This window comes from Calorimonas adulescens (assembly GCF_008274215.1).
Lineage (GTDB): Bacteria > Bacillota > Thermoanaerobacteria > Thermoanaerobacterales > UBA4877 > Calorimonas > Calorimonas adulescens.
Window position 1 is genome coordinate 1 of record NZ_VTPS01000023.1, and the last position, 40,391, is coordinate 40,391.

At 32.9% G+C, this 40,391-nt stretch carries 43 protein-coding genes; 9 read left to right on the plus strand and 34 right to left on the minus strand.

Going from position 1 to position 40,391, the window contains the following annotated elements; translation table 11 throughout:
- The first annotated feature begins 172 nt into the window (after positions 1-172).
- The 8 genes from FWJ32_RS11815 to FWJ32_RS11850 all read left to right on the plus strand — a co-directional run bounded on the left by FWJ32_RS11815 (position 173) and on the right by FWJ32_RS11850 (position 9,522).
- On the plus strand, positions 173-991 hold the full coding sequence (locus FWJ32_RS11815; RefSeq protein ID WP_149546169.1) for a TIGR00282 family metallophosphoesterase: 819 nt from the start codon (positions 173-175) through the stop codon (positions 989-991).
- Entirely contained in the window at positions 978-1,817 is an 840-nt protein-coding gene (locus tag FWJ32_RS11820) for a PHP domain-containing protein (RefSeq protein ID WP_162523621.1), read from the plus strand. Before FWJ32_RS11815 ends, FWJ32_RS11820 begins: the two co-directional genes overlap by 14 nt.
- 18 nt (positions 1,818-1,835) lie before the next feature.
- On the plus strand, positions 1,836-3,026 hold the full coding sequence (locus tag FWJ32_RS11825) for a pyridoxal phosphate-dependent aminotransferase (RefSeq protein ID WP_149546171.1): 1,191 nt from the start codon (positions 1,836-1,838) through the stop codon (positions 3,024-3,026).
- 5 nt (positions 3,027-3,031) lie between these two features.
- Positions 3,032-4,471, plus strand: a complete 1,440-nt coding sequence (gene purB, locus FWJ32_RS11830; protein ID WP_149546172.1) for an adenylosuccinate lyase — start codon at positions 3,032-3,034, stop codon at positions 4,469-4,471.
- A gap of 14 nt (positions 4,472-4,485) precedes the next feature.
- Positions 4,486-5,778 carry an asparagine--tRNA ligase gene (gene asnS, locus FWJ32_RS11835; RefSeq protein WP_149546173.1) on the plus strand — a complete coding sequence of 431 codons (1,293 nt, stop codon included), beginning with the start codon at positions 4,486-4,488 and terminating at the stop codon, positions 5,776-5,778.
- Positions 5,779-5,804: 26 nt separating this feature from the next.
- On the plus strand, positions 5,805-7,259 hold the full coding sequence (locus FWJ32_RS11840; protein WP_149546174.1) for a methyl-accepting chemotaxis protein: 1,455 nt from the start codon (positions 5,805-5,807) through the stop codon (positions 7,257-7,259).
- 71 nt (positions 7,260-7,330) lie between these two features.
- The gene (locus tag FWJ32_RS11845; RefSeq protein ID WP_149546175.1) at positions 7,331-8,221 is read left to right on the plus strand and encodes an AAA family ATPase; all 891 of its coding nucleotides are present in this window, start codon (positions 7,331-7,333) and stop codon (positions 8,219-8,221) included.
- A 14-nt stretch (positions 8,222-8,235) separates the two neighbouring features.
- A complete protein-coding gene (locus FWJ32_RS11850; protein WP_149546176.1) occupies positions 8,236-9,522 on the plus strand; it encodes a methionine gamma-lyase family protein in 1,287 nt (428 codons plus the stop codon).
- A gap of 15 nt (positions 9,523-9,537) precedes the next feature.
- On the opposite strand, the gene lexA is transcribed toward FWJ32_RS11850, so the two are convergent.
- From lexA to FWJ32_RS11865, 3 genes are all read right to left on the minus strand, one after another.
- Positions 9,538-10,191: a transcriptional repressor LexA gene (gene lexA / locus FWJ32_RS11855; RefSeq protein ID WP_149546177.1), complete on the minus strand. Its 654-nt coding sequence runs from the start codon at positions 10,189-10,191 to the stop codon at positions 9,538-9,540.
- A 64-nt stretch (positions 10,192-10,255) separates the two neighbouring features.
- Positions 10,256-11,206 (minus strand): tyrosine recombinase XerC, encoded by a 951-nt coding sequence (locus FWJ32_RS11860; RefSeq protein WP_149546178.1) that lies wholly within the window; start codon positions 11,204-11,206, stop codon positions 10,256-10,258.
- An 86-nt stretch (positions 11,207-11,292) separates the two neighbouring features.
- Positions 11,293-11,523 (minus strand): peptidoglycan-binding domain-containing protein, encoded by a 231-nt coding sequence (locus tag FWJ32_RS11865; RefSeq protein ID WP_149546179.1) that lies wholly within the window; start codon positions 11,521-11,523, stop codon positions 11,293-11,295.
- A gap of 76 nt (positions 11,524-11,599) precedes the next feature.
- Between FWJ32_RS11865 and ndk the strand changes: the two genes are divergently transcribed.
- A complete protein-coding gene (gene ndk / locus FWJ32_RS11870) occupies positions 11,600-12,007 on the plus strand; it encodes a nucleoside-diphosphate kinase (protein WP_149546180.1) in 408 nt (135 codons plus the stop codon).
- A gap of 360 nt (positions 12,008-12,367) precedes the next feature.
- On the opposite strand, the gene hfq is transcribed toward ndk, so the two are convergent.
- The 31 genes from hfq to rpsO form a co-directional block, all read right to left on the minus strand.
- Positions 12,368-12,625, minus strand: coding sequence for an RNA chaperone Hfq (gene hfq, locus FWJ32_RS11875; protein ID WP_149546181.1), 258 nt, complete (start codon positions 12,623-12,625; stop codon positions 12,368-12,370).
- 58 nt (positions 12,626-12,683) lie between these two features.
- Positions 12,684-13,625 carry a tRNA (adenosine(37)-N6)-dimethylallyltransferase MiaA gene (gene miaA / locus FWJ32_RS11880; RefSeq protein ID WP_149546182.1) on the minus strand — a complete coding sequence of 314 codons (942 nt, stop codon included), beginning with the start codon at positions 13,623-13,625 and terminating at the stop codon, positions 12,684-12,686.
- Positions 13,626-13,640: 15 nt separating this feature from the next.
- The gene (gene mutL / locus FWJ32_RS11885) at positions 13,641-15,437 is read right to left on the minus strand and encodes a DNA mismatch repair endonuclease MutL (protein ID WP_149546183.1); all 1,797 of its coding nucleotides are present in this window, start codon (positions 15,435-15,437) and stop codon (positions 13,641-13,643) included.
- Complete coding sequence (mutS, locus tag FWJ32_RS11890; protein ID WP_149546184.1) at positions 15,412-18,027, minus strand: DNA mismatch repair protein MutS; 2,616 nt, start codon at positions 18,025-18,027, stop codon at positions 15,412-15,414. The genes mutL and mutS overlap by 26 nt, the downstream gene beginning before the upstream one ends.
- Before the next feature lie 59 nt (positions 18,028-18,086).
- Positions 18,087-19,514: a tRNA (N6-isopentenyl adenosine(37)-C2)-methylthiotransferase MiaB gene (gene miaB / locus FWJ32_RS11895; RefSeq protein WP_149546185.1), complete on the minus strand. Its 1,428-nt coding sequence runs from the start codon at positions 19,512-19,514 to the stop codon at positions 18,087-18,089.
- 21 nt (positions 19,515-19,535) lie between these two features.
- Positions 19,536-20,303 carry a CheR family methyltransferase gene (locus tag FWJ32_RS11900; protein ID WP_238988882.1) on the minus strand — a complete coding sequence of 256 codons (768 nt, stop codon included), beginning with the start codon at positions 20,301-20,303 and terminating at the stop codon, positions 19,536-19,538.
- Positions 20,304-20,360: 57 nt separating this feature from the next.
- The gene (gene speD / locus FWJ32_RS11905) at positions 20,361-20,735 is read right to left on the minus strand and encodes an adenosylmethionine decarboxylase (RefSeq protein WP_149546186.1); all 375 of its coding nucleotides are present in this window, start codon (positions 20,733-20,735) and stop codon (positions 20,361-20,363) included.
- Positions 20,736-20,857: 122 nt separating this feature from the next.
- The gene (locus tag FWJ32_RS11910) at positions 20,858-21,727 is read right to left on the minus strand and encodes a 4-hydroxy-3-methylbut-2-enyl diphosphate reductase (RefSeq protein ID WP_149546187.1); all 870 of its coding nucleotides are present in this window, start codon (positions 21,725-21,727) and stop codon (positions 20,858-20,860) included.
- A 2-nt stretch (positions 21,728-21,729) separates the two neighbouring features.
- Positions 21,730-22,314, minus strand: coding sequence for a lysophospholipid acyltransferase family protein (locus tag FWJ32_RS11915; protein WP_149546188.1), 585 nt, complete (start codon positions 22,312-22,314; stop codon positions 21,730-21,732).
- 1 nt (position 22,315) lies between these two features.
- Positions 22,316-22,966, minus strand: coding sequence for a (d)CMP kinase (cmk, locus tag FWJ32_RS11920; protein WP_149546189.1), 651 nt, complete (start codon positions 22,964-22,966; stop codon positions 22,316-22,318).
- Between the two features lie 12 nt (positions 22,967-22,978).
- On the minus strand, positions 22,979-23,578 hold the full coding sequence (locus tag FWJ32_RS11925) for a histidine phosphatase family protein (RefSeq protein ID WP_149546190.1): 600 nt from the start codon (positions 23,576-23,578) through the stop codon (positions 22,979-22,981).
- A gap of 14 nt (positions 23,579-23,592) precedes the next feature.
- Positions 23,593-24,450, minus strand: a complete 858-nt coding sequence (locus FWJ32_RS11930) for a MurR/RpiR family transcriptional regulator (RefSeq protein WP_149546191.1) — start codon at positions 24,448-24,450, stop codon at positions 23,593-23,595.
- 30 nt (positions 24,451-24,480) lie between these two features.
- The gene (locus FWJ32_RS11935) at positions 24,481-25,011 is read right to left on the minus strand and encodes a 2-oxoacid:acceptor oxidoreductase family protein (protein ID WP_149546192.1); all 531 of its coding nucleotides are present in this window, start codon (positions 25,009-25,011) and stop codon (positions 24,481-24,483) included.
- Between the two features lie 3 nt (positions 25,012-25,014).
- Positions 25,015-25,839 carry a 2-oxoacid:ferredoxin oxidoreductase subunit beta gene (locus tag FWJ32_RS11940; RefSeq protein WP_149546193.1) on the minus strand — a complete coding sequence of 275 codons (825 nt, stop codon included), beginning with the start codon at positions 25,837-25,839 and terminating at the stop codon, positions 25,015-25,017.
- Positions 25,839-26,966: a 2-oxoacid:acceptor oxidoreductase subunit alpha gene (locus tag FWJ32_RS11945; RefSeq protein WP_149546194.1), complete on the minus strand. Its 1,128-nt coding sequence runs from the start codon at positions 26,964-26,966 to the stop codon at positions 25,839-25,841. The genes FWJ32_RS11940 and FWJ32_RS11945 overlap by 1 nt, the downstream gene beginning before the upstream one ends.
- Positions 26,938-27,156, minus strand: a complete 219-nt coding sequence (locus tag FWJ32_RS11950) for an indolepyruvate ferredoxin oxidoreductase subunit alpha (protein WP_149546195.1) — start codon at positions 27,154-27,156, stop codon at positions 26,938-26,940. The genes FWJ32_RS11945 and FWJ32_RS11950 overlap by 29 nt, the downstream gene beginning before the upstream one ends.
- A gap of 107 nt (positions 27,157-27,263) precedes the next feature.
- The gene (gene surE / locus FWJ32_RS11955) at positions 27,264-28,064 is read right to left on the minus strand and encodes a 5'/3'-nucleotidase SurE (protein ID WP_149546196.1); all 801 of its coding nucleotides are present in this window, start codon (positions 28,062-28,064) and stop codon (positions 27,264-27,266) included.
- A 606-nt stretch (positions 28,065-28,670) separates the two neighbouring features.
- A complete protein-coding gene (locus FWJ32_RS11960; RefSeq protein WP_149546197.1) occupies positions 28,671-30,071 on the minus strand; it encodes an oxaloacetate decarboxylase subunit alpha in 1,401 nt (466 codons plus the stop codon).
- A gap of 4 nt (positions 30,072-30,075) precedes the next feature.
- Positions 30,076-30,906: a polyamine aminopropyltransferase gene (gene speE, locus FWJ32_RS11965; protein WP_149546198.1), complete on the minus strand. Its 831-nt coding sequence runs from the start codon at positions 30,904-30,906 to the stop codon at positions 30,076-30,078.
- Entirely contained in the window at positions 30,907-31,632 is a 726-nt protein-coding gene (locus FWJ32_RS11970) for a pseudouridine synthase (protein WP_149546210.1), read from the minus strand. It lies immediately after the preceding gene.
- A gap of 4 nt (positions 31,633-31,636) precedes the next feature.
- Positions 31,637-32,779, minus strand: coding sequence for a D-alanyl-D-alanine carboxypeptidase family protein (locus FWJ32_RS11975; protein WP_149546199.1), 1,143 nt, complete (start codon positions 32,777-32,779; stop codon positions 31,637-31,639).
- A 46-nt stretch (positions 32,780-32,825) separates the two neighbouring features.
- Entirely contained in the window at positions 32,826-33,233 is a 408-nt protein-coding gene (gene ytfJ, locus FWJ32_RS11980; protein WP_149546200.1) for a GerW family sporulation protein, read from the minus strand.
- Positions 33,234-33,238: 5 nt separating this feature from the next.
- Positions 33,239-33,766, minus strand: a complete 528-nt coding sequence (locus tag FWJ32_RS11985) for a DUF2953 domain-containing protein (RefSeq protein ID WP_149546201.1) — start codon at positions 33,764-33,766, stop codon at positions 33,239-33,241.
- 67 nt (positions 33,767-33,833) lie between these two features.
- A complete protein-coding gene (gene scpB / locus FWJ32_RS11990; RefSeq protein ID WP_149546202.1) occupies positions 33,834-34,331 on the minus strand; it encodes an SMC-Scp complex subunit ScpB in 498 nt (165 codons plus the stop codon).
- Entirely contained in the window at positions 34,303-35,025 is a 723-nt protein-coding gene (locus FWJ32_RS11995) for a segregation and condensation protein A (RefSeq protein WP_149546203.1), read from the minus strand. The genes scpB and FWJ32_RS11995 overlap by 29 nt, the downstream gene beginning before the upstream one ends.
- A gap of 15 nt (positions 35,026-35,040) precedes the next feature.
- Complete coding sequence (locus FWJ32_RS12000; protein WP_149546204.1) at positions 35,041-35,625, minus strand: site-2 protease family protein; 585 nt, start codon at positions 35,623-35,625, stop codon at positions 35,041-35,043.
- A 32-nt stretch (positions 35,626-35,657) separates the two neighbouring features.
- A complete protein-coding gene (dapG, locus tag FWJ32_RS12005) occupies positions 35,658-36,845 on the minus strand; it encodes an aspartate kinase (protein ID WP_149546205.1) in 1,188 nt (395 codons plus the stop codon).
- 17 nt (positions 36,846-36,862) lie between these two features.
- Positions 36,863-37,114, minus strand: a complete 252-nt coding sequence (locus tag FWJ32_RS12010; RefSeq protein ID WP_149546206.1) for a YlmC/YmxH family sporulation protein — start codon at positions 37,112-37,114, stop codon at positions 36,863-36,865.
- 61 nt (positions 37,115-37,175) lie between these two features.
- The gene (dut, locus tag FWJ32_RS12015) at positions 37,176-37,619 is read right to left on the minus strand and encodes a dUTP diphosphatase (protein WP_149546207.1); all 444 of its coding nucleotides are present in this window, start codon (positions 37,617-37,619) and stop codon (positions 37,176-37,178) included.
- Between the two features lie 87 nt (positions 37,620-37,706).
- The gene (locus FWJ32_RS12020; RefSeq protein WP_149546208.1) at positions 37,707-39,803 is read right to left on the minus strand and encodes a polyribonucleotide nucleotidyltransferase; all 2,097 of its coding nucleotides are present in this window, start codon (positions 39,801-39,803) and stop codon (positions 37,707-37,709) included.
- 84 nt (positions 39,804-39,887) lie between these two features.
- Positions 39,888-40,157 (minus strand): 30S ribosomal protein S15, encoded by a 270-nt coding sequence (gene rpsO / locus FWJ32_RS12025; protein WP_149546209.1) that lies wholly within the window; start codon positions 40,155-40,157, stop codon positions 39,888-39,890.
- Positions 40,158-40,391: the final 234 nt, after the last annotated feature.

Below are 40,391 nucleotides of genomic sequence, written 5' to 3' on the forward strand. Positions count from 1 at the left end.
AAAGCCCATATTCCCTTTAAAATTTTGAAGCTGTTTTTTATTTTTTATCCAAAAAAGGGGAGTGCCGCTAACACTTAAATAGTGTTTTGCGACACTCCCTTTTATTTTTTATTTTGACAGAATGTAGTATAATATTATTGTTCAACATGATTTTTATGGAAGGAGAGTTATTTTGAGAATTCTGTTTATAGGTGATATAGTGGGAAGGCCAGGCCGATATTTATTGAGAGATTTCTTACCTGCAATCAAGGATGAGTACAATATAGATATAACGATAGCAAATGGTGAAAACGCGGCACACGGGAATGGGTTAACAAAAAAAATCGTTGATGAGCTATACTCGTATGGGATTGATATATTAACTTCTGGGAATCACATATGGGACAAAAAGGAGGTACTGGATTTCATTGACCAGGAGGAAAGACTCATACGCCCTGCTAATTATCCAGATGGAGTTCCCGGTAAGGGTTATACATCTTATAAATTAAACGACAATGTGGTTTTTGTAGTGAATATAATGGGCAGAGTCTTTATGAGTCCCCTTGATTGTCCGTTCAAGACTATAGATAAGATAATCGATGAATGTAAAGATATTTCAAATTATATTATTATAGACTTTCATGGGGAGGCGACTTCAGAAAAAATTGCTTTTGGATATTATGTAGATGGTAGAGTAACAGCGGTTTTAGGAACACATACCCATGTGCAGACTGCTGATTATAAAATTTTACCTGGGGGTACTGCGTATATAACTGATTCAGGAATGACTGGCCCATATGACTCTGTAATTGGGTCGGATAAATCTGCTATTATAAATAAATTTATAACTGGCATGCCTTCAAAATTTGATGTAGCAGATGGTAATGCTCAACTCAATGCAGTTATTATAGAAACTGACAATTGCGGAAAAGCTGTAAGCATAGCCACACTTAATTTAACTGCTTCTAACCTCGAAAAAAAATATGGAGTGGATAAAGATGAAGAACTGTGATATGCACGTTCATACGATATATTCAGATGGTACATTAAGACCGTCAGAGATTATAGATATTGCAATATCAAATAAAATATATGCCATAGCCATTACTGACCATGATACTACAGAGGGAGTAATAAATGCTTTAAATCTTATACCAGACAAAAAACTTAATATTATTCCAGGTATAGAGCTGAGCGCTATCCTAGAGGGATTTGATATTCATATTTTGGGCTATTGGATAGATTATAAAAATGTTGACTTAATTAAAAAGTTAAACGATATAAAAGCCGTACGGATTGAAAGAATAGAAAAGATGGTAAAAAACCTTTATGATATAGCAAGTATAAAGATAGATATTGAAGAGGTAATGAAAGAAGGTAACTACTATACATTGGGTAGACCCCATATAGCAAGAGTTTTAATAAGACATGGTTACGCAAATGATATTTCTGATGCATTTGATAAGTATCTTAATAAGGATTCTCCAATATATGTTGAAAAATATAGACTTAGCCCTGAAGAAGCTGTTAAAATGATAGTCGATGCTGGTGGTGCACCTGTATTGGCACATCCTGGTTTGATTGATAATAAAAGCCTGATCCCTGAAATAATTAAAGCGGGTATATACGGGATAGAGGTATATCATCCGAAGCACAAAACAGATGATATATATCTTGCACATGTATTTGCTGAAAAATATAATCTAATTGAGACGGGGGGCTCTGATTTTCATTCGCCAGAAGATGATACTATAGGCAAGTGTACAATTCCATACTACAATATGATAAAATTAAAAGAAAGGATTAAACATAGGGGTTTTACAAGTAGTATATTATAAAATTAGGAGGTAGTAAAAATGGATTTATCTATGAGGGGGAAAAATGTTAGCCCATCATCAACATTAGCAATGAATACAATTGCCAATCGATTAAAGGCAGAGGGTAAAAAAGTAATCAATTTCGGGGTGGGCGAACCTGATTTTGACACACCTCAATACATAAAGGAAGCGGCAGTTCATGCAATGGAGATAGGTCTGACAAAATACACACCTGTTTCTGGTCTTTTGGAGCTGAGACAAGCAATATGCAACATCTTAAAAAGAGATTATAATTTAGAATACAAGCCCGATGAGATACTTGTTTCCAATGGTGCAAAACATGCAATTTATAATGTGCTTCAGGCGATGATTGATCCTGGTGATGAGGTTATTATACCTTCTCCATATTGGGTGAGTTATCCAGAAATGGTAAAGCTGTGCGATGGCATTCCTGTGATTATTCCAACTGATCCTAAGAATGATTTTAAACTTACTCCCAAGCAGCTTGAAAAACATATTACTGATAGAACAAAAATATTTATTTTAAATAGTCCAAATAATCCTAGTGGGACCGTTTATAATTTAAATGAATTGAAAGCCATTGCAGAGGTGCTTGTCAAACATCACATATGTGTTATTTCTGATGAAATATATGACAGGTTAATATATGATGATGAAAAACATTATAGTATTGCTACTATCAGTGAAGAAATGAAAGAATTGACCTTCATAATTAATGGAGTATCTAAAAGTTATGCTATGACGGGATGGAGAATAGGTTATGTTGCAGGAAGTAAAGAGGCAATAAAGATAATGACCAATATTCAAAGTCATACTACATCCAATGCCAACTCTATCGCTCAATACGCTTCGATGATTGCATTGCAAGGTGGTAGGGATGAAATAAACAGTATGGTAGCAGAATTTGATAGAAGAAGAAAATACATGATTAAAAAATTAGAAGAGTATGGCATTGATTTTGTTAAGCCTAGAGGAGCCTTTTATGTTATGATGAATATCTCCATATATAAGGGTAAACAGATCGATGGGGAACTGATTGATTCCTCTGACAAATTTGCTGAACTTTTATTAAAATACAATGGCGTCGTTACAGTAGCCGGTTCTGGATTTGGAAATGACGATTATATAAGGCTTTCTTATGCTACATCTTTGGATGACATAAAAATAGGACTGGAAAACATAAATCAATTTATTAGGAGTTTGAGGTAATTGGTATGGGATGTCATAGTGTATATAGTAATCCACTTATAGAAAGATATGCAAGTAAGGAAATGAGTTATATTTTTTCTGATGATAACAAATACAGTATATGGCGTAAACTATGGGTTGCACTGGCAGAGGCAGAAAAAGAACTGGGCCTTAACATAACAGATGAACAAATTGAAGAGATGAAAGAACATATTAATGACATATCTTATGATGTTGTAGCCCAAAAAGAAGCGAAACTAAAACATGATGTAATGGCACATATTCAAGAATTTGGAGAAAAAGCCCCTAAGGCAAGACCTATAATACATCTAGGGGCTACCAGTGCCTTTGTAGATGACAATGCGGATTTGATACAGATGTATAACGCCTTACAGTTAATAAGAGTAAAATTATTAAAATGTATAGATAATCTTTCTACTTTTGCACTGACATATAAAGATATGCCAGCCCTTGGGTATACACATTTTCAGCCCGCTCAATTAACTACCGTAGGTAAACGAGCATGCATGTGGATCCAGGACCTATTACTTGATTTGAAAGAACTTGAGTATCGCATTGCTAATTTTATGCTGCGCGGTGTTAAGGGTACTACAGGTACTCAAGCCAGTTTTTTAGAATTGTTTAATGGAGATAAAGAAAAGACCATGAAACTGGATGAACTTGTGACAAGAAAACTGGGGTTTGAAAAGTCATTCCCTGTAACGGGACAAACATATACGAGAAAATATGACTGGTATATAATGGAAGCTTTATGCGGAATAGCTCAAAGCGCTCATAAATTTGGCAACGATATTCGTCTGTTGCAGCACGAAAATGAGCTGGAAGAGCCATTTGATGAAACACAGGTTGGTTCGTCAGCAATGCCTTACAAAAGGAATCCAATGCGCAGTGAGAGGATGTGTTCTTTAAGCCGATATATAATTACAAATGTTTCTAATTTTTCCATTACTGCCTCTACACAATGGCTGGAAAGAACCCTAGATGATTCTGCTAATAGACGTATTTCTATACCGGAGATGTTTTTAGCTACAGATGGTGTTTTGAATCTTTATATTAATATTTCAAGCAATTTAAAGGTATATCCAAGAATAATCAGCCAAAATGTTTCAAGAGAGCTGCCTTTTATGGCAGTAGAGAATATATTGATGAGAGCGGTTGAAAATGGTGGAGATAGACAGCAGATACATGAAAAGATACGTAAGCATTCTATGGAAGTAAGGTTAGCTTATAGAGAAAATGGAATCATAATTGATCTAATTAAAAAGATCATTGAAGATCCAGATATACCTATTTCAGGTGATGAAATGAAAGATATATTAAATCCTAAAAATTACATTGGACTTTCTGCGGAACAGGTTGAGATTTTTTTAGATAAATATGTCAATCCAATCCTAAACAGCAATAGGACACTAATTGAAAATATCCAAGCTATAATTAATGTTTAATGGGGGTTAGTGATATGATTAAATGTAGTATATCAGACGTCAAACAATATGAAGGACAAGAGGTTTTAATCAAAGGATGGCTTTATAACAAAAGATCCAGTGGAAAGATTCAATTTCTGCAATTAAGAGACGGAAGTGGCTTTATCCAGGCAATAGTTGAGAAATCCAGGGTTAGTCCGGAACTTTTTGAACTTTGCGAACATTTAACACAAGAGTCATCAATTAATGTGGTCGGCAGGGTAAGAAGCGATAAAAGAGCGCCCTCTGGTTATGAGATGGATGTAATAGACGTAGTAGTAAACCAGTTGACAGAGGATTATCCCATTGCACTTAAAGAGCATGGTGTTGAATTTCTTATGGATAATAGGCATTTATGGATACGTACAGAAAGGCAAAGTGCCATCTTGCGTATACGTCATGAGATTATAAAAAGCGCTATGGAGTTTCTTAATAATCATGGGTTTATAAAGGCTGATGCACCAATTATTACACCGGCAACATGTGAGGGCACAACTGATCTATTTGAGATTGATTACTTTGGTGAGAGTGCTTACCTGTCTCAGACAGGACAGTTATACGCTGAGGCATGTGCAATGGCCCTGGGCAAGGTGTATACACTTGGGCCTGCATTTAGAGCCGAAAAATCAAAGACAAGGAGACACCTTATAGAGTTCTGGATGCTTGAACCTGAGGTAGCATATTTAGAACATGAAGGCAATCTTGAACTTCAGGAAAAACTGGTTTCCTATATTGTTGAAAGTGTGCTTAAAAATAGAATACTGGAATTGAAAGCCATTGGCAGAGATATATCTGCACTTGAAGAGATCAAAATCCCATTTGAACGTATGAGTTATGATGATGCGATTAAGACACTTAAGAATAATAATTTTGATATTGAATGGGGAGATGACTTCGGTTCTCCTGAAGAGACTTTTCTTGCGAATTTATATAAAAAGCCTTTGTTTATTACTGAGTATCCAAAGCACTGTAAAGCATTTTACATGCAGCCTAATCCAAATAGACCTGAGGTTGTGCTTTGCGATGATTTACTAGCCCCTGAAGGCTATGGAGAGATTATAGGCGGAAGTCAGAGAATTCACGATTATGACCTCATGGTTCAGCGGCTTGAAGAAGAAAATCTCCCTATGGATATTTATAAGTGGTATCTTGATTTACGAAAATACGGTAGTGTACCTCACTCAGGTTTTGGCCTTGGTATTGAAAGAACTGTAGCATGGATTTGCGGTCTTGATCACATAAGGGAAACAATACCATTCCCACGTATGCTTTATAGAGTGACCCCATAATTTTATTGTAAGGGGATGAAGAATGCATGTTTAATAAGAAGAGCGGTATTGAGCTTATAATATCAGAATTTATACAAGAAAACCTTTATAATGTTTCTAAGTTAAAAAAGAATCTTGGCAACGGTAGATTAGGCAGGATGATTAATAATATGTTTAATACCGTTTTCAATGTTATTGGGAGAATGCAAAGGGCTTCTGAAGAGATTAGATATTTAACAAACACAATAAAAGCTAACTCATCGGAGACAAGGATTGCTTCAAATCAGATAGCCTCTGCAATGGACCAAATTGCTGCTTCTACGCAGAATGAGGCTCGGTTAAGTCAGGAACTCATGAATCAAATAAATATCGTCAATGATACCTCAAATGTTATATTGAAAAAATCACAGTATGGAGCTGATACCACAGGTCAATTAAAAGAGAAGGTTAAAACTACTCAGAATGTTTTAACTGAGTTGACTGAACAGATAAATCAACTGGGAATGGCTAACAGAGAAACTGCAAATACAATGAATGAGCTGGTTGATTTGACAAAACGCATAACAGAATTTGTGAATGTGATAACTGATATTGCTAAAAAGACTAATTTGTTATCATTGAATGCTGCGATTGAGGCTGCAAGAGCAGGTGAGGCTGGGAGAAGTTTTACTGTGGTAGCAAATGAGATAAGGGGCCTGGCCAACCAGACTGAATCTGCTGTAAAACAAATAGAAGAACTATCAATTGCCATTCAAATGGGGGCTCAAAACTCTACCAATCAGATAAATCATAGTATTGCAACCATGGAAACCAATATTATTAAAACTGATGAAACTAATAAGACATTTAGTGACCTCAAACAGGATATAGATAATATGATAGAAGTCATAAATGAAATTTCTGGTTTGACTAAAAAGCAGATAGAGCAGTTATCATCTAGTGTACAGACCGCAGAGCTTATAACATCAGCAATTCAAGAATCAGCGACCGAGATAGAAGAGATTACTTCCTCTATACAACAGGAGGATACTGCTATTGAAGAAATAGATAATTCAATTGGGAAACTTGATAAGTTGGCCAATGAATTATTTAATATAACATATAATTATACATCTGAAAAATATTTAACAGATTTGTCTCAAAAGAATATTTCTGCTGCAGTAAATATTTTGCAAAAATTGATTGAAGAGCCCGGAATTATGGAGATGAATAAAAATAATCACAAGAAAGTCGTCTATAGTTATTATGAAAAACATAAAGATATTATAAGCACTCTCCTTACTCTTGATTCTAAAGGTAACGTTTTGGCCATAACATCTGATACAAATGTAAGTAATTTTGTCTTCAGAGAATGGTTTCAAAAGGCAATTGAAGGTGAGATATTTTGCTCTCGTCCATATATTACTGTAGCAACCAATGATGTAAATGTTACTGTTTCTGCACCGATAAAGGATCGAGCTGGAAATATTATTGGTGTAGTGGCAGCTAACGTTTTAATATAAGTCCAGACATCTGGACTTATATGTGTGGCAATTCATTTCTTGATGCATATCTTATATATGGGCGATAAGCAATGCTTGAGCGAAATAAATTTTTCTCAAGTATTTTTGGGCTAAAAGGAAGCCAAAAAGGTTCTTTCTCGGATTATGACCTTAACAGTGCTCTTGATGAGCTTAATAGCCTAGTAGGTTTGACGAATGTTAAGGACTTGATAAAACAGCTTGAGGCATATATATGTTTAGAGGGTATGAGAAAAGAAAAGGGGTTAAAATATGAGCCATTAACACTACATATGATTTTTAAAGGTAATCCTGGTACTGGAAAGACTACAGTGGCCAGGCTGCTGGGTAAAATTTTTAAAGGTATCGGGATATTGAGTAAGGGACATGTGGTTGAGGTAGAAAGGGCTGATCTGGTTGGTGAATACATAGGACATACTGCCCAAAAAACGAGAGATGTTGTAAAAAAATCTATCGGAGGTATTATGTTTATTGATGAGGCGTATTCACTTGCCAGAGGCGGCGAAAAGGACTTTGGGAAAGAAGCTATAGATACTCTTGTCAAGGCAATGGAGGATCATAAGAATGAATTTATTTTGATTTTAGCTGGATATAGAGACGAGATGGAATATTTTTTGAATACAAATCCTGGTTTAAAGTCCAGGTTTGCGTTTCAATTTGACTTTTCTGATTATACTATAGACGAGTTAATGTTAATATCAGATAAAATGACCTCAGATAGGGATTATAAATTAACGTTTAAGGCAAAAAGAAAGATATATAGGTTACTTATTAGATGTTTGAATGATAATAAATTAAAAGAAGGAAACGCAAGATTGGTGAGAAATATCATTGAAAAATCCATAATGAATCAGGCGGTAAGGATATACAAAAAGTCATCTATTGAAAAAAGTGACCTTATTTTTATTGAAGATGTAGATATACCTGATAATATATTCTACTGATAGAGGAGGACAAAATGCAGTTTATACCAGAGGTTATAGTAAAAAAACTTGACATAAATAAGGATTTAGTTAAACTTGCAAGTATGATTCTTGAAGAACTGCAAGGTATCTATAGTGAGGTCGATAGAACAGTATTAGTTAACCAATTTAAAGTGATAGAGGCTATGCAAAGAGCAAAGCTTTCTTATAATCATTTTATATTCAGTACAGGTTATGGATACGGTGATATAGGCAGAGATGTTGTTGACACTATTTTCTCATATGTGTTTAACACTGAGGACGCCCTTGTAAGACCTCATTTTGTATCTGGTACCCATGCACTCAGCACTGCATTATTTGGAGTTTTAAGGCCGGGAGATGAGTTAATATACGCCACTGGTGTGCCTTATGATACTATGAAAACTGTTATAAATGGTAGGACAGGAGAGGGGAGTCTGAAAGAATATGATATAAAATATAAAGAAATAGCATTAAATGATGATGGGTTCATAGACACAAAAAGCTTAATTAAAAGTATAAGCAGTAAAACAAGAGTTGTTATGTTTCAAAGATCAAAAGGATATTCGTGGAGACCTTCACTTGACGTTAATTCGCTGGGGATGGCAATAAAAGCAGTTAAAGAGATTAAAAATGATGTTATCTGCATGGTGGATAATTGCTATGGTGAATTCGTTGAAGATATAGAACCATCAGATGTAGGTGCCGATATAGTGGCAGGATCGCTAATAAAAAATCCCGGTGGAGGAATTGCAGTTAGTGGTGGGTATATAGCAGGTAAAAAGGAGCTCATTGAAAAAATTTCATATAGATATTCAGCTCCTGGCCTTGGGAAGCATATGGGGACTAATTTTGGTAACTCACGTAATATATTACAAGGTCTGTTTATGGCTCCTCATGTCGTTGGCCAGGCCCTTAAAGGAGCTATTTTTTCATCCAGTTTGTTTGAAAAACTCGGTTTTGAGGTAAACCCAGCATATAACACAAGAAGGACTGACATAATTCAAGCTGTAAAACTATGTGACCCTAAAAAACTAATCTCATTTTGTCGCGGGATACAAAAATCAAATCCTGTAGATAGCTTTGTGAAACCGGAACCATGGGATATGCCAGGCTACGACGATAAAATAATAATGAGCTCCGGGGGTTTTGTCGATGGTTCTTCAATTGAGCTAAGTGCTGATGCACCATTAAGAGAACCATTTATACTGTATATTCAAGGTGGAGTTACTTTCGAACATTATATTATAGGAATTCTTATGGCTATTCAAAATATGCTTGATGAAAAACTAATTAAAATATAAATGGCCTCCATTTGTTTATATACGGCGTATAGCACCAATAACCTTTCCAAGAATATTAACATCACTTTCTTTTTCAAAGATCAAAGCATCCATAAAAGGATTTTCAGGTTGCAGTCTAATATGTCCCTTTTCTTTATAGTATCTTTTTATAGTGGCACTATCATCTACTAGTGCCACTATAATATCCCCATTAAATGCAAAGGATTGCTCTCGCACTATTACATAGTCGCCGTTTAATATGCCTACATTGACCATGCTGTCTCCTCTTACCCTAAGCATAAAAAATTTTTCATCCTTTGAATCGCCCTGTATAAAGTCCAGAGGCAAAGGAAAATATTCTTCAATATTTTCTACTGCCAAAATTGGCTTTCCAGCCGTAACTTTTCCTATTATTGGTACTTCTATAATTTCTCTGCTAACAAATGATATCTTGCTGTCTATCACTTCAATAGCACGTGGTTTTGAAGGATCTCTTCTTATGTATCCTTTTTTTTCAAGTGATTTAAAGTGCTCATAGACAGTTGCAGTTGAGTTAAAACCAAGTGCATTACATACATCACGAACAGAGGGGGGATAACCCTTCACTTTCATTGTTTCCTTAATATATTCTAATATACGCTCTTGTGGTTCGCTCAATTGTTTACTTGCTTTACTTACTCTTTTAGCCATATTATACTACCCCCTTAAAAAGAGTATACCATAAACGGATATAAATGTAAACTCTTGTTTGGCTTTATGGTTCTGATAATGGATTCTTGCTTACAGCATTCCTTAAAATGTCTTCATCAATATGAGTATAAATCTGTGTGGTAGATACATTACTATGTCCAAGAATATTTTGCAATGTCCTGATGTCCACCTTACCATATTTGTACATTAATGTTGCTGCAGTATGCCTTAACTTATGGGTAGAATATTTGTTTACATCAAGATTTGCCAACTTTATATATTTTTTTACAATATACTGCACGGTCTTTGGAGATATACGTTTTTTCCGTTTGCTGAGGAAAAGTGCGTCTCTGTCTACAACACCATCTACCGGACGAACCGATAAATAATTTTTTATAGCACTAATACAAGCCTTATTTAAATAGATGGTCCTTTCCTTATTGCCTTTGCCAGTTACTCTTAATGTATCACCTTTTATGCTGCTAATATCAATGCTTACAAGCTCTGATAATCTTAGTCCACAGTTTAGAAACAGGGTTATAATAGCATAATCCCTTTCAAAAAATGGTCCACATATTGAATTTAGCAATTTTTTACTTTCTTCAAGGTCAAGATATACTGGATTTCGTTGTCCGATTTTTGGAGATTCTAATTCCGATGTCGGATTGTACTCTATGACCCTTAGTTTTTTGTGTAAAAAATTATAAAAGGATCTAATACACGCTACTTTTCTTGCTCTTGCTCTTGCACCGTTATTTCTTTCATTTGAGACATATGAAAGAAATGCATAAAGGTCATTTAAATTGATTTTTTTAATGAACTCTATATCTATATCCTCAATGGAAATTTGATCAAAATCTGTTTGTTTTAATTTATTTTTACGGCACTTCATGAACTTAAAGAAAATTTCAAGGTCATATCCATAAGCCTCAACAGTATTTTTAGATTTTCCCTTAATGGTTAACATATAATTTAGATAATCGTTAACAATTGATGGTAATCCCATATTGTCCATTTTTACCTCCTAATTATACGAAATAAATATTTCGTATAATTAGTTCTACAAAAAAAGATAAATTCCTTCTTTTGTTGTTAAAAAAATTATGGGTACAATTGATAAATCATATTTAATGTTTCTGGACCAACAATCCCATCTACAGTAAGGCCATTATCTTTTTGAAACCTCATTACAGCATTCATTGTCCTGTGTCCATATATGCCATCGATAGGACCTGGGTTATATCCCAAACTTTGTAGGATAAGTTGCAGTTCTCTTACATCAGGCCCTATGCTGCCTAACTTTAAAATCCTTGAGCCCAATCCATCTTTCATGTTTTCACCACCATCTTTTTTTGATATATTATATTTAAGACAAATAAAAAATGTTAACAATTAGGAGTGGTTAGTGATGTTAGAAAAAACACTTGTCATAATCAAACCAGATGGTGTAAAACGTGGATTAGTAGGCGAAATCATAAAAAGATACGAGCAAAAACAGCTCGTTATAAAGTCAATTAAAATTGTAAATGCAGATTATACACTACTGAGAGAACATTATTATGAGCATATTGGTAAAAGTTATTTTAATGAATTATTAAATTACATGATGTCAGGACCTCTTATAGCCATTATATGGGAGGGAGAAAACGCAATAAAGCTGGCAAGATATATTAATGGAGATACAAATATTGAAAAAGCTATGCCTGGAACTATTCGTGGTGATTTTGCATCTAATACCACATATAACCTTGTGCATGCATCGGATTCAGCTGAATCGGCCGAACGGGAACTAAAGCTTTGGTTTCCGGAGCTCTAATACAAAGTGAAGGATGTCGCAGTATATTTAAAAAATTGCTGAGGCGAGCCTGTGAATAAAAGTCTGTAAAATATAGCTTTCTATGATAAAATAAAAAATATCATAGGAAGCTGTTTTATTAATTGCATTTATCGATGCTGTCCATTTTTTCGTCAGGGACAATTATGTAGCTGACTTTAAAGCCACTAAAAAATAGGCTTTTCCAGTAAGAAGCTGGGGAAAAATATATGGTGAACTATCCATAATGTATGATGGGAGACTAAAGTAACAAAAAAAGCATGCCCAAAATATCCTTTTTTAAAGATACCCTTGACATGCTTCTAATTTATCACTAAAACTTTCACACTCTCGTAAAAATTGTTATTCTGTTTCTTCCTTTTCCTTCTCATTATTAAATATTACTGGTTTTACAGGAGAAATTGTTGATATCGCGTGCTTATATATCAACTGTTGTTGCTTGGTTTCATTTTCCAATACAACTGTAAAATTATCAAACCCTTTTACTATTCCCCTCAACTGAAAGCCGTTGATTAAGTAAATTGTTACAACTGTGTGCTCCTTTCTCACCTGATTTAAAAAAATATCTTGTAAATTAATTGCGGATTTTGGACTATTCATCGTATTAATATCCCCCTTCAGATAAATAATGTAACTATGCACTCTTTTTTATATTCGATTATTCTTTGCATATTCCTGCTAACCTCTCAATAATTTTTTTTATAATGTCTTCTTCATCTATTTTATCTAAGTCAAACCACTCTACCCGGTCATTGTTTCTAAACCAGGTTAACTGCCGTTTAGCATACCGCCTTGTATCTCTTTTAATTAAATTTATTGCTTCATTCAGACCTAATTTGCCTCTTAAATACCCTAATATTTGTCTATATCCAATTGCCTGCATAGAATTTAATCTTTCATCATAGCCCATGGATAATAATGACCTGACTTCTTCAACCAATCCTTTGTTAATCATAATATCTACACGTCTTTCTATTCTATCATATAGTATAGTTCTATTCATCGTAAGCCCAAAAATCAGGGTATTATACTTAGTATTTGGCTGGTTATTAGAAAGTTGTTGATAGTATGATATTGGTTTTCCAGTTCGATAGTATACTTCTAAAGCCCTAATGATTCTCTTCTTGTCATTTACTGAGATTTTCTTTGCCGATACGGGGTCTATTTTGTATAACATATTATGCAGATATTCTATACCCTTTTCATTCGATAAATTATCTAACTGTTCACGAAAATTTTTATCAGGACCTGATTCGGAATAATTGACTTTATTAATGATTGAGTTTATATATAGACCTGTCCCCCCAACAACAATTGGAATTTTATTTTTGCTATATATCTTTTCAATGGCTTTCTCTGCATCTTGCTTGTACAACGCCACACTGTATTCCTCATCGGGGTATACTATATCAATCATATAGTGCCTCACAATATTTCGTTTGCTGACTTCTGGCTTCGCTGTACCTATATCCATTAGTTTATATATTTGCATCGAATCTGCTGATACTATTTCACCGTTAATTTTCAATGCTAAGTCAAATGCCAAATCACTCTTACCCACAGCTGTAGGTCCGACAATTACTATCAATGGAGGCGCCACAAATAATCACTTCCCTCATATTCGTTTAAATAGCTTTTCAATATCCTTTATTGACTTTTTTAGTATAGTAGGTCTTCCATGGGGACAGGTAAAAGGCTCTTTACAGTGCATCAAATCATTGATAAGACTATCAATTTCAATATTGTCTAATCTTTTGTTTGCTTTTACCGCTGATTTACAGGCAGCCTTAATAATAGCATTATCTAATGATTCTACCTCACTTAAAATAAGGTTACCGTTTTTAATTTCTTCTATTAAATCAAGAATTATATCTTTATTAACATCAGATAAACCTAATATAGCTGGCAATGCACGTAAAATAATGATATTATCGCTAAAAATGTCTATTTCAAATCCAAGTCTGTTAAAATTATCAACTATATTTTCTACAAACTTATAATCTTCATGTTTTAGTTGTATAACTTCGGGGATCAATAAAATCTGTGTATTTATATTTTTGTTAAAATATTCATTTCTATATTTTTCATATAGAATTCTTTCATGAGCTGCATGTTGATCTATTATATATAAATCATTGCGATACTCAAGCAAAATATAGGTATTAAAAAGCTGCCCTATCTTTTTATACTTTATAATGGACAAATTGCTATAAACATCTGACTCATTAGAATTATTAGCATTCTTTAAATCATTATAAGGATTATCATTTATTGTGGTATCTATGCTTTTACTATCATTTAAATTTAGTTCATATTGATCAAATGAAGGCCGTTCATAAATAATATTATTAGCTTTAGCTTCAACTTTATTAAATGTATTTTCCCTTTCTTGTATGTCAATAGCTATATCTATTGTTTTAGAGCGCTCCTTTACTAATTTCTTTTTGATTTCCTGTTCAATAGCATTAAATATAAGATCCTTATCATATAATTTTACATATAACTTTGATGGATGAACGTTGATGTCTACACGATTTGCAGGGAGTAAAACATTAAAAACGGCAACCGGATATTGATGCCGTGTAAGTAGAGATTTATACGATTCAGTAATTGTCTTCTTATAATCATTATCAAATACATAACGATTATTTACATAAAACAATATATCTCCTGAATTCTTTTCATAAAAATCAAGGTCAGAAACAAACCCCTTGATTAATATATCTTCTTTGTTTATAGAAATAGGTATCAAATGGCCTTTTAATTGATACCCTAAAATATCATATATATTATCTTCAATGCTTCCCTTTCCTGAAGTCTTAAATATCATTTTTCCGTTGCTTATTAGTTCAAAAGAAATATTTGCATTTATAAGGGCCTCTCTGCTTGCCACTTCAATTAAATGTTTTGTCTCAACAGATTCACTTTTGAGAAATTTATATCTAGCAGGAGTATTATAAAACACATCCTCTACTATTAAAGTAGTACCGGATGGACATCCAATATTTTCTTTTAATATTAATTTCCCACCAATATATTCAACATGTGTGCCAAGAATATCATCTTGTGTTTTAGTATATAAATTTAATTTGGATATTGCAGCTATACTAGATAACGCTTCACCCCTAAAACCCATAGTATAGATGTTGTTTATATCCTGATAGTTTTGTATTTTGCTGGTGGCATGTCTATAAAAAGCTATTTCCACATCATCTGGAGGTATGCCATCACCATTATCTGTAACACGTATATATTTAATTCCACCATTTTTGATTTCTATAGTAATCTGGGTACTATTAGCATCAATTGCATTTTCTATTAACTCTTTTACAATTGAAGATGGTCTATCTACAACCTCACCGGCTGATATTTTATTGATTGTGGTCTCATCCAATATTTTTATTTTGCTCATCTCTTGTCTGATCGCCACCTGTTAAAAGGTTTTTAATCTCGTTTAATTTATTTAATGCATCTAAGGGAGTCATAGTATTTATGTCAATATTTTTAATTAATTCTACAATTTTATTAGTATAAATACTGAATATATCCAATTGAGTTGCAGGACTTTTTTCATGAATTTTATTAAAATTCTTTTCTGATCTTTCCAGACTCTTTAACAATCTTTTAGCCTTATTAATTACTTCTTCAGGAACACCTGCCATTTTTGCAACTTGAATCCCAAAGCTCTGCGACATTGACCCCTTCATTATTTTTCTTAAAAAAACAATATCGTCTCCATTTTTGTATATTGAGACATAAAAATTTTTTACATTAGGCAGTTCATCTTCCAGCTTTACAAGCTCGTGGTAATGAGTAGCAAAAAGAGTTTTTGCCTTTATCTTTATAGAAATATATTCAATAACGGCCCATGCAATACTCAACCCATCAAATGTACTTGTACCTCTACCTATTTCATCTAAAATTATTAGACTCTTAGAAGTTGCATTTTTCAATATATAGGCAACTTCATTCATTTCGACCATGAATGTACTCTGGCCAGAAGATATATCATCACTTGCTCCAACTCGTGTGAAGACCTTGTCTACCACCCCTATTATAGCATGATCTGCTGGTACAAAACATCCCATTTGCGCCATTATTACTATCAGAGCCACTTGGCGCATATAAGTAGATTTGCCTGCCATATTAGGTCCTGTAATGATATATATTAAATTATTCTCGTTATCCAAATTTACATCATTTGCAACAAAAAGATTTTTTTTATCTAATTTTTCTATTACAGGATGTCTTCCGTTTTTAATTATTATTTTATCACCATTGTTTATTTCAGGTTTTACATAATTATTTTCAATACTTACATAAGCATATGATTGAATTACATCTAAATATGCTATTACAAATACAGTTTTCTGTATTCTGTCTATCTCAGAAATGATTTTATTACGAATTTCCATAAATAATTGATATTCTAAGGTGGTTAATTTTATTTCAGCTTCAGTTATATCTGATTCTAATCGCTTCAACTCCTCTGTAATAAACCGTTCACAATTAGCCAGGGTTTGTTTGCGTATATAGTAACTGGGTACAAGGTTTAGGTTCTTTGTTGTTACTTCAATATAATAACCGAATACTTTATTATATCCTATTTTCAACGACTTTATTCCCGTTTTCTCTCTTTCTTTTTGCTCTAAATCCATTAAGAGTTTTTTACTATTTAATGTTAGATAATGTAGCTTATCTATTTCATCATTGTATCCAGTTTTTATTATACCCCCATCCTTTAAGGTATTTGGGGGGTCATCAACAATAGCCTTATCAATGAGTAAATAAATATCATCTAAGGTATCAATTTCCTCTTTAAATATATTAAACAAATCAGATTCGCAACCACACAAGGTATTAAAAATATCAGGCAATACTTTAAGAGATTCTTTTAAGGCAATTAAATCGCGAGGATTAGCATTATTATAATTTAATTTACCAAGTAGTCTTTCAATATCATAAATTTGAGCAAGATGCTCTCTAAATTTATTTAGTAAATCTTTTTTTATTATAATTTCTTCTACCGCTTCCAATCTAACTTTTATTTCATTTACACTATATAAAGGATTTAAAATATACCTCTTTAATAACCTACCACCCATGGCAGTTTTTGTTCTGTCAATTATATTTAATAACGTTGAACCATTTTTATTTGATCTTATCGATTCTACCAACTCTAAATTTCTGCGAGTAAAGTTATCTATTTCCATATACTTGCTCTTCGTCTCAAATTCAGGTTGTTTAAGATATAGATTAGATATTTTTAATGTATCCAGGACATAATTTAGCAAAGCACCAAAAGCCATTAAGCTTACATTATCAAATTTATCTATCAGGTCAGTGTTATCACCATATTGCTCAAGCAGTTGTTTTCTATACCTATCCAGGTCATATTCATCGTCTAACATCAGTTCTACTAACCTATCATTGTTATTTAATCTTTGAAATAACTTGGTGTTAGAAAGTTTTCTAGGCAATAAAATTTCAGAAGGATTTATTTTTACTATTTCATCATAAATATAATCAATATCATTAGTCAATCGCAAGATAATTGTATCTCCCGTAGATACGTCAAGAGACGAAACTGAGGCATTTTCCCCATCAATATAAATTGATGACAAATAATTTGAATCTTTGTTACCTACCAAATTATCACTTATTATTGTTCCTGGTGTAACCACCCTAACAACATCTCGTTTGACCAAACCTTTTGCTTTCGATGGGTCTTCAAGTTGTTCGCATATTGCTACCTTATAACCGTTGTCCACCAATTTTATTATATAAGATTCTGCAGCATGGTATGGTATACCGGCCATTGGTGCCCTATCTTCTTTTCCGCAATCTTTGCCTGTAAGAACAATATTCAAAACTCTAGAAGCAATCTCTGCATCCTCAAAAAAAGTTTCATAGAAATCCCCCACCCTGTAAAGCAATATGCAGTCTTTATATTGTTCCTTAATTTCTAAATATTGTTTTATCATTGGAGTAAAATCTGACATACAAGTGACCCCCATTTGTCACCTAATTTAAATTACGTAGGCTTGCTATATTTGTAGAGTCATTGCTTAGCTTCTATTTCACCAATTAGAGTATAAGCCCTGGCTTCTGTTATTTTGACATTTACAAAATTGCCTATGAGAGATCTGTCACCTTCAAAATGTACTAGTTTATTTGTTCTTGTTCTACCGCTTAATTTATTTGGGTCTTTTTTACTTATTTCTTCTACCAATACAGGTTCAATATTGTTTACAAGATTACTATTCTTTTCATAGCTTATTGAGTTCTGTAATTCAATAAGCTTATCCAATCTTTCATGTTTTATGTTTTCTGGTATCTGATTTTCCATTTGAGCTGCCTTAGTACCCACTCTTATTGAATAGATAAAGGTATAAGCTAAATCGAATTCCGCTTTTCTTACAAGGTCCATTGTTTCCATAAAATCTGCATCTGTTTCACCTGGGAATCCAACAATTATATCTGTGGTTATAGCAATACCTGGAATATTGCTTCTTAATTTATCTACCAGTTCTAGATAATTCTCTTTTGTATAATGCCTGTTCATCAGCCTCAAAATTTGGTTGCTGCCGGACTGCACAGGTAAATGAATATGCTCACATACTTTTTGGCAATCTCTCATCGCATAAATTAGTTTATCAGACAGATCTTTAGGATGAGATGTTGTAAATCTAATTCTTTCGATACCGTCTATTTCGTTAATCATATACAACAGGTCGGGAAAATCTATTTTCGTTTTTAAACCATGGCCATAAGAGTTGACATTTTGTCCAAGTAGAGTGACTTCTTTATATCCGTCTTCAGCGAGACTTTTTATTTCACCTATTATATCTTCAGGCTCACGACTCCTTTCTCTACCACGTACATACGGAACAATACAATAGGAACAGAAATTGTTACAGCCATACATAATATTTACATATGCCTTCACCTTGTCTTTACGGATAACGGGAAGATTTTCGATAATATCATTATTTTCTTCCCACACATCACAAACAGCCGAGTTGCTTTGAAGAACTTTATTTATCAATATAGGGAGCTCATGGATATTATGTGTACCAAATATCAAATCAATATAAGGATAATGATTTAATACGTAATTTTTCATGTTTTCTTCCTGCATCATGCATCCACAGATACCAATAATTAAATCAGGCTTAGTATTTTTTAATGGTTTTAATTGTGAAATACGTCCTAAAACCCTATTTTCAGCATGCTCACGTACACTGCATGTATTAAATATTATTATGTCACTTTCTTTAGCTGAATTTGCATGCTCATAACCCATTTCTTCAAGTATACCACTAATTATTTCTGTATCATGTTCATTCATCTGGCAACCAAATGTATATATAAGATATCTTTTTCTATCACCAGTTTTATTATAATAATTATCATTTATATTTTTAACTTCAATCACTGCATTTTTTATATCATCAATTTTAATATCATGTATTGTATTTGATCCCATGTTGTGTCCTCCTTGTAAACATCACAATTTTCTATAAAAGAATGTTTTATATGCCTCTAATCCATAGTTCTGTGGGAAAATAATTTGTTCAGTATTTCCAACAAACAATATTCCGCCCTTATTTAATGAGTTTGAGAGATTTGTTAATACAAAATTTTTTGCTTCCTCAGTAAAATAAATTAATACATTTCTGCATAAGATGAGATCAAAATTCTTTGGATAACCATCTCTCAATAAATTAAATGTATCAAATTTTATGTTCTGTTTAAATGAGTCCTTTACTCTATATTTATTGTTGTCTAACTTAATGAAATATCTTTCAAGCAAGTTTGTATCTATATTTTTTATCTGTCTAAAATCATACACCGCTTCGTGCGCTTTCTTTAATTCATTGTTATCAATATCCGTTGCCAATAATTCATATCGGACTTCTAAATCAGAAAGAATAAATTGCAATGAGTACACTTCTTCCCCACTTGAACAGGCACAACTCCAAATTTTTATATATTTCTTATTAGTATATAGCAGAGGGATAATACTATTCCTTAGGATGTTCCATTGTTCCGGATTTCTAAAAAATTCTGTAACATTGATTGTTATATATCTTAAAAACTCAGCATAAAGATCCTTGTTTCTGTTCAGCACATCTAAAAACTCAGCATATGTTTTATAGCCATGCCTATTGACAAACGTTGAAATTCTTCTTTTCATTTGTTTTTCTTTATAGAGATTCAGATCTATCCCAGACAAATCTAAAAAAGAAGATACAAAATAAGAAAAATCATTCAAATTTAATTCCCCCTGGATTCTAAAAAAATGTGACTTGCAGGTCACATTTTTTTAGAATCAATAATTTACCACTTTTATATTATTTTCAATCAAACCTCTCTTTACTTCAGTAGCTGTAATATGAGAAGCATGAAATTTTTCTGTAATATAATTACATGCATCCCATGGATTTACTTTGCTTCCGCAAGTAAATACATCTACAGCTGCATAGCCTAATTCTGGCCATGTATGGATTGTTAAATGTGACTCTGAAATTATTACTACTCCACTAACGCCCTGAGGGCTAAATTTATGGAATGCAATTTCTCTTACTTCTGCTCCTGCAATAATTGCAGCGTCTACCATTATTTTTTCAATTTGTTCTTTGTCGTTTAATATGTTTTCATCACATCCATAAATTTCAGCCAAAATATGACGGCCCAAAGCGTTCATTCATTCTCTGCCTCCTTTATCACCCTTTTCAATAAGATAAATTGTAGCAGATTTAAGGGAAAAGTCAATAGTTTTTATTATATTTGATGCATTATCATTAATTTTTTATTATAATCCTTGATTTATTCTGTATCTCTTTGATTATCTCTATTTTTGTTATTAAAACTTAAAATGGTTTCCACAACTTCGTTTATTATCCAATCTGGTGTAGAGGCACCCGCTGTAATGCCAATATTATCATAATTTCTGAAATCTATTTTTGGTAAATCATCTTTGGTTTCGATCATATAAGTTTCTTTGCAGTTCGACTTGCATATCTCATATAATTTTTTCGTGTTAGAACTATTATATCCACCAATTACTATCATTATATCAGCAAGCTGGGAAAGTTTGTAAGCTGACTCTTGCCTTTCTTTGGTAGAATCACATATAGTGTTAAAAACATTTATGTTTTTAATTTTATCAGAAAGGATATTTATAATTCTATCAAAAGATTCTTGCTTTAATGTTGTTTGGGCAACAACACAAACATTATCAATTTGTGGTAGCTCCTTAGCTTCATCTTCAGTGTTAATTATGATAGCAGTATTATCAACCCACCCATTAACACCAATAACTTCAGGATGAGTTTTGTCGCCTATTATTATGATCTTATAGCCCTCTTTGTAAAATTTATTAGCTATATGTTGAACTTTCTTTACAAAAGGACATGTCATATCAATAATATTTATATTCCTCTTTTTTAGTGTATAAAAAGTATCTTTAGGAATTCCATGTGTTCTTATAAATAATATGTCATTTTTATTGAGCGAATCGATGCTTTCGATAATTTTTACTCCTTTACTTGTCAAATCATCTATCACCTTAGGGTTATGAATGATAGGTCCCCATAAATATATCTTTTTTCCCTTTTCTATTTCGTCATAAATTTTCTTTATAGCCCTACTTACGCCAAAGCAAAAACCAGAATTATCCGCTATGATAATGTTCAAAGCTATTCTTCCTCCATTAGAAGTTTTATTTTATCTATGATCTGTTGACTGATACGTTTATAATCTTCATTAGTTAACTTTGCATTATAATACTCGGATAAGTCATATGATGCGCCGAGTTTTATTGTAATCTTTGAAAATAATTTATAATTTCCAATAATAGCAACAGGAACAACAGGTACCTTCATCTTTATTGCAAGCATAGCAACCCCCGGTTCTGCCTGGCCAAGTTCACCGTTTCGACTCCTTGTACCCTCAGGGAAAATTCCTAACACTTTCCCCTCTTTTAAAAGCTTCATAGAATACTTTATAGCAGATATATCTGAAGTACCCCTCTTAACAGGGAAAGCCCCCAGTGCCTTTAAAATAATGCTAAAAAAAATATTTTCAAATAGTTCCTGCTTTGCCATATAATAAACTGTCCTGTTAACAAAACAAGCTACAAGTGGAGGGTCAATATTACTTTTATGATTAGGACAAATTATGCACCCCCCTGTCTCAGGCATGTTGTTAAGCCCGATTACCTCTACTTTATATAAAATCCTAAGAACAGTTCCTACAACAAATTTTGCTATCCTATAAAACAATTTAATGATCCCCCATTAAATAAATTATTTCATTCACTATTTCCTCAACGGTTTTGTTAGTAGTATCAATCACTATAGCATCATTAGCAATTTGTAATGGAGACACAGGTCTGTTTGAATCCATTTCATCCCTTTTTTTCATGTCTAATAATATATCTTCGTAATTTGCACATACACCTTTATCCCTAATCTCCTTTGTTCTTCGCTTGGCCCGCTCTTCAATACTGGCAGTTAAGAAAATCTTTAGATTTGCATCTGGGAAAACTACAGTACCTATATCTCTTCCGTCCATTATTATATCTTTATGTTTGGCTATATTCTTTTGAATATTAACCATTATTTCCCTTATCTCAGGGATAGAAGATATAATTGGTACAAGTTTATCTACATCTCTTGCCCTGATTTCATCTGTTACATCAACATTATCAAGATATATACGGTCATCTGCAATGCTGATATTTGTAGTCATTAGAACATTGATTAAAGCATTTTTATCTTCGACATTAATTTTTTTCTTGATGATTTTCAACGTAAAAGCCCTGTACATTGCTCCTGAGTCAATATATACAAATTTTAACTTTTCTGCAAGAGATTTAGCTACTGTACTTTTCCCTGCACCAGCTGGCCCATCAATCGCTATTTTGTATCCCATTGTGACATTCTCCTATAAATAACATGTATCGTTATATAAAAGTAAAGTGGCTTTTCCATCATTAATATCTATAATGTTTAATGCTCCATTATCCTGTTTTAAATTTTTGTATACATTTAAGTCAATATTTAATAAACTAAGAATTAATACCTTAATAAATGTACCATGTGTAACGATAATGATGTTGTCATCTTTATTTTTTAAATAAATTTCTTGGATAAATTCTAAAGCTCTTCTTTTAACATCATATAAATTTTCACCGCCATTAAATGAAACTTCCGCTGGTTTATCCTGCCACAGTAATAGCTTTTCATGATACAGATTGTCTATCTGTTCTAAGGATAGACCTTGCCACTCTCCAAAATGCATTTCTCGAAGTCTTTTATCTGTTACAAAAGGGATCTTTAGGGTATCAGAAATTATCTTTGCAGTACTTCTGGCTCTCATTAAGTCACTTGCAAAAATATAATTTACCGTGAAATTTATTAACCTATTTGCCGTTAATTGAGCTTGTACGATACCCTCTTTAGATAGTGGAATATCAAGGCATCCCTGAATCCTGCTATTTTTGTTCCACTCGGTTGCACCATGTCTTACAATTAAGAGTTTCATGTTAGCTCACCAACTTAAGGTTTATTGGCATATACTTCATACTTCTGCCATAAATTTTCTAAATTCTTAAATGTTGTTGTAATCTTTTCCTTTTCTCTTAAGCCCAATGCTACTATTAGTGCATTAATTAAACTCATGGGTGCAACAAGCGAGTCCACAAAGGAATCCATATCACTTTTTGCTATTAAAATTTTATCACTTAGCGGAGCAAGTGGAGATATCAAACTATCAGTTATGGCTATAATCTTAGCCTTTTTCTCTTTGGCATACATTAAAGCATCTATAGTTTTTTTGGAATATCTTGGGAATCCTATACCAATGATAACATCTTCCACAGAAATTTTAATTATCTGCTCAAAGATGTCACTTATGCCCAATTTGATGACTATGACATTATCTAAGATTAAATTTAAATAAAATCCCAAATATTCAGCTAATGCTGTTGAGCTTCTTAATCCAATAATGTATATTTTTTTTGCTGAGTAAATCATATCTATAACTTCTTCGAAATCATTAAAATTTAATTCGTTCATAGTATCGCGTATATCTTCCATGTCAGATTTTAAGACAGCTTTTACGATGTTTTCTCCGTTATGATAGTCGTCTGCCAATTCTAACCGTTGAACTGTAGTTAACTTATTTTTGATCAGTTCTTGCAGTGCTTTTTGCAATTCAGGGTATCCTTCGTATCCTAATACGTTTGCAAATCTCACTACCGTTGATTCGCTTACATTCACGGTACTACCTAACTTTGCAGCAGTAAGAAATGCCGCTTTATCATAATGGTTTAGTATATATTCAGCAATTAATTTTTGACTTTTACTTAGTTTTTGATAATTGTCCTGAATTTTGTTTATAATATCCTTTTCCATTGATTATATCATTCCTCATCATGTTATTATTTATATATTACTAAATAATTTAAATCCTATTTCTAAGGCCATTTTATTGATATCTAAAAAAGATCTTGGCACACGATCAAGAACTGCTTTTTCTAATGATCCCTTACTCACTACGTTTGTAATACTTTGTAATGCTGCCAATGCTACGATATTAGTTGTTATTGGTTTTTTGATTTCCAACTCTGCGGTTTTTATTATTGGCAAACTAACAACCGTAGCCTCAGAATTTTCCGTAACTTGAATTGAATCATCTATAAGTATTATGCCATTTTTTGAGACATTTTTAAAGTATTTTTTATAAGCGTCAACAGAAAGAATTAATAATATATCAGGAAGTATTACTTTAGGATAATTTATTTCATCATCACTTATTATAATTTCTGCTTTGCTTGCACCACCTCTGGCTTCAGGTCCATATGACTGAGATTGAATTGCATTTAAGCCATCATAAATAGCGGCTTCGGCAAGGATAACACCGGCCAAAATAATACCTTGCCCTCCTTCACCGGACAGTCTAATTTCATGTTTCATATATTAGCCCTCCTGCAATTGCAATTTATCTATAATTTTCTGATACTCTTCAGTATATTCCGGTTCATCTATGCATTTAAATTCACCAGTTAAGAACTTATCCGCTAAAAATTCAGACTTCATTCTTGAGGCAGCTTTAATATCTATAGCATGTTTTCTTTGCCAATCCATCATATCAACAGCATCACCTTTTTTATTCTTGCGACCATAATAAGTAGGACATGTTGATACTCCCTCAACAAAAGAAAACCCCTTGTGCTGTATTGCTCGTTCCAACAAACCTATCATTTGGGTTGTGTTAAAAGCCGTTCCTCTTGCTATATAAGTAGCACCCGCAGCTTCTGCTAATTTGCAGGAATCAAAATTTCTTTCTATCATTCCATAGGGAGCAGTCATTGCATATTCCCCTGTTGGGGTAGTTGGTGAATATTGCCCTCCTGTCATTCCATATATGCTATTGTTGAACAGAACAACAGTGATATCAATGTTCCTACGTGCTGCATGAATAAAATGATTACCACCTATGGCAAGGCAATCTCCATCTCCTGTTATTACTATGACAGTAAGTTCTGGATTGGCCAGTTTAATACCAGTAGCAAATGCAATGGCCCTACCGTGAGTAGTATGAAGTGTATCGAAATTCATATAACCTGTAGCTCTTGATGAACAACCTATCCCAGAAACTATAACCACTTTATCTTGATTAAGTCTGAGATTATCTATGGCATGAGCTATATCATTCATCAATATCCCATTACCACACCCTTCACACCAGATATGTGGTAATGTATCAACTCTAAAATATTGTTTTACGAATTCACTGGGCATCAGATAAACCTCCTCAATGATTCTATTATATACTTAGGTTCAATCAATTCGCCATTTACCTTACTTATTGAATAAACTTCAGCGTCATTACCAACTATTTTTTTTACTTCAGAATAATACTGCCCCATATTCATTTCAACAACAAATATTTTTCTATATTTTTTACCCAATTCTTTTATTTGTTTTTCGGGAGACGGCCATAATGTAATTGGTCTAAACAATCCGACTTTTATATTATTTTCCCTAAGTTCTCTAATACTCTCTTTTGCTGAACGTGCACACCCACCATAGGATATGATAACAAAGTCAGCATCATCCAATTGTTCCTCTTCATAAAAAATTATTTCATCCAAGTGTTTGTAAACTTTATTGTATAACCTTCTTACTAAATTTTCATGTACCTCAGGGGTTGTAGAAGGATAACCTTTTTCATTATGTGTCAGACCAGTAACATGGAAATGAAAACCATCACCAAATGAAGCAAGTGGTGGTACATCGTCAATGTCACCTTTATATGGATAATACTCTTTCCCCTTTTCAGGCTTTTTTCTATCAATAATTGTTAATGTAGATTTTTCAGGCAAAATAACCTTCTCCCTCAGATGACCTATTGTTTCCTCCATCAGCAAAATTACTGGCATACGAAACCTTTCTGCAAGATTAAATGCATTTACAGTGTATATATATGTTTCAAAAACAGATGCTGGCGTCAAAACTATAATGGGATGATCACCATGTGTTCCCCATCGCGACTGCATAACATCGCCTTGGGCTGTCTGTGTAGGTAATCCTGTGCTCGGACCGCCTCTCTGCACGTTTACAATAACACATGGTATTTCGGCCATTAATGCGTAGCCAATATTCTCCTGTTTTAAAGAAAAACCAGGACCACTAGTAGCTGTCATAACCTTGAGCCCTGTTAAAGATGCACCTAAAATAGCTGCTATACTCGCAATCTCATCCTCCATTTGTATAAATTTCCCGCCAACCCTAGGGAGTAACTCCGCAGCTCTCTCAGCAATTTCAGTCGATGGGGTAATAGGATATCCTGCAAAAAATCTCATTCCCGCTGTAATAGCTCCTTCGACACATGCTTCATTACCCAGCATTAACCTTGGTGCGTTCATTATTATTCCTCCTTATATAAATTGCAAAGTCTGGGCATTTCTCTTCGCATACACCGCATTCATTACACTTTTCATTATCAACGAGATAAACCTTATTATTTTTTATAGCCAAAACTTTTTTAGGGCAAAAAGCAACGCAAATCCCGCATCCTTTGCACCAATCTTTTTCTATTAAAACTTTATCATACATAACGTTGTACACCTCCATATTTTATATTCGACTTCAATTCAGATTTTCCTCCAATAATTGAATTTTTTTGTTCAAAATATATCATGATAGAATTAATCCATCAAATTTCATTTCATTTTGAATAAAATCTTATTAAGATCAATAACCTTAATTAAATTATTGAGACTGTCAATACCTTTGTAATCATTTAAACTTATTCTGAGAGGCGTAAGTGAAATAAAACCATTATCTATGGCATTTACGTCTGTACCCGGCTGATTGTTTGTATCAATCTTTTTACCTGAAAGCCAATAATATTTTCTGTGGTGTGGATCTACTCTCTCTTCAAATGAGTTTTCATACTTTACAGTTCCTAATGTTGTTACTTTTATGCCTTTAACCTTTTTTATATTGCCATCTCCCGGTATATTTATGTTAATTAACAAATTGCTAAGATCATCATAATTACCCAGTAAGCTTGAAATTAAATCACAAATAAAATAGGATGTAAAATCATATCTAACATTTTCATGTTCAGCAATAGAAACGGCAATCGCTGGTACGCCATAAAAATGTGCCTCTATTGCTGCTGAAACTGTTCCGGAATAAATAATATCGGTTCCTAAATTTGCACCTCTATTTATTCCAGATATTACAAAATCAGGTTTTGATTTTAATAAAACCTCCATTGATAACTTGACACAATCAGCCGGTGTACCATTTACACAAAAAGATTTGTATAGCTTCTCATTGCTATAGTATTGCAATTCACTTACTCGTAAAGGTTTATGCATGGTTATTGCATGGCTTACTGCGCTTCTTTCCTTATCTGGTGCCACTACAAGCACTTCGTAAATTTTTGATAATACGTATGCCAAATTATGAATACCAGGCGAATAAATTCCGTCATCGTTAGTTAATAATACCATAGTAATCCCCCGATTATATTATCTTAATCTAAAATTAAATATATTGTTATATAACATTATAACAAGGAGTGATCTATTGATACAGATAGACAATGCAGGCAGTGGGAGTTTAATTGGAGGTACAAGTATCGGCATTTTGCGTGTTGAGACAACGGAATACACTATTATGACATTATACCCTTAGACTATTATAATACGGAAAACTGTAAAAATAAAATGTATCTTTAATTATACACTTCAACATAATAAAAAGAAAATTAATGCATTAAAAATAAATAGAGAAGAATCAATAAAGATATGCAGAAGATATATGTTTGATATTTCATTTGAGTGGTTAAATTCGAATCATTTTACAAAAACAGAAAAGGGTTTTGTAAGATAGGATGGAAAAGTTGGCAAAATATGATAACAGCTCCTATGCTATGCAAATTAAAATACCAAAAAGTATGCTACAGGTGCGACAATTTTATATACCCGGAAGAGAAGACCTACAAAATAACATATACAACTTATATGATTAACAATATTTATATCCATACGTATTGTTGATTCCTAAAAAACCCCAAAACAATTAATGGGGCTTTTCAGGAATCAACCTAAATCAATTTATACTGGATATACTTTATTTTCCTTATCTAATATATTGTCGTCGATATTATAGTTTTTCGCTTTTCTATATTTAAAAAAGTTTAATGCTACTTGGGGAAACAAAGCATAGGAAAGTATATCTTCCTCTTGTTCAATATATTCAGCAACTTCTTTTTTTATCTCGTCCAATTGAGGTTTTAAAAGGTCAGCCGGTCTAACATCTATAATCTCTTCATCCCCTATGATTTTTTCCTTTATCTCTTTCTTAATTGGAACCGGAGGTTTGCCATAGAGACCTTTTACGTAATCTTTTATTTCATTGGGTATCATTTTGTATCTTTCACCAGTAATGACATTAAGCACAGCTTGAGTACCTACCATTTGACTTAATGGGGTTACTAATGGGGGATAGCCTAATTCCTCTCTGACACGCGGAATTTCTTCTAGTACTTTGTCATATTTGTCTAAAGCATTTGCTTGTGATAGCTGTGTTACTAAATTCGAGAGCATGCCGCCAGGAACTTGATATATTAAAACATTAGTGTCAATACCTGAAATCAGAGAAGAAGAACTACCATTCATGTGATTATCACGTACTTTTTTAAAATACTCAGCTATCTTATTCAGCAAGCTCATATCAAGCCCAGTGTCATATGGAGTACCCTGTAAAATTGAGACAAAAGTTTCGGTTGGTGGTTGAGATGTTCCGAGAGATAACGGTGAAATTGCAGTGTCTATAACGTCGACGCCTGCTTCAATGGCTTTCAAGTATGTCATCGAAGCCATCCCACTGGTGTAATGGCTATGCAGTTGAATTGGAATATTAACTTCTCTTTTTAATGAGGTAATTAAATTATAGGCATCAAATGGCTTTAAAATACCAGACATATCTTTTATGCATATGGAATCAGCTCCCATATTATAAAGCTCTTTTGCTAACTTAATGAATGATTCTGTATCATGCACAGGACTTGCTGTATAAACAACAGTAGCCTGTGCATGGGCACCTGCTTTTTTCGTCACTTTAATCGATAAATCTAGGTTACGAATATCATTTAATGCATCAAATATTCGTATAATGTTAATGCCGTTATCTACAGATTTATAAATAAATTTTGTCACCACATCGTCTGGATAATTTTTATAACCAAGTAAATTTTGCCCTCGCAACAACATTTGCAGCGGTGTGTTTTTAAAAGCTTTTTTAAGTTTACGCAATCTATCCCATGGATCTTCATTCAAGTATCTTAGACATGCATCAAATGTTGCACCTCCCCACATTTCGACTGAATGATAACCAATTTTATCCATTGTTTCAGCGATTGGTAGCATTTCATCTGTGCTCATTCTGGTTGCTAGCAAAGACTGATGAGCATCTCTAAGAACAGTTTCTGTAATGCCTATCTTTTTTTCATTCATGAATTTAATCTCCTTCCAGCATGATTTTGATAAAAGAAGGAAGAGCAAAACAGGATTTAAATATATCTGGATTAAAGTATTTTGTTTCCAATTTAAAATCATTTATAGAAGTCTTTAAAGGGTTATAAAGTTTGGAACCCAAGGTAAAACACCAAAGACCACCTTGATAGGTAGGAACAATCCCTGTATACATATATGTGAGTGGATATATATCTTTTATCGTTTTAAAAATATCCACAGTGATATTTTTATTGATTATTGGGGATTCGCTCTGTACTGTCAAAATGCCATCTTTTTTTAGCGCTTCAAAGGTATTAGTATAAAAATCTTTATTGAACAGGCCCACTGCAGGTCCAATTGGATCTGTAGAATCAACAATAATCACATCATAAAAGTCTTTTTTTTCTTTAATGAACTTTATGCCATCAGTACATACAATATCTACAATTGGATTACTCAAACCACTGCTTATAGTGGGCAGAAATAATTTTGATGCTTTTATAACTTCTTCATCTATATCTACAAGCGTCACCTGTTGTACTGACCTGTGCTTTAATACTTCTCTTACTACGCCACCATCGCCGCCACCTATTATTAATACCCTCTGCGGATTTGGATGTGTAAACATTGGGACATGGGTTATCATTTCATGATAAAAGAATTCGTCCTTTTCAGTTGTTTGGACAATATCATCCAATACTAAAGCTCTTCCATATTGTTCAGTGTCAATTACTACCAAATTTTGATATGGTGTCTTTACCGAATACAAAACATCTTTAATTTTTAAAGATAACCTCAATGAGCTTGACTGTTCTTCAGTAAACCAAATATTCATTTACCTACCTCCAAATATTTTTTTTAAGCTATTTAATTCAGTGTTGTTCATATATACCCATTGTCCTTCTTTTAAATCCCCAAGTTCTATTGGCCCAATTTTTAGTCTTATAAGATCTATTACAGGATGCCCGATATACTCAAACATTCTTCGTATTTGTCTTTTTTTACCTTCATGTATTTTTATTAATAAATCACAGGTATTATGATAAACATTTAACAGTTTTATTTTAGCCGGGGATGTTTTAAAGTCATCAAGATCAATTCCCACTTTTAGCATATTTAGTTCTTCATCTTTTGGTTCGCCTTTTATACGTACTCTGTAAGTTTTTTCAATTTCATACTTTGGATGGGTTATTTTATACGCAAGATCTCCATCATTTGTTAACAACAGCAACCCCCTTGTATCTTTGTCAAGTCGCCCGATTGAAAAAATCCTTTCATTAATATCAATGAGATCCAAGACAGTTTTACGGCCAAATTCATCGCTTGAAGATGTAATGTACCCTGCTGGTTTAAAAAGTTTAATATATATCTTGCGTACATTCATTTTAATTATATTCCCATCTAATTTTACTATATCAAGATCAGGTATAATTTTAAATGACAAATCAGTAATTATTTTACCATTAATGGTTATTCTTCCAGAACGTATCAATTCCTCTGCTTTTCTTCGCGATGTAATTCCTGAAACTGATAGGTATTTTGAAATACGCATTAATTCCATCATATCACCATGTTAATTGATACTTCAATTTTAGATTGTACAATAAACTATTTATTTTTTCAACAAAATTTTCCTTCTTACTAAATTGTTTTGCAACAAGAGGGAATCTTAAATTTCCATTATTAAACTCGATGAGAAGTTCTCCCAATACCTCATTTTCTTCTACAGGAGCCTCAACATAATTTGGTGACAATATTGTAGTCTTTACATATTCATCTTTCTTAATTGGTAGAATTAAATCCTGTTTACTGGCCAGGCCTATCATATTCGGTATGCCGTTAGAAACTTTAATATTTTTTAATACAGTATTTTTATTTATAACTTTTTTAAGCTGATAATTATCATAAATATAATTAAGGAGATTAATTGTATCATTCCAATCATCAGGACAATTTAAAGTTACGACAATCACACTAAATCCATTTCTTTCGCTGGCAGTAACCAGACACCTGCCTGATTTTTTAGTATATCCTGTTTTAACCCCATACACTCCATCATAGAGCCAAAGTAGTTTATTATGATTCTTTAGTTGCCTACCAAAGCTATTATTCCCTGAGGGTATTGTTTTATATTTTGTAGACACTATATTTTTAAATTTTTGATTTTTAAGTGCATATTGTGCTATTAATGATAGATCGTATGCTGTTGTATAATGATTATCAATGCCGATATCGAGTCCATGCGGATTGACAAAATGGGTATCATAGGCACCTATTTCAAAAGCTTTTTCATTCATCAATTTTACAAAATTTCCAACAGACCCAGATATATGCTCCGCTATTGCAATTGCTGCATCATTTCCAGACTCAAGCATTAGCCCATATAGGAGATCTTCCATTCTTATTTTTTCTCCTGGCTTGAGTCCAATAGATGACCCACCAACAAGCATGGGATTAATCCCAACTGCAACATAATCCTCTAAGTTGCTATTTTCAATTGCCAGAATTGCGGTCATTATTTTTGTAGTACTTGCCATTGGCATTTTTACCTTTGGATTATACTTATATAAAACCCTGCCAGAATTAAAATCAATCGCAATTGCCGATTTTGCAGTAATTTGCAATTCATTTTCAGCGTATATGTTCCTGTCTTTAAAAAATAATAATAAAATAACTAATATTGAAGATGCAAGCTTTTTATTCTTCAATTGTATTCACCTCTCGCCAAGTAAAAACAAAGTGGGTTTTACCCACCTACTTCAAATCCCTGTTCTCATGATTATTTTTCTTAACATTTTCTATTAATGTCTGTAATTTTTCAATAAGTTGTGGAGCTATATCCAAAAGCCTATCAAGCAACGGATTTTCGTTAATAGGTAATAGCCTTATTTGCCCATTTCCGACAACTAAAAAAGCGACAGGATTTACTGATATACCTGCTCCACTACCGCCTACAAAAGGCAAATTTGTCTTATTTTCTTTATTATTATCTTCGTATTCCCCTCCGCCGGCAATAAAGCCAAAACTAACTCTGGATATAGGGATAATAACTGAACCATCCGGTGATTCAACGGGATCACCTACAATTGTATTTACATCAACCATTTGTTTAAGATTAACCATCGTTGTGTCCATAAGACTATTAATAGGATTATCTGACATTGCATTCATCTCCTAATATATAAACTGTACATAGACTTTAGACTCTCAAATATAATATAGCCGATTCTAATTTTTATTATGCACTCAATATTACACTTTAATTTCAATTCATTAAACACGGCAGTAACATCAAAATGGCGTGTGTTTATCTTTTTTGCATGATTTTCTAACAAAACATTTAAAAAGCTTAGGACACTCCATAATAATCCGCTAAAAATACTGGTAATAGCTGCATCATATAAACCAATTTGTAATAAAATTTCAATCTTTATTATGGTAATTTTATTTACGAGGTTTATTAATATGTTTTTCATTATTTTATTACTTTTGCTAGAATGATAGTAGGGCTTATTTAAATAATCTATAATTATTTTTGCTATATTATATATCTTTTTGTATATTAAAATCCCATTGATATATATTTCTACCTGAAAAGCGAAATCTTCGTTTGCTGGAAAATTGAATTTTAATGTAAGTAGTGAAAATATAAACAGCATGGAAAAAAATAAAAAAATATAAAACCCTAACCTCATTTATACACCCCTGTAATATTTTTCCCATAAAAAAAAATAATACACAAAATGTGTATTATTAAGTGAATTACTCGATATCTGGCAAATCTTTTATAGAATTCAAACCAAAATATCTTAAAAAATTGTCTGTTGTTTCATATAAAATTGGTCTTCCTGGAGAATCTGATCTACCAGATTCTCTTATTAATCCCCTCTCTAAGAGTGTTTGAATTGATTTTTCGGAGTTAATACCTCTAATTTCGTCAACCCTTATCTTTGTAACAGGCTGGTTATATGCAATTATTGCCAGTGTTTCTATAGCCGCTTCTGATAGTCTATTTTCACTCTGAAAAAAATTCTTTAGTATATCTCCAAATTCGGATTTTGTACACATACAGTAACCATTGGCAACCTTTTTAATTTGTATACCATGTAATTCGCTTGCATATATATCGATAAGCTGTTGGAGTGAATTTCTAATAAAATCTATATTCACATTTAACATTATACTCAGTTCTTTTTCTGTCAACGGTTTTTCACTTAAAAATAGAATAGACTCAATTAGCGGTGTTATTTGTGAATCCATGTTTCTTACCCCTTTTAATCAAGATATCTCCAAAGTTTGCCGATTGAGTTGTTATAGTTAATCCTCTTTTTCCCATTTCCAATAATGCAATAAAAAACGAGATTATGTCTTGTCTCGTTTTACTATTTTTAGCAAATTTATTAAATGATAGATACGCAACTTTTCGTAGCATTCGAGTTATTTGAAATATTTTTTCGTGGACTGTATATCTCTTATTATTGTTAAATACTTCAATTTCTGAGCTCTTATATTTTTGATAAGCCTTTGATAAACTGGATACTGAATAACTCTTTTTCTTTTTCAATTCAAAAGCAGTTTTTCTATAAAATATATTGTTTTCTTTGAGTTCTAAATCTCGTAACTTTTTAGCTATGTCTTTATATTTTTTGTACTCCTCTATTGCAGATAATATTTTATTAATTTCTACAATATCTTCACTTTCATCTTGTTGTTCGATGCCGCTATTATTAGGCAATATCATTCTGGATTTCAGTTCCAATAAAGAAGATGTAATAAAGAAAAAATTTGAGGAAAGCTCAGGGTTATACTCTTCTAATGTATTAACATATTCTATATATTGATCAATAATTTTTATAAAAGAGACATCATAAATATTTACTTTTGAATCTTTAATTAAATGATATAGTAATTCATATGGACCTTCATACAATTCAATCCTTACCATATAATCCATTTTTGATACACCTATTTAAATAAATAAATGTAGAATCACATTATTCACCATGTTTAATATGGGATTTAGAATGTGCCCAATAACTCCCGTAATTAAAAGAATAAACAGGATTATCTGTCCTATCTGATCAAATTGTTGTAAATACAGATAATATTTCTGCGGTAACAAGCTGTAGAGTATATGTGATCCATCTAATGGTGATAATGGTATTAAATTAAAAATGCATAAACTTAAATTGAACCAGTAAATCAATATTAGCAAATTGTATATTACACTACCTGGAGTTATAAATCTTAAAATTATAACAGATAATATAGAAATTAATAAATTTGACAATGGTCCCGCTATGGAAACTAAAAATATCCCAATTTTTCTATTTGAAAAGTAAAGAGGATTTATGGGTACTGGTTTTGCCCATCCAAACCTAAAAATAAACAGCATAAATGCACCTACTGGGTCAAGATGTGCCAACGGGTTTAATGTCAATCTACCGGCATGTTTAGGCGTTGGATCCCCTAATTTGTATGCGGTTAAACCATGACTATACTCATGAACAGTTATCGCGATCAACAGTGCGGGTAGCTTATATAAGAATTCCATTGAATTATTTTTCTCCTTTTCTGCTTATCTAATTATACACTGAATATATTGTGCAATAGTATCATGGCATTTTTGTAATCATCTTTTTTTACCAAACATGAAATAGAATTGTGTGAATCTGATGTTTGTAATATTTCTATATTATGTTCCGAAAAGGCCTTGATTATTTTTGCCATGATACCTGGTACCCCACGCATCCTATTACCTATTATCGAAACTTTAACAAGATTTTCGACAGTTACGTAATTTAGGGTTGATTGATTTAATATGGCAGTTGCCGTTTCAGCATATTTAGCTTCAATAGTAAATATTTTTTTATCGGGGAAAATATTAATAAGATCAATACTTATACCTGCATCAGCTAATTTATTGAATACTTCGTTGATAATTTCTTTATCATTTTCATTGCTGGTGTTAATAATATACTGGACCCTGTCAGGCATACATGTAACCGCTGTAATTATTTTATTTACCTCTTGGTTGTCAATAAGTGTAAATACATCTTCTTTCATTATATTTTTTATTAGTAACGGGATCCCTGCTTTCATTGCCGTTTCTACAGCCAACGGATGTATAACCTTTGCTCCAAACTCTGCCATTTGGAATACATCCTCATAGTTAATATGTTCTATAGTTTTAGCTGATGTCACAATTTTAGGATCTGCAGACATCAAGCCATCAACATCTTTATATATCACTATTTGTTCTGAACCTAACTTTGAGCCAAGCAGACAAGCCGTATAGTCACTGGTGCCTCTTCCTAACGTAGTTATATCACCTTCCTCTGTTATTCCTTGAAACCCAGATATTATGGGTATCATTTTATTATTTATAGATTTCAATATATTATCTACATTTATTCTTAATACATTGGCTTTGCCAAAATTTCTGTCGGTTATTATACCGGCTTGTGCTCCCGTTAATGCAATGGAACTCAAGCCGTAATTTGATAAGGTGGCATGAAAAATAACGCTGGAAATCACTTCACCACAGCTTAAAAGCATGTCAAGTTCTCGCAAATTAATTTTGGGATGTATTTCTGTCACTAATTTAAGTAGTGTATCCGTTGAATAAGGGTCACCTAACCGTCCCATTGCAGATACAACCACTATAGGACAATATCCGTCCATATAATATTTTTGAACAATCTGTCCAGCTCTTTCTCTTAATGTCATGTCACCTAATATTGTACCACCGAATTTTAAAACTATAGTCTTCAACTTTTTCCACCTGCATCTTAAAAATTTTTTCTATTATCAATCTCAACTATCACCATATCGTTTCCTATTTTTCTTATGGTGTCCCATGGGATTCTAAATCCATTTCTATCATTTCTAACAAAAAAAGACAAGCGGTTTTCAAATATTATAAATGAATCTATTTTCCCTGTTTCTTCATCTATCAACAGATCTGCATCTTCTATAAGTCCTAATCTAGATCCATCGTTCAAATTGACAAGTTCTTTGCCTCCAAATTCACTGAGCAACATGGTTATTCCTCCACTCTTTATACATAATCGATACTAATAATTCTTATGTTACAAATAACAATTATATGCCAGTATGTCCAAACCCACCGTTACCCCTTTTTGTTATTGGTAGTTCATCAGTACATAAAAATTGTATCTTTTCTATTTTGTTCAATACCACTTGCGCAATTCTATCATACTTTTTTATTACATAATCATTCTTGCCAAGATTAATCATTACTATCTTGATTTCGCCAATATAGTCACTGTCAATAGTACCTGGTGAGTTTAAAACTGTTATACCATATTTTAATGCCAGGCCACTACGGGGCCTTATTTGAATTTCATATCCATCTGGAATCTTTACAGCATACCCTGTGGGAATAAGTTTTATATCGCCAGGTTTTATTACCAGGTCATTTTTAATATATGCGTAAAGATCCATCCCAGCTGCACCCTCAGATGCATACTGTGGAAGTGGCAAGTTTTCATCATCAACTAATTTTTTTATATACACATTTACCATGTCCCTCTATATCCTTTCATAATATAAGTATAATTAAGTTTATTTCTTTAATCAAATAAAAAACATAAACCATCTGGTTTATGTCTTTTATTTTTTGTCAATGCTTTCCTCAGACAAAGCATCTTTAATTGATAGGTTAATTCTACCTTGCCTATCAATTTCTATTACTTTTACTAACACCTCATCTCCTACATGTACAACATCTTCAACCTTATTTACACGTGATGGCGCTAATTTTGATATATGGACCAGACCTTCTTTCCCGTGCCCAATTTCTACAAAGGCTCCAAAATTTGTGATTTTTGTAACCTTACCAATATATGTGTTGCCGATTTCTACATCTTTAACGATACCTTCAATTATTTTGAGTGCTTTTTCTCCTGAGTTAACATCTTTTGCTGAAATATAGATTTTACCATCATCTTCAATATCAATCTTTACACCAGTGTCTGATATTATTTTATTTATTGTCTTGCCACCTGGACCAATAACATCTCTAATTTTGTCAGGATCAATAGTAGTTGTTATAATTCTTGGAGCATACGGAGATATATCTTTTCTCGGTTCTGGTATGGTTTCAATTATTTTATCCAAAATATATAGTCTAGCCCTTCTAGCTTGTTCCAAAGCTTTCTCTAAAATGGTTCTGTCTATACCATGTATTTTTATATCCATTTGAATGGCAGTAATACCTTTCTGTGTACCAGCAACTTTAAAGTCCATATCTCCCATAAAATCTTCGAGATCTCTTATATCAGTGAGCACAACAAATTTATCACCTTCTTTAACCAATCCCATAGCTATACCTGCTACAGGAGCTTTTATTGGTACTCCAGCATCATACAGTGCAAGAGTGCTACCACAAACACTAGCTTGTGACGTAGACCCATTGGAACTCAACACTTCTGATACTACCCTTATTGTATATGGAAACTCATCTTCCGACGGTATAACAGGCTCTAATGCTCTTTCTGCCAAAGCCCCATGGCCAATCTCTCTTCTACCTGGCCCCCTCATCGGCCTGGCCTCTCCAACACTATATGGTGGCATATTATAGTGATGCATATAGCGCTTAAATTCTTCATCTCCGAGATCTTCTAAAATCTGGATATCACCAAGTGCCCCAAGTGTAGCAACTGACATAACCTGCGTTTGCCCTCTATTGAACAGAGCCGATCCATGGGCACGAGGTAAAATTCCAACCTCACATGAAACCGGTCTAATTTCATCAAAAGCCCTACCATCAATGCGATATCCATCATTAAGTATCATGCTTCTCATTTGTTCTTTTGTAATATTATAGATAGTTTCACTTATATCAATTTTGTTGTCAGGATATTTAAGTAAGAAAGTATTCAATATATTCTCTGATACCTCTTCCAGCTGATCTAATCTTTTCTGCCTATCTTCACTTAAAAGTGCTTCACGTATCAATGGAACAGCATACTTTCTTACATCATCTTCTATTTCAGTATTTGGTTTAAATACCGGATAATTTAATTTTGGTTTCCCAACTTCTTTAATTATTTCTTCCTCAAACTCAATGATTTTTTTAATCTCATCATGTGCCAGCATCAAAGCATTTATCATTATATTTTCTGGTACTTCGTTTGCCCCGGCCTCCACCATTAAAATTGCCTCTTTTGTCCCAGAAACTGTAAGATGCATATCACTTTTTTCCCTTTGTTCGAGAGTAGGGTTTACAACAAACTTTCCATCAACAAGGCCTACCGTAACTGAACCTGTCGGTCCATCAAAAGGAATATCTGATATACATAATGAAATAGAAGATCCTATCATTGCGGCTATCTCAGGTTGATTGTCAGGATCCACTGATAGCACAGTTGCTACAACCTGAACCTCATTACGAAATCCTTTAGGAAACAGTGGTCTGATAGGCCTATCTATCAGTCTTGAAGTCAATATGGCCTTTTCCGTAGGTTTACCTTCTCTTTTTATAAAACCACCTGGTATTTTGCCGATAGAATATAGTCTTTCTTCATAATCAACTGTTAAAGGGAAAAAATCAATACCCTCCTTGGGTTCCTTTGACGAGCAAGCAGTTACAAGCACAGCTGTGTCCCCATACCTAACCAAACACGATCCGTTTGCCTGTTGAGCTAATTTACCTATTTCGATTCTAAGTTCTCTGCCTGCAAAACTTGTCTTATAAATCCTTTCCATGTAAATGTACCTCCCTTCTATTATTATTGCCGTTGAGCATTCAAACTAAAATAATATGAGCGAGAGTAACCCGCCCATATCGCATTATTTACGTAAACCTAATTCTTGTACTATTTTACGATATCTCTCAACATCTACTTTATACAGATAATCAAGTAACCTTCTTCTTTGCCCCACCATCTTTAAAAGTCCCTGTCTTGAATGAAAGTCCTTTTTATGAATACTGAAATGCTCATTTAAAATATTAATCTTTTCTGTTAATAATGCAATTTGCACTTCTGGGGAACCAGTATCTCCTTCATGAATCTGATATTTCTTGATTATTTCCTCTTTCTTTTCCTTGCTTAAAGCCATTTATTGTCCTCCTTTTATTTTTAAATTCGCCCTAAACATTGAATATCGTCAGGAGATTCAATAATCAAAGTTTAAGGTAATCCTTTTGTTATTGTAACATATTTTTTTATAAATTCAAGTATCTATCCCACGAAATGTGGTTATTTTATGATAATGTCACCTTGTAGACTATCGTGATAAAATGTCACTATGGGGAATGAGGTGCGTTATCTAATGTCTCAAGAACAACTAAAA

Excerpts from the sequence above, each read along its gene's own strand:
- FWJ32_RS11820 (WP_162523621.1), top strand. The coding sequence starts at position 978 with ATGAAGAACTGTGATATGCACGTTCATACGATATATTCAGATGGTACA.
- FWJ32_RS11825 (WP_149546171.1), top strand. The coding sequence starts at position 1,836 with ATGGATTTATCTATGAGGGGGAAAAATGTTAGCCCATCATCAACATTA.
- purB (WP_149546172.1), top strand. The coding sequence starts at position 3,032 with ATGGGATGTCATAGTGTATATAGTAATCCACTTATAGAAAGATATGCA.
- asnS (WP_149546173.1), top strand. The coding sequence starts at position 4,486 with ATGATTAAATGTAGTATATCAGACGTCAAACAATATGAAGGACAAGAG.
- FWJ32_RS11840 (WP_149546174.1), top strand. The coding sequence starts at position 5,805 with ATGTTTAATAAGAAGAGCGGTATTGAGCTTATAATATCAGAATTTATA.
- FWJ32_RS11845 (WP_149546175.1), top strand. The coding sequence starts at position 7,331 with ATGCTTGAGCGAAATAAATTTTTCTCAAGTATTTTTGGGCTAAAAGGA.
- FWJ32_RS11850 (WP_149546176.1), top strand. The coding sequence starts at position 8,236 with ATGCAGTTTATACCAGAGGTTATAGTAAAAAAACTTGACATAAATAAG.
- lexA (WP_149546177.1), bottom strand. The coding sequence starts at position 10,191 with ATGGCTAAAAGAGTAAGTAAAGCAAGTAAACAATTGAGCGAACCACAA.
- FWJ32_RS11860 (WP_149546178.1), bottom strand. The coding sequence starts at position 11,206 with ATGGACAATATGGGATTACCATCAATTGTTAACGATTATCTAAATTAT.
- FWJ32_RS11865 (WP_149546179.1), bottom strand. The coding sequence starts at position 11,523 with ATGAAAGATGGATTGGGCTCAAGGATTTTAAAGTTAGGCAGCATAGGG.
- ndk (WP_149546180.1), top strand. The coding sequence starts at position 11,600 with ATGTTAGAAAAAACACTTGTCATAATCAAACCAGATGGTGTAAAACGT.
- hfq (WP_149546181.1), bottom strand. The coding sequence starts at position 12,625 with ATGAATAGTCCAAAATCCGCAATTAATTTACAAGATATTTTTTTAAAT.
- mutL (WP_149546183.1), bottom strand. The coding sequence starts at position 15,437 with ATGAGCAAAATAAAAATATTGGATGAGACCACAATCAATAAAATATCA.
- mutS (WP_149546184.1), bottom strand. The coding sequence starts at position 18,027 with ATGTCAGATTTTACTCCAATGATAAAACAATATTTAGAAATTAAGGAA.
- miaB (WP_149546185.1), bottom strand. The coding sequence starts at position 19,514 with ATGGGATCAAATACAATACATGATATTAAAATTGATGATATAAAAAAT.
- speD (WP_149546186.1), bottom strand. The coding sequence starts at position 20,735 with ATGAACGCTTTGGGCCGTCATATTTTGGCTGAAATTTATGGATGTGAT.
- cmk (WP_149546189.1), bottom strand. The coding sequence starts at position 22,966 with ATGGGATACAAAATAGCGATTGATGGGCCAGCTGGTGCAGGGAAAAGT.
- FWJ32_RS11925 (WP_149546190.1), bottom strand. The coding sequence starts at position 23,578 with ATGAAACTCTTAATTGTAAGACATGGTGCAACCGAGTGGAACAAAAAT.
- FWJ32_RS11930 (WP_149546191.1), bottom strand. The coding sequence starts at position 24,450 with ATGGAAAAGGATATTATAAACAAAATTCAGGACAATTATCAAAAACTA.
- FWJ32_RS11935 (WP_149546192.1), bottom strand. The coding sequence starts at position 25,011 with ATGAAACATGAAATTAGACTGTCCGGTGAAGGAGGGCAAGGTATTATT.
- FWJ32_RS11940 (WP_149546193.1), bottom strand. The coding sequence starts at position 25,839 with ATGCCCAGTGAATTCGTAAAACAATATTTTAGAGTTGATACATTACCA.
- FWJ32_RS11945 (WP_149546194.1), bottom strand. The coding sequence starts at position 26,966 with ATGAACGCACCAAGGTTAATGCTGGGTAATGAAGCATGTGTCGAAGGA.
- FWJ32_RS11950 (WP_149546195.1), bottom strand. The coding sequence starts at position 27,156 with ATGTATGATAAAGTTTTAATAGAAAAAGATTGGTGCAAAGGATGCGGG.
- surE (WP_149546196.1), bottom strand. The coding sequence starts at position 28,064 with ATGGTATTATTAACTAACGATGACGGAATTTATTCGCCTGGTATTCAT.
- FWJ32_RS11960 (WP_149546197.1), bottom strand. The coding sequence starts at position 30,071 with ATGAATGAAAAAAAGATAGGCATTACAGAAACTGTTCTTAGAGATGCT.
- speE (WP_149546198.1), bottom strand. The coding sequence starts at position 30,906 with ATGAATATTTGGTTTACTGAAGAACAGTCAAGCTCATTGAGGTTATCT.
- FWJ32_RS11970 (WP_149546210.1), bottom strand. The coding sequence starts at position 31,632 with ATGGAATTAATGCGTATTTCAAAATACCTATCAGTTTCAGGAATTACA.
- ytfJ (WP_149546200.1), bottom strand. The coding sequence starts at position 33,233 with ATGTCAGATAATCCTATTAATAGTCTTATGGACACAACGATGGTTAAT.
- FWJ32_RS11985 (WP_149546201.1), bottom strand. The coding sequence starts at position 33,766 with ATGAGGTTAGGGTTTTATATTTTTTTATTTTTTTCCATGCTGTTTATA.
- scpB (WP_149546202.1), bottom strand. The coding sequence starts at position 34,331 with ATGGATTCACAAATAACACCGCTAATTGAGTCTATTCTATTTTTAAGT.
- FWJ32_RS11995 (WP_149546203.1), bottom strand. The coding sequence starts at position 35,025 with ATGGATTATATGGTAAGGATTGAATTGTATGAAGGTCCATATGAATTA.
- FWJ32_RS12000 (WP_149546204.1), bottom strand. The coding sequence starts at position 35,625 with ATGGAATTCTTATATAAGCTACCCGCACTGTTGATCGCGATAACTGTT.
- FWJ32_RS12010 (WP_149546206.1), bottom strand. The coding sequence starts at position 37,114 with ATGTTGCTCAGTGAATTTGGAGGCAAAGAACTTGTCAATTTGAACGAT.
- dut (WP_149546207.1), bottom strand. The coding sequence starts at position 37,619 with ATGGTAAATGTGTATATAAAAAAATTAGTTGATGATGAAAACTTGCCA.
- FWJ32_RS12020 (WP_149546208.1), bottom strand. The coding sequence starts at position 39,803 with ATGGAAAGGATTTATAAGACAAGTTTTGCAGGCAGAGAACTTAGAATC.
- rpsO (WP_149546209.1), bottom strand. The coding sequence starts at position 40,157 with ATGGCTTTAAGCAAGGAAAAGAAAGAGGAAATAATCAAGAAATATCAG.